This window comes from Neobacillus rhizosphaerae (assembly GCF_937468385.1).
GTDB classification, from domain to species: domain Bacteria; phylum Bacillota; class Bacilli; order Bacillales; family Cytobacillaceae; genus Neobacillus; species Neobacillus rhizosphaerae.
Genome location: NZ_CALBWS010000034.1, coordinates 1 through 57,671, shown reverse-complemented (window position 1 = coordinate 57,671; position 57,671 = coordinate 1). Strand labels below are relative to the sequence as shown.

General features: G+C 39.2%; 42 protein-coding genes (1 of these 42 running past the window's edge). 36 read left to right on the top strand and 6 right to left on the bottom strand.

Annotated features, from left to right (window positions below; genetic code table 11):
• The 14 genes from M5A78_RS20440 to M5A78_RS20375 all read left to right on the top strand — a co-directional run.
• A protein-coding gene (locus M5A78_RS20440; protein WP_248737128.1) for a glucosaminidase domain-containing protein crosses the window boundary here: on the top strand, positions 1–191 show its end. Its footprint begins 1,309 nt before the window's first position; 191 of the gene's 1,500 nt are visible here — the last part of the coding sequence; its start codon lies beyond the left edge, outside the window; it ends in the stop codon at positions 189–191.
• Positions 192–560: 369 nt separating this feature from the next.
• A complete protein-coding gene (locus M5A78_RS20435; RefSeq protein WP_248737127.1) occupies positions 561–1,313 on the top strand; it encodes a C40 family peptidase in 753 nt (250 codons plus the stop codon).
• 352 nt (positions 1,314–1,665) lie between these two features.
• Positions 1,666–2,943 carry a nucleotide sugar dehydrogenase gene (locus M5A78_RS20430; RefSeq protein ID WP_248737126.1) on the top strand — a complete coding sequence of 426 codons (1,278 nt, stop codon included), beginning with the start codon at positions 1,666–1,668 and terminating at the stop codon, positions 2,941–2,943.
• A gap of 81 nt (positions 2,944–3,024) precedes the next feature.
• Positions 3,025–3,732, top strand: a complete 708-nt coding sequence (locus M5A78_RS20425; protein WP_248737125.1) for a WecB/TagA/CpsF family glycosyltransferase — start codon at positions 3,025–3,027, stop codon at positions 3,730–3,732.
• 68 nt (positions 3,733–3,800) lie between these two features.
• Positions 3,801–4,541, top strand: a complete 741-nt coding sequence (locus M5A78_RS20420) for a LicD family protein (protein WP_248737124.1) — start codon at positions 3,801–3,803, stop codon at positions 4,539–4,541.
• Between the two features lie 102 nt (positions 4,542–4,643).
• Positions 4,644–6,098 (top strand): oligosaccharide flippase family protein, encoded by a 1,455-nt coding sequence (locus M5A78_RS20415; protein WP_248737123.1) that lies wholly within the window; start codon positions 4,644–4,646, stop codon positions 6,096–6,098.
• Positions 6,099–6,320: 222 nt separating this feature from the next.
• A complete protein-coding gene (locus tag M5A78_RS20410) occupies positions 6,321–7,850 on the top strand; it encodes a flippase (RefSeq protein ID WP_248737122.1) in 1,530 nt (509 codons plus the stop codon).
• A 104-nt stretch (positions 7,851–7,954) separates the two neighbouring features.
• Positions 7,955–9,376, top strand: a complete 1,422-nt coding sequence (locus M5A78_RS20405; protein ID WP_248737121.1) for an MBOAT family O-acyltransferase — start codon at positions 7,955–7,957, stop codon at positions 9,374–9,376.
• A 19-nt stretch (positions 9,377–9,395) separates the two neighbouring features.
• Positions 9,396–10,583 carry a DHHW family protein gene (locus tag M5A78_RS20400; protein WP_248737120.1) on the top strand — a complete coding sequence of 396 codons (1,188 nt, stop codon included), beginning with the start codon at positions 9,396–9,398 and terminating at the stop codon, positions 10,581–10,583.
• A gap of 199 nt (positions 10,584–10,782) precedes the next feature.
• Positions 10,783–11,841, top strand: a complete 1,059-nt coding sequence (locus M5A78_RS20395) for a glycosyltransferase family 4 protein (RefSeq protein WP_248737119.1) — start codon at positions 10,783–10,785, stop codon at positions 11,839–11,841.
• Positions 11,842–11,865: 24 nt separating this feature from the next.
• On the top strand, positions 11,866–13,359 hold the full coding sequence (locus tag M5A78_RS20390; RefSeq protein WP_248737118.1) for an O-antigen ligase family protein: 1,494 nt from the start codon (positions 11,866–11,868) through the stop codon (positions 13,357–13,359).
• A 194-nt stretch (positions 13,360–13,553) separates the two neighbouring features.
• Positions 13,554–14,675 (top strand): glycosyltransferase family 4 protein, encoded by a 1,122-nt coding sequence (locus M5A78_RS20385; RefSeq protein ID WP_248737117.1) that lies wholly within the window; start codon positions 13,554–13,556, stop codon positions 14,673–14,675.
• Complete coding sequence (galU, locus tag M5A78_RS20380) at positions 14,665–15,552, top strand: UTP--glucose-1-phosphate uridylyltransferase GalU (RefSeq protein WP_248737116.1); 888 nt, start codon at positions 14,665–14,667, stop codon at positions 15,550–15,552. The genes M5A78_RS20385 and galU overlap by 11 nt, the downstream gene beginning before the upstream one ends.
• A gap of 498 nt (positions 15,553–16,050) precedes the next feature.
• On the top strand, positions 16,051–17,112 hold the full coding sequence (locus M5A78_RS20375) for a glycosyltransferase family 4 protein (protein WP_248737115.1): 1,062 nt from the start codon (positions 16,051–16,053) through the stop codon (positions 17,110–17,112).
• Positions 17,113–17,277: 165 nt separating this feature from the next.
• Here the strand turns inward: M5A78_RS20375 and M5A78_RS20370 are convergent, their stop codons facing one another.
• Entirely contained in the window at positions 17,278–18,327 is a 1,050-nt protein-coding gene (locus tag M5A78_RS20370; RefSeq protein WP_248737114.1) for an LCP family protein, read from the bottom strand.
• A gap of 396 nt (positions 18,328–18,723) precedes the next feature.
• Between M5A78_RS20370 and M5A78_RS20365 the strand changes: the two genes are divergently transcribed.
• Entirely contained in the window at positions 18,724–22,920 is a 4,197-nt protein-coding gene (locus M5A78_RS20365; RefSeq protein ID WP_248737113.1) for a bifunctional 2',3'-cyclic-nucleotide 2'-phosphodiesterase/3'-nucleotidase, read from the top strand.
• Positions 22,921–23,067: 147 nt separating this feature from the next.
• Positions 23,068–24,132 (top strand): glycosyltransferase family 4 protein, encoded by a 1,065-nt coding sequence (locus tag M5A78_RS20360; RefSeq protein ID WP_248737112.1) that lies wholly within the window; start codon positions 23,068–23,070, stop codon positions 24,130–24,132.
• Between the two features lie 177 nt (positions 24,133–24,309).
• Here M5A78_RS20360 and M5A78_RS20355 read toward each other — a convergent pair whose 3' ends face one another.
• Positions 24,310–24,948 carry a YigZ family protein gene (locus M5A78_RS20355; protein ID WP_248737111.1) on the bottom strand — a complete coding sequence of 213 codons (639 nt, stop codon included), beginning with the start codon at positions 24,946–24,948 and terminating at the stop codon, positions 24,310–24,312.
• A gap of 340 nt (positions 24,949–25,288) precedes the next feature.
• Between M5A78_RS20355 and M5A78_RS20350 the strand changes: the two genes are divergently transcribed.
• From M5A78_RS20350 to M5A78_RS20330, 5 genes are all read left to right on the top strand, one after another.
• The gene (locus M5A78_RS20350) at positions 25,289–26,437 is read left to right on the top strand and encodes a sensor histidine kinase (RefSeq protein ID WP_248737110.1); all 1,149 of its coding nucleotides are present in this window, start codon (positions 25,289–25,291) and stop codon (positions 26,435–26,437) included.
• A gap of 104 nt (positions 26,438–26,541) precedes the next feature.
• Entirely contained in the window at positions 26,542–27,225 is a 684-nt protein-coding gene (locus tag M5A78_RS20345) for a response regulator transcription factor (protein ID WP_248737109.1), read from the top strand.
• Positions 27,226–27,383: 158 nt separating this feature from the next.
• Positions 27,384–28,235, top strand: a complete 852-nt coding sequence (locus M5A78_RS20340) for a DegV family protein (protein ID WP_248737132.1) — start codon at positions 27,384–27,386, stop codon at positions 28,233–28,235.
• A 705-nt stretch (positions 28,236–28,940) separates the two neighbouring features.
• Positions 28,941–30,425, top strand: coding sequence for a DEAD/DEAH box helicase (locus M5A78_RS20335; protein WP_248737108.1), 1,485 nt, complete (start codon positions 28,941–28,943; stop codon positions 30,423–30,425).
• Positions 30,426–30,457: 32 nt separating this feature from the next.
• Positions 30,458–31,174, top strand: a complete 717-nt coding sequence (locus M5A78_RS20330; protein ID WP_248737107.1) for a ComF family protein — start codon at positions 30,458–30,460, stop codon at positions 31,172–31,174.
• 62 nt (positions 31,175–31,236) lie between these two features.
• On the opposite strand, the gene M5A78_RS20325 is transcribed toward M5A78_RS20330, so the two are convergent.
• Entirely contained in the window at positions 31,237–31,734 is a 498-nt protein-coding gene (locus tag M5A78_RS20325; RefSeq protein WP_248737106.1) for a spore coat protein, read from the bottom strand.
• Positions 31,735–32,003: 269 nt separating this feature from the next.
• Between M5A78_RS20325 and hpf the strand changes: the two genes are divergently transcribed.
• Positions 32,004–32,552, top strand: a complete 549-nt coding sequence (gene hpf / locus M5A78_RS20320; protein WP_248737105.1) for a ribosome hibernation-promoting factor, HPF/YfiA family — start codon at positions 32,004–32,006, stop codon at positions 32,550–32,552.
• Between the two features lie 751 nt (positions 32,553–33,303).
• On the opposite strand, the gene secA is transcribed toward hpf, so the two are convergent.
• A complete protein-coding gene (gene secA, locus M5A78_RS20315) occupies positions 33,304–35,817 on the bottom strand; it encodes a preprotein translocase subunit SecA (protein WP_248737104.1) in 2,514 nt (837 codons plus the stop codon).
• Positions 35,818–36,362: 545 nt separating this feature from the next.
• Here secA and M5A78_RS20310 point away from each other — a divergent pair.
• The 6 genes from M5A78_RS20310 (at position 36,363) to M5A78_RS20285 (ending at position 44,899) form a co-directional block, all read left to right on the top strand.
• Positions 36,363–37,730, top strand: coding sequence for a cytochrome c3 family protein (locus M5A78_RS20310; protein WP_248737103.1), 1,368 nt, complete (start codon positions 36,363–36,365; stop codon positions 37,728–37,730).
• A 28-nt stretch (positions 37,731–37,758) separates the two neighbouring features.
• Positions 37,759–38,925 carry a cytochrome c3 family protein gene (locus tag M5A78_RS20305; RefSeq protein WP_248737102.1) on the top strand — a complete coding sequence of 389 codons (1,167 nt, stop codon included), beginning with the start codon at positions 37,759–37,761 and terminating at the stop codon, positions 38,923–38,925.
• A gap of 27 nt (positions 38,926–38,952) precedes the next feature.
• The gene (locus M5A78_RS20300; protein WP_248737101.1) at positions 38,953–39,651 is read left to right on the top strand and encodes a tetratricopeptide repeat protein; all 699 of its coding nucleotides are present in this window, start codon (positions 38,953–38,955) and stop codon (positions 39,649–39,651) included.
• 2 nt (positions 39,652–39,653) lie between these two features.
• The gene (locus M5A78_RS20295; RefSeq protein ID WP_248737100.1) at positions 39,654–40,625 is read left to right on the top strand and encodes a 6-bladed beta-propeller; all 972 of its coding nucleotides are present in this window, start codon (positions 39,654–39,656) and stop codon (positions 40,623–40,625) included.
• Positions 40,626–40,771: 146 nt separating this feature from the next.
• A complete protein-coding gene (locus M5A78_RS20290; protein WP_248737099.1) occupies positions 40,772–42,394 on the top strand; it encodes a cytochrome c3 family protein in 1,623 nt (540 codons plus the stop codon).
• Between the two features lie 390 nt (positions 42,395–42,784).
• Positions 42,785–44,899, top strand: coding sequence for an Ig-like domain-containing protein (locus tag M5A78_RS20285; RefSeq protein WP_248737098.1), 2,115 nt, complete (start codon positions 42,785–42,787; stop codon positions 44,897–44,899).
• A gap of 188 nt (positions 44,900–45,087) precedes the next feature.
• On the opposite strand, the gene M5A78_RS20280 is transcribed toward M5A78_RS20285, so the two are convergent.
• Both M5A78_RS20280 and M5A78_RS20275 read right to left on the bottom strand, forming a co-directional pair.
• Positions 45,088–45,606 carry a hypothetical protein gene (locus tag M5A78_RS20280; protein WP_248737097.1) on the bottom strand — a complete coding sequence of 173 codons (519 nt, stop codon included), beginning with the start codon at positions 45,604–45,606 and terminating at the stop codon, positions 45,088–45,090.
• A gap of 166 nt (positions 45,607–45,772) precedes the next feature.
• A complete protein-coding gene (locus tag M5A78_RS20275; RefSeq protein WP_248737096.1) occupies positions 45,773–47,704 on the bottom strand; it encodes an SEC-C metal-binding domain-containing protein in 1,932 nt (643 codons plus the stop codon).
• A 328-nt stretch (positions 47,705–48,032) separates the two neighbouring features.
• Here M5A78_RS20275 and prfB point away from each other — a divergent pair.
• From prfB to M5A78_RS20235, 8 genes are all read left to right on the top strand, one after another.
• Positions 48,033–49,134, top strand: a protein-coding gene (gene prfB / locus M5A78_RS20270) for a peptide chain release factor 2 (protein ID WP_248737095.1) whose coding sequence is annotated in 2 segments (ribosomal slippage) — positions 48,033–48,104 and positions 48,106–49,134 — 1,101 coding nt in all. Because the reading frame shifts where the segments join, the coding sequence is not laid out codon by codon here.
• A 310-nt stretch (positions 49,135–49,444) separates the two neighbouring features.
• Positions 49,445–50,311 carry a YitT family protein gene (locus M5A78_RS20265; RefSeq protein WP_248737094.1) on the top strand — a complete coding sequence of 289 codons (867 nt, stop codon included), beginning with the start codon at positions 49,445–49,447 and terminating at the stop codon, positions 50,309–50,311.
• 49 nt (positions 50,312–50,360) lie between these two features.
• Positions 50,361–50,684: a cytochrome c551 gene (gene cccB / locus M5A78_RS20260; protein WP_406603726.1), complete on the top strand. Its 324-nt coding sequence runs from the start codon at positions 50,361–50,363 to the stop codon at positions 50,682–50,684.
• A gap of 257 nt (positions 50,685–50,941) precedes the next feature.
• Positions 50,942–51,628 carry a cell division ATP-binding protein FtsE gene (gene ftsE, locus M5A78_RS20255; protein WP_248737093.1) on the top strand — a complete coding sequence of 229 codons (687 nt, stop codon included), beginning with the start codon at positions 50,942–50,944 and terminating at the stop codon, positions 51,626–51,628.
• Positions 51,618–52,511, top strand: a complete 894-nt coding sequence (ftsX, locus tag M5A78_RS20250; RefSeq protein ID WP_248737092.1) for a permease-like cell division protein FtsX — start codon at positions 51,618–51,620, stop codon at positions 52,509–52,511. Before ftsE ends, ftsX begins: the two co-directional genes overlap by 11 nt.
• 143 nt (positions 52,512–52,654) lie before the next feature.
• A complete protein-coding gene (locus tag M5A78_RS20245) occupies positions 52,655–53,944 on the top strand; it encodes a murein hydrolase activator EnvC family protein (RefSeq protein WP_248737091.1) in 1,290 nt (429 codons plus the stop codon).
• Positions 53,945–54,102: 158 nt separating this feature from the next.
• Positions 54,103–55,557 (top strand): S41 family peptidase, encoded by a 1,455-nt coding sequence (locus M5A78_RS20240; protein ID WP_248737090.1) that lies wholly within the window; start codon positions 54,103–54,105, stop codon positions 55,555–55,557.
• A 355-nt stretch (positions 55,558–55,912) separates the two neighbouring features.
• Positions 55,913–57,106, top strand: coding sequence for a PDZ domain-containing protein (locus M5A78_RS20235; RefSeq protein ID WP_248737089.1), 1,194 nt, complete (start codon positions 55,913–55,915; stop codon positions 57,104–57,106).
• Positions 57,107–57,671: the final 565 nt, after the last annotated feature.

Sequence of the window (57,671 nt, the reverse complement as noted above, 5' to 3'; positions counted from 1 at the left end):
GAAATGGTGCCATGAAGACGGGCTGGGTTTCCACTAGGGGCAAGTGGTACTACATGAACAAAAGCGGTACGATGCAAACAGGCTGGGTATTGGTCAGCCGCAAGTGGTATTACCTATACAATGATGGTCATATGGCAGCCAACACAACTATTGGCAAGTACCGATTAGGAAAAAATGGTGCAATGATCTAATTAATCAAAAAGGAATCACCCTTATGAACAGCTCAGGGTGGTTCTTTTTCTATTTTAAAATAGTAATAAAGCAAGATGAGGCGGCCCGGGAGTCGAAAAACCACCTAGTATTTCACAGAAAATTCGACATGATTCACCACATATTAGTAACCTACTGATAAATTCAATAGTTTTAAAGTCACAAAAAAAGCAGGCTATTTTGCCTGTTTTTTCAACATTTTATTAAAAAAATCCAAAAAAAGTCGAAAAAGATCAATTTTTGAAACATTCCTGTAATACTATTAAAAAATAACTGTAAATTAAATTTAGTATCTTTTATGAGATACTAGTATTAACAAAAGAGAGAGAAGAAGAAACAAGGAGGTTATCATGAAAAAGCTAGTCATAAGTGGTTTACTATCATGTTCTTTACTCTTGAGCGGATTAATCGGTGGACATAAAACAGAAGCAGCATCAATGGGAGATACGGTTACGAATATAGCTCTTGATTATTTGGGTGTTCCGTATGTATGGGGAGGAACATCTCCAAATGGATTTGATTGTTCTGGGTTTACTAGTTATACATATAAGCAAGCGGGTGTTTCTTTGCCTCGGTCAGCAGCAGATCAATTTTCACAAGGACAAGCTGTTTCAAAAGGCAATTTAGTAAAAGGTGATTTAGTATTCTTTAGTACATATAAGGCTGGAGCTTCACATGTAGGAATTTCTTTAGGCGGTGACAAGTTCGTTCATGCATCGACTTCTACAGGTGTAAAAATTAGTTCTTTATCAGAAGCTTACTACACGAACACGTACATTGGCTCGAAGCGAATCGGTAACTACAATAACGGCTGGGTCCTATCCGGCGGTAATTGGTACTATTATAAAAATTCTGTAAAGCAAACGGGCTGGCTTAAAGATAATAGCCATTGGTACTACTTAGCGGAAACAGACGGTGCGATGAAAAAAGGCTGGTTGCTAGATGGAGATAATTGGTATTACTTAAACTCGAATGGTGCAATGCTCACGGGCTGGGTTTATTCAGGAGAGAAATGGTACTTCTTTTATAATGATGGAACAATGGCAAAAGATACAACAATCGGCGATTATGCATTGGATAGTAATGGTGCCTGGATTCAATAAGGAAATATGTTGAAAGCGAAACATTCATAACGGTTTCGCTTTTTATTTTGTCCTGTGAATCGAGCCATTAAATAGATTTCCATGCTATTGGCACCATTTCCTTAGCCAAGACATAACTTGGATGGTTGGTAGATTGCAATAGTAGGTCTAAGAAACTTTAACATTTACGTGAACTACAGAGCAAAAAGGCTGGAAATTCGACACCATTTGCGGCTCAGAGTTTCTTTTCATTCTTTTTTTTGTTACAATTAGTTGTAAAAATTTAATCGTCATTCATTGATGGGTAGATAATATCGGTCAAAGAATAATATAAGATTATTGTCATTTAAAGTATAGTTGGAAAGGAAGTTTCTTGATGAATAAAATTTGTGTCATTGGTCTTGGTTATATTGGTCTCCCAACATCTGTTATGTTTGCTAATAATGGCCTGCATGTTCATGGTGTGGACGTTAATGCTGCGGCCGTTGAAAAAATTCAACATAAACAGCTTCATATTGAAGAAAACGGACTACAAGAGCGGCTTAATGCTGCGATTGATAGTGGAAATTTAACGGTTTCAACTACTCCGGAAAAAGCAGACATCTTTATTATCGCGGTTCCATCACCAATCAACTCGGATAAAACCGCTGATATGAAATATGTTGAAGCGGCCACAAAGTCGATTGTACCTTATCTTGAAAAAGGCAACTTAGTCATTTTGGAGTCGACCGTTCCACCGCGTACTGTTGAGGATATTATGATTCCAATATTAAAAGAAAGTGGACTTGAAATAGGGACAGAATTGCTCGTTTCCCACTCACCTGAACGCGTTATTCCTGGGCGCGTCTTTGAAGAACTTGTTAATAATAGTCGGATCGTCGGCGGCATTAACGAAGAATCCTCAGAAAAAACGAGAGACCTTTACCGTGCCTTTGTTAAAGGGGAAATTTTCATAACGGATGCGACAACCGCTGAAATGGTTAAGGTTATTGAAAACACGTTCCGTGATGTGAACATTGCCTTTGCCAACGAGCTGGCACGAGTCAGTGAGAATATGGGTGTCAACGTGTGGGAGGCAATTAAGCTTGCCAACCATCACCCACGCGTCAATATTCACCTTCCAGGTCCGGGTGTTGGCGGTCACTGTATCGCAGTCGACCCATGGTTCCTCGTTGAGCAGGATCCAGAAAATGCAAAAATTATTCATCTTGCCCGTCAAACAAATGATTCGATGCCGCTTTATGTGGCTAATAAAGTTAAAGCCATTGCGGAACAGCATCAAATTAAAAATCCAAAAGTGGCTGTTTTAGGCTTGTCCTTTAAAGCTAACATTGATGATATGCGTGAAAGTCCATCTGTTGAGGTCGTTCACCATTTAAATGAGCTCAATCTTGAGCTAACTGCTTATGATCCACATATTCATGAAAAGAAATTACCTCAGCAATCACTAGAGCTGGAAGAAACATTGAAAAATGCGGATATTGTCCTCATTTTAACTGAGCACGACGAATTTAAGATTCTCGATCCAAAGCAGACGGCCAATCTTGTTCGTTCAAAAATTGTTCTCGATACAAAAAATTGCCTCCCGCGTGAAGCTTGGGTCAAAGAAGGTTTTGATCTACGAGTGTTAGGGGATTCTAAAAATAGTTAAATAAACAACTAACTGCGGCAAAAATGCTTTGCCACAGTTAGTTTCACGTGAGAAGCCTAAATGAAAATCAGGTGGGACATTATGAAAGAAAACTTTCTCGGCGTTGATGTTTGTAATTATGATTACGACCAGCTCGCCTCGTTATTAATGCAGGATATCGAACACAAGAAGAAATCGTTTATCGTGGCCATCAATCCGGAAAAAATCATGAAGGCACAAGAGGATGAGGCACTCAGAACGCTCTTGAATCGTGCCGATTACCAGATTCCAGATGGAATTGGCGTTATTTTAGCCTCGAAGCTAAAAGGCGGCCAGGTGAAAAGCCGTGTGACCGGGATTGATATGATGCTAAAGCTCTGCAAAACAGCTGCAGAGCAAGGGAAACGAATCTTTTTGTATGGTGGAAAGCCGGGAGTAGCCGATGCGGCGAAGACGGAACTTGAAAAACAAATCCCGGGTATCCAAATTGTCGGTACCTTACATGGTTATGAAAAAGATGAACAGGTAATCGTTGATACGATTAATCAGCATCAACCGGAGATTATGTTTGTTGCATTAGGAAGTCCAGCCCAGGAATATTGGATTGTCAATCACATGAATCAAGTGACTCCCTTTGTTTTTCAGGGGGTTGGCGGTTCCTATGATGTGATATCCGGCAATCTCAAACGAGCACCAGAAGTTTTCCAATCACTTGGCCTTGAATGGTTTTACCGATTGATGAAAGAGCCGTGGCGCTGGAAACGGCAGTTAATTTTGCCGAAATTCCTATTAAAAACGATGAAAAAATAACTCTTTACCTGGCCTTTCTCAAACACTAAAGGGAGAGGCTTTTATTACAGAAGATTTGAGGGAAGAATATGGCTATGGTTATTGATAATCTAATTAAACAATTGCGAGCGAGTAAATTCTACGGTCTTGCCAAAAATAATTCGATGTTAATAAAAGTAAAAAGAAAATATGACAAAGTCCAATATCAAAAACAGAAGGATATGGTCCATGTTCACGGCCTGCAAACCTTGAAACATATGAAGGAAGCCTTTGCGGAAATCGGTGAGGAATTCTGGCTTGATTACGGGACACTGCTCGGGGCAGTGCGGGAAAAGGATTTTATCGGCCATGATAAAGACCTTGATATTGGCTGCTTCGATTTTGACGACAAAAAGAAGGCTGAGCTCGTTAAGGTCCTTGCAAGAAAAGGCGTAAAGCTTTACAAGCAGTACGAAATGGACGGAAAGATTTTCGAGCAGGCGTTTCATTTTAACGGCTTACATATCGATGTCTTTTATTATTGGAATAAAAGCGAGGAAACCGTCTGGTGTTATTTCAGTGAGATAGGTACAAAAATGGAATTCGAAAATCGTCCAGACCATCAAATTGCCAAAGGTTATTTCACTTCCACTGTCACTTCTCATTTTTCCGGGTTAATGGATTATGAATTTAAAGGGGAGTCCTTCAAAATTCCAACAAACTATCACGAGTATTTGATCGATAACTACGGTCCATCCTATATGCAAATAAATGAAAACTGGGTTTCCGGGGAATCACCTGACAATATTGAGCGGATTGATAAGCCAGTTATTGTAAAGGAATATATATAAATTTTGATAAAGCCTAGCTCCAGCGTACAGGCGCTGGAGCTTTTCTGATTGGTGCTGTCTCCAAGTGACAGGACCTTACTTTTTGATTAAAGGATTGTTATTATGCAAAAATCGCTTGTAAAGAATGCTATTTATAAAATTACCTTAAACTTCTTTAATCTCATCGTTCCTGTTATCATTGGGGCATATGTTTATCAAACATTAGGTACTACTGCTATCGGCAGAGTAAAGACCGGGGAAACGATTTTTAACTACTTCTTTATTTTTGCTGCCTTTGGTATTTATCAATATGGACTGCGCGAGGTTAGCCGAATAAAAACGGATAAACAAAAGGTCAATCAGCTATTTACAAGCTTATTTACACTTAGCCTTTTGACTAACTTTGTGACTCTGTTTGCTTATTTGGCCGTTTCCTATTTTGGTTATGGCACCAAGGCTTTATTTCCGGTATTAATGGTTTATGCAACTAACTTTCTACTAAATATTTTCTTTGTCGAATGGGTCAATGAAGCCTATGAGGATTATGGGTTTATCACGATTAAGACGGTCATTGTTAAAATCATCTATGTGATTTTATTGCTCACGTTTGTAAAAAGCGCTGATAACTATCTGATCTTTATTGGTCTACTAGCCCTTTCAACGGGTTTGAATAATATTATCAGTTTTATTTATGTAAAAAGAAGAGTAAAACTAGATTTCTCTAACATTCAATTTGCTCCGCATCTTAAGCCGCTGCTTCTCGTGGTTATTTTTTCTAACGGAAACGTTCTGTATACCCAGCTTGACCGTTTTATGCTCGGGGAATTCGTCAGTGAAAAATCGGTATCATATTATACGATGGCTCAGCAAATTGCGACGATGATTAATGCCCTGATGCTTAGTATTATTCAGGTTACCATTCCAAGGCTATCGTATTTAATCGGTGAGGAAAACGACCAACAGTATTTAGATTTGCTTAAGAAAATCGCAAAAGTGTATTCAGCGCTTCTGTTTCCCGCTGCCATTGGGCTTTATGTCATCGCTGATATTGCGGTCATTCTATATGGTAAAGCGGAATATATCCCTGCTGGGCCGGTTTTATCCATTTTCGCTCTCTATATGATTACGATTGGTTTTGAATCCATTCTATCTAATCAAGTTATTTATATTAAAAAGAAAGAGAATATCCTGGTCCGGATGATTTTTATTTGTGGGATTGCCAACCTGGCATTGAATTCTCTCTGTCTATATTTTGGCGTACTGGATGCAAAAACAGCTATTCTCACAACTGCGGCTGCAAACCTGTTGCTAATTGCCTGTGAGTACATCTACATTCGAAAATATCTTAAAATACCCTTCCGGTTATTTTCATGGACGAATTTAAAATATCTCGTATTTTCGTTACCCTTTATTCCTGTATCGTGGGCGATTCGCTCGGTTTTTAGTGGCACGCTGCTGCTGTTTATCTTAATCGTAGTTGCCTGTGGCCTACTATATTTACTGCTCCTAATAACGACAAAGGACGAAATTGTGACCCTGTTTACTTCGAAGGTGAAGGGCAAGTTTTTGAAAAAGTAATCAACGGTTTTCGGGCTGCTAATTTTAAGCAGTCTTTTTGTAGTGTAAGAATTTATTACAATGAACTTTGAGAATTGTCTAGCGTAAGCGCCCTAATGACTAGAGTGTTTGCGCTTTTCTTAGTTGTTAAAAGTAAAAAATGAATATACTAATACCTAGAGTTGAACGACCATTTTCATTTACAGAACCCGAAAATACATGTACTATTAGGATGTTCAAAAAATGAACAACGTTGAAATTAAGTTAAAGTTAAGGAAACTCTTCTATTTTAAATATTGTTATTTCAAAAGAGCTGAGGTTTCGATTATGTCGACTTTAAAAAAGAATTTCCTTTATGTCCTCCTGCAGCAATTTGTTCTGATGGGACTTCCATTTTTAACTATCCCGTATATTTCAAGGGTACTGGGGCCACACGGTGTTGGTCACTACAGCTATAGCTTTTCATACACAACACTGTTCATCAATGTGTTCCTTCTTGGATCTAATTTGTATGCAATCAGGGAAATCGCCAATGTAAAATCAGATTCCAAGCAGTTATCCCGTTCCTTTAGCGAGATTTTTCTGATTCGAACCGGCTTATTGGCCATCGCAACGGTGATTTACTTTATTTGTGTGCCGCTCGTTTGGAAAGGGGACGCCGTTTTTTATTGGCAGTCATTAAACCTTATTGGTGCCTTTTTTGATATTACCTGGCTTTTTCAGGGACTAGAAAAATTCAAGAAGGTGGTTACACGAAATATTACCCTGAAGCTTTTGGGCTTCGGGAGCGTGTTTGTTTTTGTAAAAGATGAGAATGACCTTGTGTTATACACGATAATCATGGGTGCCGCCGTCATTATCGGTAATGCTGCCCTCTTTTACCGCCTGAATCAGTATGTCCGCCTAGTATGGCATAACACAGAATTCAAGCGACATTTTAAGCAGATGTTAATCTTATTTATTCCCAGCTTTTCGGCGATGATTTATTCCGTCCTCGATAAAACGATGCTCGGAATCATGTCCACGACAGATCAGGTTGGTTTTTATGAGCAGGCTTACAAAATTGTTTATATGATTTCGTCCCTAATTAACATTTCAGGTGTCGTCATGCTGCCGCGGACCTCTTCCTTAATTGCGGAAAAAAGGTTTGAAAAACTGATGGAGGTACTTCGCAACGGTGTAACCTTAACGATTTTTCTTGTCCTGCCGATTACGTTTGGATTTTTCGTGATTTCTAAGGATTTTGTGCTGTGGTTTTTGGGGGATAAATTTCAACCCAGTGGTACTATTGCAATGATGATGGCGCCGATTATTATTTTTAAATCGTTAGGGGTTATTTTCGGTTCGTGGTATTTAGTACCGATGAGGAAAAATAAAGAATATACGCTGCCAATAGTCATTGGCGCTTGTTTGAACTTCATCCTCAACCTTGCGTTAATTCCTCGCTTTGGTGCAGCGGGAGCAGCGTTTGCGACGACCGTGACTGAAGGACTGATACTGGTCATTCAATTGTGGTTCTTGAATAATGTTCTTAAGCAAAAATCTTATCCCATGAAGGCCTTCGTGTTGTATCTGCTCGCTTCCATCGCTATGGCCATTGTCTCATATGAAGTCGCCTTGTTTTTCCATCTTTCGCTGCTGCTAACGATTTTGTTAAAAGTATGTGTGGGTATTGTGGTCTATTCAGTTATTTTGCTGTTGTGCCGGGAAAAGGTGGCACTGGGGCTTGTGAAAAAAATCTTTTTCTTAAAAGCGAAAGTAAATAGTAGATAATCGACGTCTGTTATCAGGCGTTTTTTAATTTGCTATTCTTTTTCTCCTCATTTTTTGCTACTATTATTTCGACATATCTTACGATTGGAAAGAGGGAAAGCAACTTGGTCTTTAGTAATCTTGTTTTTTTGTTTATTTTCCTGCCTTTAGTGTTGGTTACATATTATCTCGTCCGCAATGAATTACGAAACTACCTGCTGTTAGGATTTAGTTTGGTTTTCTATGCATGGGGTGAGCCCAAATATGTTGTGGTTATGATTTTTTCTATTATTCTCAACTATATTTTCGGTTTACTTGTCCATACCTTTCGCAATCATAAAAGCCTTAATAAAATTATTCTTGGAGCAGCCATCCTAACTAACCTGCTCGTCTTAGGCTACTATAAGTACATAAATTTCTTAATTAACAACATTAATGAACTGCTTTCGACTAATATCCACATGGATCCAGTGGTATTACCAATTGGAATTTCCTTTTTTACGTTTCAAGCCATGTCATATGTTATTGATGTTTATCGACAACCAGGAGAGGTACAAAAGAATCCCTTTGACTTGGCATTATATGTTGCTCTCTTTCCACAATTAATTGCCGGACCAATTGTGCGCTATAATGAGATCGCAGCTCAAATTAAGAAGCGATTTGTCGATATTGAAAAATTCTCAGAAGGAATTCGAATTTTTATTCTTGGGTTATCAAAGAAGGTATTAATAGCAAACCAAGTCGGTTTCGTTGCTGATGCCATTTTTAACAAACCAACCTCTGAAATGAGCGTATTGCTTTCATGGATTGGCATAATTGCCTATTCCTTGCAAATCTATTTTGATTTCTCGGGTTATTCGGATATGGCGATTGGTTTGGGGAAAATGTTCGGCTTTGATTTTTCAAAGAACTTTAACTATCCCTACATCTCAAAATCAATTGGTGAATTTTGGCGGAGATGGCATATCTCCTTAAGTACATGGTTTCGGGACTATGTCTATATCCCGCTAGGAGGCAGCCGCGTTTCAAAATTTAAAAGCTACCGAAACTTATTTATCGTTTGGGGGCTGACAGGGCTATGGCACGGCGCCAGTTGGACGTTCATCGCCTGGGGGCTGTACTACGGCATTATCATTGCGCTGGAAAGGGCTTGGCTGGGGAGATTTTTAGAAAAGCTGTGGACACCGCTAAGACATGCTTATGTCATCCTTGTTTTCCTTCTCGGGTGGGTCTTCTTTAGAGCGGATAATTTCGCCTATTCTTTTGACTATATCAAAACCATGTTCGGAGCGAATCAGCAGCCACTTTATGATAAGTTGTCCATTTATTATTTATACGATTATGGGGCGGTTATCCTTTTGGCGATGATTATTTGTACACCGGTAATTCCGTTTATTGTTAAAAAAGTAAACAAATTGGTTTCGAACTCTTTCTTGCAATTTTCTAACCAGCTGATTGTTTCGGGAATACTCCTATTCCTATTAATCGTCAATATTGTTCATATGGTAAACTCAACCTTTAATCCATTTATATATTTCCGATTCTAGGGAAAAGGGAAGGAATCTCATGAAAAAATTCAACAATATTCTGTTCACACTAGTCTTCTTAGGCATCATTTTTAGTGTTGGGACAATTTCTTTTCTAAAGCAGGACCGCAATATTTCTAGTATTGAAAATAGAACACTTGCCCAGCGGCCAGATCTCACCAAGCAGTCGTTTCTTTCGGGTGAATACTTTAAAAATTTCGAAACCTATTTCTCAGACCAATTAGCGGGCCGCGACGAAATTATCAAGGTCTACACGGAGGAACAACTCTTTCTGAACAAGACCATTATTAATAATATTGTGGTAGCAAAAGATAATTGGCTCTTATATAATCCGTCAACTGAACATGTAAAGAAAGAAATGGATAAGTCTTTATCCAATCTAAATAATTTAGCGGATACATTCAAAGGAACAGGGGTTGAATTTTATTTTGCCGCTGCACCTTACAAAATGAATATCCTTAAGGATATCTATCCTTCTTATATTAATGAGCAACTTGGTGTGAAAAATCAAAAATATTTCATGAGCCACTTGCCAAGTTCATACCATGGAATCAATCTCTATCAGTATTTCAAACAAAACTATTCAGAGACGCAATTAAAATCGATGTATTTTAAAACAGACCACCATTGGAATATAGAGGGTGCATTTGCTGGTTATCAAGAAATCATCAAGCAGATGAGTGCCGCCTCCAAACAATTTAAGGCAAAACCAGTAGATAAAGAAAACTTAAGCTTAGTTTGTAATCATAAATCTTCTTTTGTTGGCACCCTAAATCTAAGGCTCTACAGTTTAATTGATACGAGTGAGGAAAAAATATGTTATTATGACCCAGTTTTTAATCCTAAAACAGGAAAAGTAACAGTCCAAACAGGTACTGGGGATGCACAGACTAATATAAATCAAATTTATGGGGCAGGTTTTAATAAAAAGAAAGTATTATACGGAGATTTATTCACATGGGATTTGGCTGAAATTAACTATGAATATCAAAACACTGGAAATGACCTACATCTTTTAGTTCTTAAAGATTCCTATGCCAACCCGATTCAACCGTTTATTGCGGAGCATTTTAATAAAACATCGGTCTTAGATATTAGACATTACCATAAAACATCGGTTGCTCAATATATCAAAGATAATAAGATTGATATCGTACTTTTCGTTTACAATGACTCTAATTTAACAGGAGCAATGTACGAATTTTAACCATTATTTACTCTAAAAGCTAAAGCTGAATAAAACAATATCAAAAGGAGAGCTTATGCTGCTCCTTTTGGTGTTTTTCAGAGAGTGATTGATTTCCTCTGGAAAAAGGCAAAAATACTTGATAATACTTTGGATAAACGATAACATTATTTTGATTTGTTAAAATTGAATCGATATCTTTTTTACAGAGGGGTTTCTATTGACGAAAATTCTTTATTTACTAAATTTCGTTGGCAAAGGCGGTACTGAAAAGTACGTCTTAGATTTAATTCATGCGGTAGGACCGGAGAATTGTGTATTTATTTATTCAGAAGAAGGTCCTGGTCTTGAGGATTTTATCCGTGCAAAGGTTAAAATGTATCAAGTAAATATGAACGGTCCATTCGATTTTAACGCTGCAAAGCAAATAAAACGGATTATTCAAGCTGAAAAAGTTGAGGTTGTTCATGCGCAATTTTTACGGGAAAACTACTTGGCGATTCTCGCTAAAATCACGGGCGCACGCTGCAAAGTCATTTGGACTTATCATGTCGATGTGCCGATGGGGAAGGCGATAAGGAGTCTCAATAAAATGATGACGTCTTTCAATCATAAAGTCATTACCGTTTCGCATTTTATGCATCAGCAGCTAGCGAAAAAGGGAGTTTCAATGAATAAGCTAACCTTAATTTATAATGGTGTCGAAGGTCCGGCTGATTCACATCCATTAACAAGCTTAAGAGAAGTTCCTGTCATTACTGTAGTTGGTCGCCTCCGCGAAGAAAAGGGCCAAGACTTTCTTATTAACAGCTTAGCAGATCTAAGAAGCCAACATCCGAGTCTTAAGTGGGAATGTCATATTTACGGTGAAGGTCCGCAGCAGGAAGAACTGGTTTCTTTAGTGCAGCACCTTAACTTAAGAGATTTTGTTCAGTTTAAAGGTTTTTCCACAAATAAGGAAATGCTATACCTAAACAGTGACATCGTTGTTGTGCCATCAAGTAATGAGGCATTATCCTATGTGGCGATGGAGGCTTTGTCCTATAGCCGCGTAGTGGTTGCTACGAATGTCGGTGGACTGCCCGAGGTTATTAAGCCTGGGGAAACCGGAGAACTTGTCGAATATGGCAACCGTGAAGAGCTGGCAAATGTTCTTCATAGCGTGCTTACCAATCACGAACTGGTTCAAAAGCTGTCAAGGTACGGAAGAAAATACTTTGATGAGCATTTTACCCTTGTAAAAATGATTGAAGAAACAACTGCAATTTATAAGCATTAATTTAGGATATAGGAGTACAAATCAATGAAATTACTTCAAAGTGAATTTTCAATACTATTACTAGGAATATTAGCCGTTATCGCTGGACTTGTGATAGGTAATACCAAAATTGCCTTGCTGATTTCCTTACTGATTGCAATATGTTCTTTTTTAAAAAAAGAAACAGGTTTATTTTTTCTACTTTTATTTATTCCAGTTCGCCCGTTTTTAATTACGGTAAATCCAGGATTCAAAATTATCGGGGATGCCATTATTGGCTTACTGTTAATCAGAACGATTTTTGACTATCGCAAGGATATTAAAAAACTGTTCAGCTTCCAACCTTTTGAATGGGCCTTTTTCTCTTTTGCCATAATCGGTGTGGTTAGTGCATTAATAACAGATGTGTCAATAAAGGCAATTATTTTCCAACTACGGGCCTATTTTCTGTTTTATGTGATCTATTATGTGGTTAAACGAATGGAAATAACTAATCAAACGATATGGAAAGGCTCGATTATTACTTTCTTTGTCGCTATTGTCTTATCTTTTCAAGGAATAATTGAAAAAATCTCAAGTAAAACGCTTTTAATGCCACAAGAGTGGCAGGAATGGGTTTTATCTCCCACGAATAGAATTAGGGTATATGGGTTAATCAAGGGACCAAACGAACTATCCTTGTATTTATTAATCGCCTTCTTTATCACTTTATATATGCTTAAACATATTCAGGGGAAACTTCGTTATGCTGTTTATGCTGGTCTGACGTTAATCGGGACCACGATTTTACTGACCTATTCACGTGGAACACTGCTCACGCTCTTCGCCTTTTTGCTTGTATATATCGCCAGCAAAATTCAATGGAAGCAGTTACTACAGATCGTCAGCAACAGTCAATGGAAGCAGCTAAAACACATCGTCGGCAATCGTCAAATGAAGCAGCTAATACCTCTTGTTCTGATTTCGTTTATTTCCGGGGGACTATTTATCGGGGTTAACCAAGCTTCTAACGTATATTACGATTATTATTTATCTGAGGACGGCGGCCTGCAAGGGAAGGATAAAGATAATGGGATCGATCGGTATAAAGAGGCTTTTGGAGAAGAAACGATTGGACAAAGCAGCACAAGTGGACGTATCTATTATGTGAAAAAGGCCATTGAGATTTTTAAAGACCATCCAATTATCGGTACAGGGTTTGGAACCTTTGGAGGAGCAGCAACCATTACTTATTCCTCTCCCGTTTACGAAAAGTATCATATTGACAGAAACTTCTATTCAGATAACCAGTACATTTTAATTCTTGCAGAAACAGGTATCCTTGGAATTCTTTCAATATTTATGGTTGGATTTTTCTTATTATCTACGATCATGAAAAATAGAGATAAGGTCTATGGTCCTTTACTTATTTATTTCTTTGTGGCCCTTATTGTCGGTAGTTCCGTTTATAACATTTTGGAAAATGACTCATTTATGATGTACTTCTATCTTCTGTTTGCCATTGCCTATCAGAAGAGTAAAAGTGTAAGTAATCCGTAAGTTTGTCTAAAAAGATAGAAGGCCTGGGATCCTCTCCCGTGGCCTTTTCTGAATTTACTATTATGATCCCAACTATCGGCTAGTAAAGCCCCATATTTGTAACTTTTCATGATAACTTTCGTCAATTTTCATGGTTAGCATAAAAGGTCAATCTGGACATAAAGGTTTTACACAATAGAGAAATGAGGTTTTGCATGAAAATCCTTTTAATTTCAAATATGTATCCGGATAAGGAATATCCGAATTACGGAATATTCGTGAAAAATACAGAAGAAATCCTAAAAAGTGAAGGCTGGACAGTAGATAAAGCTGTTCTTTATAAAAGTCATAATAAAGCGAGCAAGTTATTTTCATATATATTTTATTACTTAAAAATAATAACAAAAGGAATCATGGGAGGTTATGATGCAATTTATGTGCATTACGCCTCACATAATGCCTTTCCGTTGATCATTTTAAAAAACTTGAAACGAAATAGTAAAATTTTTACCAATGTTCATGGCAGTGATGTTGTCCCAGAGGTTAAATCTCAGGAAAAGTATCAACCATATGTAAAAAAACTTTTGCATCTGTCTACCATCATTATTACACCATCAAATTACTACAAAAAACTAGTGGCAGAAAAATACCAGGTTGAAGATACTAAAATAAAGGTTTTTCCTTCAGGTGGGGTAAATAAGAATATTTTTCATAAAAAAGAAGATCGCCTGAATGTGTTTGCTGACATGAATTTGAGTACCGATTACAAATATCTTGGTTTTGTCGGTCGCTTAGATGTCGGAAAAGGGTGGGAAATTGTTCTATCAGCCGTTAAAAAGATGAAAGAATTGGGTCAATTCGAGGGATGGAAGTTAATTGTAGTTGGTAAAGGAAGTCAACAAAAGGATTATGAAGCAATGGTAGCTGAATATCATTTACAGAACGACATCGTTTATTTTCCTCTCCTGCCACAGGAAAAGTTGAGCCAAATCTATAATTGCCTTGAAGTATTTTGTTTTCCAACTACCCGTAAAGGTGAAAGCTTAGGATTGGTTGGTCTTGAAGCTATGGCCTGCGGTGTTCCTGTTATTGGCAGTAAAATAGGCGGATTATTAGACTATATTCAGGATGGGCAAAATGGTTTTCTGTTTGATGTCGGTAATGATGAAGACCTTAAACAAAAGATGATTCAATTTTTTGCACTGGATGAGAGTAAAAAGGTTCAGATGCAAAAAGCTGCCTTAGAAACAGCAGAAATGTATGAAGTTGAAAAAGTGAAGCCATTATTAATTGGAATTTTTAAAGGATATCAAAGGAGTGGTAGCCATGTCGATTAGAAAAGCGGTAATTCCTGCGGCTGGGTTGGGAACAAGATTTCTTCCAGCAACTAAGGCACAGCCTAAAGAAATGCTTCCCATCGTTGATAAGCCAACGATTCAATATATTGTGGAAGAGGCGGTTGCCTCCGGTATCGAAGACATTATTATTGTAACCGGGAGAAATAAGCGAGCGATAGAGGATCATTTTGATTTTTCGATTGAACTGGAACTTGAGTTAGCCGAAAAAGATAAACAAGACCTTTTGAGCATGGTTAAAGAGATTTCCACCATGGTAAATATCCATTATATCAGACAAAAAAAACCATTAGGACTTGGGCATGCTGTACAATGTGCCAGCAGGTTTATTGGAAACGAGCCATTTGCTGTACTATTAGGCGATGATATTGTAAAAAGTGATGTTCCATGTCTAAAACAATTAATGGATGTCCATGAACAATTTGGCTGCAGTGTCATAGGGACGAAAATAATGCCCGATGAGGACCTGCATAAATATGGGGTAATTGCTCCTAGTAATGAAGGTGTGTCAGGTAAAATTGTCGAAGTAAGGGATATGATTGAAAAGCCAAAGGAAAATGCCCCGTCAAATTTTGCCATCATGGGCAGATACATTTTAAATCCTGAAATATTCTCGTATTTGGAAAAAGTAGAAATTGGCTATGGCGGTGAAATTCAGTTAACAGATGCCCTTCGGAAAATGGCAGCCAACGAAAAGGTTTTAGCCTATGCGTTCGATGGAATTCGTTATGATGTGGGAGACAAATTTGGATTCCTTCAGGCTACTATTGAATTTGCATTAGAGAGAGAAGATATTCGTCACTCATTGGTCGATTATTTAAAGCAATTAGCGAAGAAAGATTACCATCCTTTTACATAAGGGGTTATATTAATGAATTAGCGAATGACAGCTACCCCCAAAAAGCGGAGTGTCATTCGCTAATTATTATATTGATGTTTTGTTTGGAAAAGGGGCAGATCAACGCAAAAACGAATCAGTTTATCCAATATGCGTGAAAAATAAACATTTTTCACGACGAAATAAGTGAAGCTCGACTACGCTCATACGACCTTTATTATGTTGGGAAAATTGTTCAAAATTAATCCTTCTTCATGTTTGGATTAGAAGCTGAACCTATGATTGTTTCTTGTTTGTAGCTAATTTAGTAACAGTTTGATAACATTATTGTTTCAATGATTATTAGCCAAGGATTTCTATTTGCTAAAAAAAACACATGTGTTATAATCCATATGGGCAAATACGTTTTTTGAATCTATAAAAATAGTATTTTTTAACAAATTAACCTAATAGTTCATATCCCTATCTTGCCTGATTAATAGAAAGAAAATGGCAAGAAAAATATGAGGGAGGATTACAATGATTTACATCACCCTGATTTTATGCTTTATTAGTTCAATTCTGCTTACTCCATTAGTAAAAAAACTCGCCTTTAAAATTGGGGCAACAGATAAACCCAATCATAGAAAAGTTCATCAGAAAATCATGCCCCGCCTTGGCGGACTTGCGATATATTTAAGCTTTATTATCGGTATGCTGGTTCTTCGCCCTGAAGACCCCAATGCGCTTCCAATCATCGTTGGAAGTATTATCATTATTATTACCGGAATACTAGATGATATGGTAGAGCTTTCAGCAAAAATAAAATTAATCGCTCAGATCGCGGCGGCTGCCGTTGTTGTCTTTTGGGGCGGTGTACATGTTCAATTTATCAACCTGCCCTTCGGTGGCCAAATTGAATTCGGCTATTTAAGTATCCCATTAACTATTATTTGGATTGTCGGGATTACAAATGCCATCAACCTAATAGACGGTCTTGACGGCCTTGCCGCTGGAGTATCTTCCATTGCTTTAATTACCATCTCTGGAATGGCAATTATCATGGGGGATGGTTTCGTTACAGCTGTGGCTTCCATCGTGTTAGCAAGTACGCTTGGATTTTTAATTTATAATTTCCACCCGGCAAAGATCTTTATGGGGGATACGGGTGCGTTATTCTTAGGCTATATGATTTCCGTACTTTCACTTCTAGGTTTTAAGAATGTTACCATGATTTCCTTTATCGTACCGGTTATTATTCTCGGTGTACCGATTTCTGATACATTCTTTGCGATTATTCGTCGAATTGTCAATAAAAAACCATTATCGGCACCAGATAAATCGCACCTGCATCACTGCCTGCTCAGACTTGGATTTACTCATCGCCAGACAGTCTTGATGATATATGCGATGGCAGCCTTCTTTGGACTTGCGGCTATCATCTTTTCACAAGCAAAGCTCCTTGGTGGCTTTTTCTTCATCGTGATCCTCTTGATCATGATTGAATTGTTTGCCGAAATGATTGGGCTTGTCGGGAAGAATTACCGTCCATTAATCAAAATGATGCGCACTTTGCTCGTCACAACAGAACGAAATAGATAATATAATGAAGAACTAGAGCTTGATCCCACAGCGGTCAGGCTCTTTTTTAACCCCGTTTTCATTGCAAAGGGTGTCAGGCACCATGTGAAATTTTCACATGGTGCCTGACACCCTAAAGCAAATATAAAAAAGCCGCATCACGTAATGTGCTGCGGCTCATGGCTTTTAGTTAGTGTTTGTGGATGAATTTTCATTACTACCGGTATTAGCATGTGCAGCGTTAGTAGTAGTTGAATCGGTACCAAGATGTGCTTTTAGAATTGATTGGGTTTCTTCAAGATTTTGTTTGTCAAGCTTATAATAGTAAATTTTATTAATATAGGTATCTTCACCTTTAAGGTTTAGCGTGTCAATGGTTAAGCCACTGCCGGCGAGTCCATAATCAATCAAAGATTTCATATCGTTGAACGACATATTCGTTTCCATATTGTCCCCAACCGCATCAATCATGTTTGCATGTTTTGAAAAGGATTGAACAGACATAGCCTTTTTAAATATCGCTTTAATAATTTCCTGCTGTCTCATGCCACGCATAACATCTGTATCCTGATGGCGCGTTCTGGCAAGAGCAAGTGCCTGCTCACCCTTTAATGTTTGGAAACCAGGTTTTAAGCGAATGGCATTATGGTGATCTTCAGAATCTTTTTCTGAAATCGCATAAGGGACATCAACATCAATTCCACCTAAGGCATTAACGACATCAATGAAGGCATAAAAGTTCACTTTTACATAATAATCAATCGGAATATCGAGTAGTTCCTGAACGGTTTCAATCGATAATTTTGCTCCCCCGTAGGCATGAGCATGATTAATTTTTGTATAAATATCCTTTTCAGGGATATGAACATAGGAATCACGAGGAATACTCAGCAGCTTTACTGATTTTTCCTTTTTGTTTAAAGTAGCAACAAGTAAGGCGTCAGATCTGACCGCATCTCCGTACTGTTTTTCTCGGCTTTTACTTGCATCGACGCCAATAAGAAGGATGGAAATATTGTCCATATCGGGGTCAACCTGGGCGGTTCGTTTTGAAGTGGCGTTTACTGGTTTATATGATTTATTAACAACTGATTCGGCTTTTTTTAATAAAAAGGTCGCATATCCTGCACCACATAAAGCAACGAATAATATTGGTAGGAATATCCACATGAAGATGCGTTTTTTACGGCTCTTTTTCTTTCGATTTACTAGCTGAGAGCGTTGTATTTCGGGCATATAATTTCTCCTTTTATATAAATATCATTAATTGACAATTTTATTAGATAAAGACCAGCTTTCATTTTACTCCTTTTTAAGCTCTTCGTAAATTGAAATTTTGTGTCGAATATTCAAAACTATCAATAATCCTATAAGAATAGCTCCAAAAACTACCTTTCCAAAAAACCTCAACCAAATAGACGATAATCTCCATAACCTGGTTACATCAATATTTCGGGCTATTTTTTTGTTTGAAATAGCGGCGGAATATTGAGAAAATTTGGCGAACATACCTAGTGAAGTAATTTAATAGAATTCTAACAATATTTTTACAAAAAGGACTATTAATCTCTTATGAAAATTAGTAGAATTAATCTTGCAATAAAAAATATTTTGTCGAAAGGCGGTAAAAACGTGAAGAGAAAGATAAAAAGAAGCATGAAAAAACGTATGCTCAATGGTTCTTTAGCTATTGCGTTAGCGCTTACAACAGTTCCTTTGAATATTTTTCCACATGTGGCTAAGGCTGCGGAAACTGGAAATACTGCTACTCTTCGTATCTTGGAAACTACGGATCTACATGATGCAGTTATGGCCTATGATTATTACCAAGACACAGAAAATGGAATTAACTACGGGCTAGCAAAAACTGCGAGCTTAATTAAGCAGGCAAGAACTGAAAAAATGAATAAAGATGTAGAAACTAGTCCAACGTATGAGCAAAACTCGATGTTATTTGATGCTGGAGATTTGCTTCAAGGAAATCCGATGGCAGATTATGTTGCAAAAGTTAAGCCTTTAACAAAAACAGATGTACACCCAATGTTTAAGGCCATGAAACTATTAAATTATGATGGTGGTATCGTAGGAAACCACGAATTCAACTATGGGTTAGGATTCCTAAACACCGCTATGGAAAATGCTCCATATCCGATTGTAAACGCTAACATTTATGTGGACGATCATGACAGTGATCCAACGAATGATAAAAACTATTTCACGCCATATCAAATTATCCCTAAAAAGATTAAGGATAAAAATGGTGTAGAACAAACAGTTAATGTAGGTATTGTCGGCTTTGCCCCACCACAAATCCTGCAATGGGATAAAGATAATCTTGAGGGAAAAGTAATTGTAAAAGATATTGTTAAAACAGCTGAAAAATATGTAAAAGAAATGAAAGAAGTAGGTAAAGACGGTCTAAAGGCAGATGTTGTTGTAGCAATTGCACACTCTGGCTGTGACGTTACCAATGATGGCCAAGAGGAAGCAGAAAATGCTGTATTCTCATTAAGTAAAGTTGCTGGCATCGATGCCCTTCTATTCGGACATGCACACTATGCTTTCCCTGCTGGTAAAGAATTCCATCAAGGTGCTAAACTTGAAAATCCAGACCTAACTGGTCTAGATACTACAAAAGGTACTATTAACGGAACACCAGCAGTAGAAGCAGGATTCTGGGGTAATAACCTTGGTGTTCTAGACTTAGCATTAGTACAACAAGAAGATGGAACTTGGACAGCTGATAAGGCGGCGTCAAAATCTGTTGACATGCCTGTAACATCTACGACTGCAGTTGACTCTACTATTGTTGATGCAGTAAAAACAGAACATGAAGCAACTCTAGCATATGTACGTGGAACAATTGGTGAAACTACTGCACAAATGCACAGTTATTTCTCACGTGTAATGGACGATCCAACTATTCAGATCGTAAACAATGCTCAAACGGATTACGTTAAAAACTGGATTAAAACAAATAAACCAGAATTAGCGGATATTCCTGTCATTTCTGCAGGCGCTCCATTCAAGGCTGGCCGCGGAGGAGCAGGAGATTACACCAATATTTTAAAAGGCCCCCTTTCGATAAAAAGTGCCAATGACCTTTATTTGTTTAACAATACATTAAAGGCAGTTGAATTAACTGGGGCAGAAGTTAAAGAATGGTTAGAAATGTCTGCATCACAATTTAATAAAATTGATCCTACTAATGCCAATGCTCAAGAATTGATTGATTATGGATTTCCAACATACAATTTTGATGTTATTGATGGCGTTAAATATCAAGTTGATGTAACTCAGCCGGCAAGATACAAATATAGTGATGGTACTATCCTGAATGCTGATGCGCATCGTATTATTAACTTTACTGATATGGATGGAAACCCAATCGATCCTGCGCAAAAATACATCGTTGCAACAAATAACTATCGTGCAACAGGCGGTGGCAACTTCCCTGGAACTAAGGGTGGAAAAGCTAATGTTGTCGTAGATTCTCCACTTGAAAACCGTCAAATATTGATGGACTATATTAGTGCTAAGGGAGTAGTTAACCCTTCAGCAGATAACAACTGGAAAATAGCTCCTGTTGGCGGAGTTGCAAAGAACTTAACATTTAAATCTTCACCAGCGGCAAAAGATGTTTTAGCATCTGCACCAGCTGTTAAAGATGTTGCACCATTAACAGATGGTTCTGGTTTTGAGCAATACTCATTAGACCAAAATGTACACGTTCAATTATTAGGCATCAACGATTTCCATGGTCAACTTGATACTTGGAAATCTATTAAGGATTCTACTGGAAAAGTTGTCGATTACTCGGGCGGTATTGAATACTTAGCTGCTTATTTAAAAGACAGAGAAGCTGCAAACCCTGCTAATACCCTAATGATACAAGCTGGTGACCTTGTTGGGGCAAGCCCGCCAGTATCAGCATTATTACAAGACGAGCCAACTATTCGTATGATGAATGAAATTGGTTTGGACGTGGGTACAATCGGTAACCATGAATTTGACGAAGGCGTAGTAGAAATGAAGCGACTCATCAATGGTGGAAGCCATCCGAAAACAGAAAAATATGAAGGGAAATATGGTAAGTTTACCGGTTCAACAATGGATTACGTTGTTGCAAACGTAGTGGATGAAAAGACAAACGAACCTATTTTACCTCCATATGCAATTGAAGAAGTAGAAGGCGTTAAAATCGGCTTTATCGGTGTGGTAACAACTGATACTCCAACAATCGTTACTCCTAGCGGTGTAGCAGGAGTTAAATTCACTGATGAAGTAACTGCAATTAACAAATATGCAAAAGAATTAACTGCTAAAGGTGTTAAAACAATCGTTGTTCTTGCCCACAATCCTGGATCTTCAAAAACAGACGGCACAGGAGCAACTGGACAAGTTGTTGACATGGCAAAAGCGATAGATTCATCCGTTGACGTTGTGTATGGTGCACATGACCATAAATATCTAAATACAAACGTTGAAGGAAAAGTATTAGTACAATCTTGGTCTTACGGCACAGCTTTCTCAGATATTGATTTAACTATTGACCCTGCTACAGGAGATGTGATTAAGGATCAAACAAAAGCTGAAGTAGTTGACACACTTCACAGCAAGATTACTCCAGACGCAAAAATCAAAGCAGAGCTTGACGGCTATCAAGAAGATATTAAACCAATCGTAAGCAGACCAGTTAGTGAAACTGCAATGGAATTGAGCAAAACTGCTAATGAACATGGTGAATCAGTACTTGGTAACGTGATTGCTGATGGTATGCGCACGATTATGCATACTCAATTTGGCTTTATGAATTCCGGTGGTGTACGTAACCCACTTCCAAAAGGAATCATCACTTGGGGTGATTTATTCAAGGTTCAACCATTCGGTAACGATTTAGTGACAATGACAATCACTGGTGAACAAGTAAGAACATTATTAAATCAGCAATTCCAAGCACCGCCAAGCTATAACAAGATTATGGCAATCTCGGGTCTTAAATTCACTTGGAATGATAAGCTTCCATATGGAAGCAAAGTTGTAGATATTTATCTTGAAAATGGCAAAAAAATTGATCCAAAAGCTGACTACACAATAACAGTTAACAACTTTATGGCAGACGGTGGCGACGGCTTTACCGTGCTTAAATCAGGTAAAAACCGCGTAACGGGCCCTGTTGATTTAGACGCTTTTGTTGATTATTTTAAAACACTACCAAAACCATTTAGTGCAGCAATTGAAGGACGTGTTCTAAAAACAGATCAAGTTCAACAACCAGAAGTTGGTAAGGGCTGGGTTAAAACAGATGGCAAATGGTACTTCTTTAATGAAGATGGTACTAAGAAAACTGGATGGTATAAAGAAAATAACAAGTGGTATTTCCTTGATAAAGTGAACGGGGATATGAAAGTTACCTGGGCACAAGTAAATGGCAAGTGGTACTTCTTTAATAAATCCGGTGTAATGCAAACAGGTTGGTTAAAAGATGGAAAGTCTTGGTACTACTTAGATGCTAAGAATGGTGACATGAAAGATACCTGGGCACAAGTAAATGGCAAGTGGTACATCTTTAATAAATCCGGTGTAATGTTAACCGGCTGGGTAAAAGAGCGTAAAACTTGGTACTTCCTTGGAGGTTCCGGTGCAATGCAAACAGGTTGGGTTAAAGTGAATAACAAATGGTATTTCCTTGCAAAATCTGGTGCAATGCAAACAGGCTGGGTACAAGTGAGCGGTAAATGGTACTTCCTAAACAATGATGGAAGCATGGCTGCAAACACTAAAGTCGGAAAATACAAACTAGGTAAAGACGGAGCTTGGATTAAGTAATTTGTCGACCAAAAAAGAGGAGTTCCTTCGGGGATTGCCTCTTTTTTCTATTGCATTATATTATTATGGATTTTCCGATTTTTACTATTGTTTTTTTGTTTTTGTTTTGGCTTTAATGGACAAACTGACTAACAAGGAGGATGTTGGATGCTTTATCTTACCTTGATAGTATGTTTTGTCGTCTCCATTCTTATTACACCACTGATAAAGAAATTTGCCTTTCTGATAGGTGCAACCGACCGTCCCAACCAGCGAAAAGTACATCAATTGATTATGCCAAGGCTTGGAGGCTTAGCGATATTTATTAGTTTTATGGTTGGTATCATCCTATTGAGACCTGAAAGCCAATCCTCGCTTGCGATTTTGCTTGGCTGTCTTCTCATCATCGCCACGGGCTTTCTTGATGATATATATGAATTGCCGGCAAAGTATAAGCTTCTCGGACAATTAGCAGCGGCCTGTGCTGTTGTTTTTCTAGGGGACCTGCAAATGGTGTTTATTAACCTGCCATTTGGCGGTCAGCTCCAATTTGGTTTTTTAAGTGTTCCTTTTACGATACTGTGGATTGTCGGTATCACTAATGCGATTAACTTAATTGACGGCCTTGACGGTTTGGCCGCAGGCGTATCTTCGATTGCTTTAATAACGATTTCAGGGATGGCGATTATTCAGGGGAATTTTTATGTTGTAGCCGTTGGATTAATAGTGCTCGCTAGTACACTCGGGTTTCTAATCTATAATTTCCACCCGGCAAAGATTTTCATGGGGGATACGGGAGCACTTTTTTTGGGATTTATTATTTCGGTCTTATCGCTCCTTGGCTTTAAAAATGTAACCTTTATTTCGTTTGTCATTCCAGTAATCATCCTCGGGGTACCGATTTCCGACACGATTTTCGCGATTATTAGAAGAATCGTTAACAAACAGCCCTTATCAGCACCGGATAAATCACATCTGCATCACTGTATGCTGCGCATGGGTTATTCTCACCAGCAAACCGTTTTAATTATTTACGCAATGGCTGCATTCTTCGGGCTAGTAGCTGTTATTTACTCTCAAGCTAGACTTGGGGGCGCAATAGTGTTAATTGGTATCGTTATCTTGTTAATTGAAATCATTGCTGAAAAAATTGGCTTGATGGGGCATAACTATCGCCCGCTGCTAAATATTGTCCGCACCCTAAAAATTACCACAGCTAAAAACCGTTCATAATAAAAAGGGACTCAATCGATGAGACCCTTTTTATTATGTTTAGCTTCAGCGCCTGCCCTTCGAGGTCTAATACCTTCATCTGTATATATTTGTTCGACGGGTCTTGATTAGGCGTTTATCTTTTATTATTTTCCCAATTGTTTTCTTTTGTAGGAGCGAATATAATCATCCTTAAGATTACCTTACATAATCTTCCTCAAGATAAACAGTTTCGCCTTTTTCCATGCTGCATTGGCCATTGGTTAGGTCGACCATCCAATCCATGAAGGCTTGGATGTGGCTTTCATTAACAAAAATTTCGACTTCAACGATATCTAGGTAATGTATTGCTTTAATCTTGTACTCAGATGTACGCAATTCTTTTTCAATTTTCCCAAGCCAAGTGTAATCAATTTTCACATGGACAACTTGTGAGAGTTTCCTTTCGATAATTCCAATTGAGTCAAGACCTTCCGAAGTAGCTTTCCCGTAAGCGCGGATGAGCCCGCCAGCACCCAATTTAATCCCGCCAAAGTAGCGGGTGACAACGACGACAGTGTCCTTCAGATTCCTTTTTTTCAAAACCTCAAGCATGGGAACACCGGCAGTGCCGCTTGGTTCACCGTCGTCATTGGCCTTTTGAATCTGATCATGTTCCCCAATGAGATAGGCAGAACAGTTATGAGTAGCATTCCAATGCTGCTTCTTGATGGCTTGAATGAATTCCTGTGCTTCTATTTCCGTTTCCGCCCTTTTAATATGGGCGATAAAGCGGGACTTTTGGATGTTAATTTCATGTTCTCCAGATTGTTTCACAGTAAAATAATGGGTCAGCATAGTAGATTCCTCCCTTAGTATGCCAATTATGACTTTTTTAGCATGCTTTATGAAACAAGTTTAATTATTAAAAAATATTTGTGTAATATACCTTTAATAAAGCAGTAAAGTTCGAATGGTATAATAGGTATAATTGGATTAAGTAAGCTTTTCTATTATTAAAAAGTGTAGTTTAATAGGAAGAAAGAGATAGAAATATTACTATCATTATACTACTATTTCTCGCATTTCCGAGATTTTAGTCCAAATTCAACTAGGATTACGTTGGTAAAATGTTACAATCCGAGGTAAAATAAGTTACAGGCCTAAAGGGAAGGGGGCCACCCCTAGAGGAAAGATTATGAAACTTAATCAGCTTAACATGAAGTCAATTGATGAAATCCGCGAAGAAATGATTGAAACTGTAACCTGTAGTAAAAGTGATATATTCCAGATTGGTGAACAATGCCGGACAAACTATAAAAGTATGACCAATGAATTAGAACAAATCAAGCAAATGATGGTCAAGCTTATTGAAGAAGGCGATCAGCTGGAAGAACAAGTGCTAGAGGCGCGGCTTATGCTGACAGAGGTCAGTATGAATTTTAAGACTTATACGGAGGGCGAAGTCCGTGATGCCTACGAAAAAGCCCATCAGCTGCAAATGGACCTTTCCATCAACTGGCAATATAAGAAGCAGCTTTTGGATAAAAGAGATGATCTCGAACAAAGATTACTTGGATTAAATGAAACAATTGATCGGGCAGATCAGCTTATTTCACAAATTTCAGTCGTGATGAATTATTTGACGAGTGATTTAAAGCACGTCGGTGAAGTTTTAGAAAATGCTAAAGCAAAACAAGACTTCGGTTTGAAGATCATTGAAGCACAGGAAGAAGAGCGCAAGCGACTTTCAAGGGAGATTCATGATGGTCCTGCACAAATGCTTGCGAACGTCATCATGCGCTCTGATATAATCGATCGGGTATATCGGGAGCAAGGGATGGAGGCAGCTTTTTCTGAAATCACAAGCTTTAAAAAAATGGTGCGTTCCGCCCTATACGAGGTCCGACGAATTATTTATGACCTTCGTCCAATGGCACTTGACGATTTAGGTCTTGTCCCTACCCTCAGAAAATATTTACAAACTATCGAAGAATATCATAATCACTCAAAGATTGAGTTTGTGAATATGGGCTTAGAACGACGGCTTCCGACAAAGTATGAGGTCGCACTGTTCCGAATGATTCAGGAATCCGTCCAAAATGCTCTCAAGCATGCCAATGCCTGTGAGATCAAAGTCAAATTAGAAATAACGAATGCTGCAATTACTGTTTTAATCAAGGACAACGGCGTCGGCTTTGATACAACAAAAAAGAAACCAGAGTCCTTCGGTATAATCGGGATGAGAGAGCGTGTCGAACTGCTTAACGGGGAACTCACTTTCGATTCAAAAATAGGCAAAGGAACCGCTGTATTAATCAGTGTTCCATTAATTAACAAAAGTTAGCTAATAGAATTGATATTGAATAATGACTTTGTACGATGAAAATATCGACATTTGAAGGATTTTTACGATTAAATCGAAATATGAAGGATTAGGAGGCGTAGCAATTGACTACCAAAATTGTCATTATTGACGATCATCAACTATTCAGGGAAGGCGTTAAGAGAATACTAGAATTTGAAAAATCGTTCCAAGTGGTGGCTGAAGGTGATGATGGCAGCGAAGCATTAGGCCTCGTGCAAGAGTATCTGCCAGATGTGGTTATTATGGACATCAATATGCCGCAAAAGAACGGTGTCGAGGCAACCCGCGAGCTTATTGAAAAATATCCAAACACAAAGATTATCATTCTATCGATTCATGATGATGAAAATTATGTTACCCATGCCTTACAAACAGGTGCAAGAGGTTACTTACTAAAAGAAATGGACGCCGACGCATTGATTGAAGCTGTTCGTGTCGTGGCAGATGGAGGTTCATATTTACATCCAAAGGTCACTCACAATTTAGTCAACGAGTATCGCAAGCTGGCTGCAGGAGTCGCCAATGGTGGCCGCGGATATTTGACGGTTGAACTTCGCCGACCGCTCCATTTATTAACGCGCCGCGAATGCGAGGTACTGCAAATGCTTGCCGATGGAAAAAGCAATCGCGGTATCGGTGAGGCTTTATTTATTAGCGAAAAAACAGTCAAAAACCACGTTAGTAACATTTTACAAAAAATGAATGTCAACGACCGTACTCAAGCCGTGGTTGTCGCAATCAAAAATGGCTGGGTAGAAGTCCGATAATTATTTTGAAAAAATAGTGAAGAGCATGCTCCTGAGCGTGCTCTTTGTTTTTATACAAGGAAATTAGTCATCCAGAATAATGCATTTTATTTCAATTTCATATAAAATAATATACAAATAGTTTGCTGGAGAAAAAAACAAGGATGGTAAAAACATATATGAAAACGGCAATTGTCACGGATAGTACCGCGTACATACCGAAAGAATTACGAGAACACTGGAATATACATATGATACCGTTAAATGTTATTTTTGGAAATGAGGTCTACCAGGAAGAAAATGATATAACGTGGAGCCAATTTTACGAAGAAGTCAGGACAAAGGAGTTGCCCACCACTTCCCAGCCGCCGATTGGCCAATTTGTCGAGTTATTTGAGCAGTTATCCAAAGAGTATGATGCCGTTATAAGTATTCACCTTTCAAGCGGCATCAGCGGAACTTACCAGGGCGCCGTAACGTCAAGCACGATGGTGGAAGGGATAAAAGTTTATCCATTTGATTCGGAAATCAGCTGTATGGTTCAAGGTTTCTATGCCTTGGAAGCAGCCAAGTGGGCATCAAAGGGTGTAGATGCTGAAGTGATTATGGCCCGCCTAGAGGAGCTGAAAAAAACAGCTCGTGCGTATTTTATGGTCGATGATCTATCACATTTACAACGGGGCGGCCGCTTATCGAGTGCCCAAGCCTTTATCGGCAGTTTACTTCAGGTCAAACCACTTTTGCATTTTGAAAACAAGGTCATTGTCCCGTTTGAAAAAATTCGCACCCGGAAAAAAGCGATGAAGCGAATAATGGATTTATTCGGTGAAGATGTTGCGAACGGGGCCGCCTACCAAGCCGTCATCATTCACGCCAACCGTGAGGAAGAAGCGGAAGAGTGGCGAAATGAGCTAGTAGCAATGTACCCCAACGTTGAATTCTCTATCGGTTACTTCGGCGCCGTCATCGGCACCCACCTCGGCGAAGGCTCGATGGGCATGGGTTGGATGAAAAAGTTGGATGTAATATAAGCTGAATTTGTATAAGTATGCAGCCATTCCGGCCTTTAGTCGGAATGGTTTTTATTATGGCTCGATAATCAGTTGTAGGTTTGGCGGAATCAACGGGAAAAGGAGCCAACCGTCAAAAGAGCGGAATCTATGCAAGGAATTAACATAAAAAAGGTAATAAAATGGGGTTTGGCGGAATCCGAGGGCAGTTTGGCGGAATACCCACTCAATTAAGTGGACCTGAAAAAATATTACGTCATAAAATCTTTTTTCGACAAATAAGCAGGAATTTCTCCTTTACCTGCAGAAACCTTTCAAAGTAAGAATTTTTTAAGAAAGAAAAGGAGTGATGGACTAATTGAATATGAAAGAATTAACCCCTCCACAAAGGCTATTTTTAACTGAAATCTTAAAAAGACGCCTAACAAAGGATATTCGAAGTGGTGTTTGCTGTCCAAATGAACATTGTCTTCACATCCCAATGAATTACAAAAGAGGCAAATGGACTTGTTCCGCCTGCAATACAACCTCAAAAGACGCCTATAAAGAAACCCTCAGTGACTACTTCCACTTGTGTGGACCAACGATTACCAATTTTCAGTTTCGAAGCTTCCTTCATCTCCCCAACAATGATACCACTCAAAAGATTCTTCTTAGATTAAACTTGCCAGCAACAGGAAAAACCAAAAATCGTTTATATCATCTATGTCCAGAGAAGGTGACAGCATGCGTTTTATCATAAAAGATGAAATATTAATCCCAAGTAACACATTAGATGATTCGCTCCCAATCTCGCAAATACCAGCCATCCCCCAGCCGCCGATCCAACCAAACTACTTGTACAATCGCGAACTCCAGCAGCTCCTCACTGGTAAACAGCTCCTCCTTGATGATATCCCATTCCCACTAAACGAAATCCAATCACATTATGAAAATGGATATATTACTTACCGTAAAGGAATTAACCAAAGTGGGAAAAAGCCAATCTGTGCCCGGTGCGGAAACAAGAATCTTCAGTGGTTTGAAACCTACCCATGCTCCTGTTGCGGGGAAACCTGCCTCTATTGCCGCAAGTGCCTCATGATGGGAAGGATTAGTGGATGTACACCGCTAATCGGCTGGAATGGTCCGGTGCCTGATACCATCCTTCCAGCAAAAATCAGCCAATGGAAGGGGACGCTATCAAAGGGGCAAATGGAAGCCTCGAACCGTGTGGTCGATGCTATTCGGGAAAATAGGGAATTGTTAGTATGGGCTGTGTGTGGGGCTGGAAAAACAGAAGTGTTATTCGCGGGAATCGAGGCAGCACTTGCTGCTAAAAAAAGAATTTGCATCGCCACGCCCCGAACGGATGTTGTCCTTGAACTTACACCCAGATTAAAGGCAGCGTTTCCCGAAATCACGGTTGCCTCGCTTTATGGAGGAAGCGAAGACCGCCATCTATTTGCCCCGCTGACAATTGCTACCACCCACCAGCTACTTCGTTTTTACCATGCCTTTGATACGGTGATTTTGGACGAGGTCGATGCATTTCCATTTACAGTCGAAGAATCACTTCAGCATGCAGCCCTCCAAGCTCGGAAACCTTCCTCTGCGATGATTTATCTAACAGCCACACCGAATGAAAAATGGCAGCGAGAGTGCCGTACTGGTAAACGACCTTTTACCACCATCCCGGCACGATTCCATCGTCATCCGCTTCCGGTGCCCGAATTTGTTTGGTGTGGGAACTGGCAAAAACAGCTTCAAAAAGATAAGCTTCCAGCCAATCTACTTAGTTGGATAAAAGAAAGAATCCTAGCGAACAAACAAGCCTTAGTTTTCTTTCCGCATATCCCTTTGATGGAAAAATCACTGCCCATCCTACGCCTGATTGCGCCAACTATAGAAGCGGTCCATGCTGAAGACCCTGAGCGCAAAGAGAAAGTCCAGAAAGTGCGAGCAGAAGAGATTCCACTACTGTTGACAACAACCATTCTTGAACGTGGGGTAACATTTCCAAATATCGATGTAGCTGTAATAGGTGCGGAAGACTCCATTTTTACAGAAAGCGCCCTTGTGCAAATCGCCGGAAGAGCTGGGAGGAGTAAGGATCATCCTGATGGAGTGGTGACCTTTTTTCACTATGGAAAAACCGACGAGATGTTAAAGGCAAGAAGGCAAATTATGGCAATGAATCGAGAGGGAATTAAACGAGGATTACTCGATTGATAACAGTTCAAATGATAGGAGAAAAGTAAACAATGAACCCATTCCCACAAGACCACTGTTTAATCTGTCATGAAATAATCCGCCCAACCATAGGCTGGAGAGCGATATTCTCCATAGAAACAGAACATCTCATCTGCCAACCCTGTGAAAGAAAGCTTGAAAGGATTGAAGGAGAAACGTGTCGGATTTGTTGCCGTCCCTTTCATTTAATAGATGAAAAATTTCGCAAGGGGGATTTGTGCCATGATTGCTTTCGCTGGGAGGAAGACGTCGAGTGGCAAGGGTTCCTCGAAAAAAACACCTCACTTTTCCTCTATAATGATTTTTTAAAAGAGGTGATTGCAAAGTTTAAATTTCGTGGTGATTATGTGCTAGCGAAGGTATTTGCCCAATTTTTCACAAAAAAGCTCGACCAATTAGCCCCGGCTATACTTGTGCCAATTCCGTTAAGTGAAGTGCGTCTGTATGAGCGGGGGTTTAATCAAGCGGTTGCATTGCTAGTAGAATCCGGCTTTGTCCCTTCAGAAATCCTTACCCGAATCCATTCGGAAAAACAATCGAAAAAATCAAGGTTGGAGCGCATCCATCTTCAACAAGTCTTCAAGGTAGACACCGAGATAACACTGGAAGGGCAAAGAATTGTCCTAATTGATGATATTTACACTACTGGATCGACGGTCCGGCATGCAGCAAAACTTTTAAAACGGGCAGGGGCAGCAAGCATTCAATCGCTAACGATTGCTAGATAGGTGACAGAAGACCCGTTTTGGTATTAAGGTGGCGACTTTATTCAGTCGCCACCATGTTAAAATTAAATTTTCATCTTTAGCGCCATTTGAGCGTTTTCGATATCGTGACCTAGCAAGAGTCCTAAATCGTAGGCGGGATAGTACCCATGCTTGTGCATATAAGTAAAAACTCTTTCATGGCAGTGGATGGCACCTAACAGCTGATTGGTAAAGGTTTTTCTTAACGCAGGGGTGGCTGTTTCGGTAATCGCAGCGGCCAGACAGCGGATTAATTCCTTAGATAGACCAAGTAAGTCAGCGGCGAAAAAGCCTATGTCCTCGCGTAAATCTTCTTCGTCCCTTGCTTGGTAGCCTTGGGCAGAGGGATAAAATTTCAGAAGTTCTTTAAGGTTGCTTTCAAGGTCGTGAATACATTTTTGGTAGAGCTCTTTAAGCTCATGGTCAGATACTTTTTTTATGGACATTTTTAGTTTCATTAGTCCAGTGGATTGGTAGGCAACCAATTCATGCAATTTCAATGTTTCATGCCAGGCTAGTAATTTTCTTTCTTCGTGGCTCATTCGAAATCCTCCATTCATTTTCACATCAATGTAACCTATTCTATGAGCATTTTAGTGGTAAATTGTCCTACCTAATATTACAATGAATGTAAACAACCATCTAGTTTGGATAATATTAACAATAAATTCCAAAGTGGTATCACATTGTCACTATTTGCCTGTTGTTTTTGTCAAAAATTCGACAAAATTTTTGTTCTGATTTAGCAGGATAATCATAGGGTAAAATAGAATTGTAATTACATAGCCATATTAAAAGGAGGAGTTTACAAATGAAATATAACGTTCGTGGTGAAAACATTGAGGTAACTCCAGCAATTAGAGAGTATGTAGAAAAGAAAATTACTAAATTGGAGCGCTATTTTACTGAAGCACCAGATGCAAAGGTAAATGTAAATCTAAAATTCAATCAAGATAAAACTTCAAAAGTTGAAGTAACCATCCCAATGCCGCAATTAGTTTTACGTGCTGAGGAAACAAACATAGATATGTATGCGGCGATTGACTTAGTTTCTGACAAGCTTGAGCGCCAAATTCGCAAACACAAAACAAAGGTTAACCGCAAGTTCCGTGAAAAAGGCGATTTCCCAATTACGTTTGCTACATCTGAAAACACAGAAGTACATGATTTGGATGAAGATGAATTAGAGTTAGTTCGTACAAAGCGATTTGATTTGAAGCCAATGGACAGTGAAGAAGCGATTCTGCAGATGAATATGCTTGGTCATAGCTTTTATGTATTCACTAACTCAGATACTAACCGTACAAACGTTGTTTATAAGCGTAAAGATGGCCGTTACGGATTAATTGAAGCCCATTAATAGGAATGAGAACGCTGCTCCGGATTTGACCGGGGCAGCGTTTTTTGTGTTAGGGAAAGGGCCATAGTCTTTGGAGGAATTGTTAATTTGGTATGTAAAATTAAATAATCGGCAAATAAATGTAGAGGTGATAAAAAGCAAATTTGAATGCTACTAGGAAGAAGGAAATACTCACAAAAACAGGGTATATCTCATATTAGGAAGCATCCGAAAGTTATCCCCATGTGGATAACTGTAAATTTAGATGAGATATCTACAAATCCCCCTCACTTATCTACAATTTCGGGGAAGATATCTACAAATCCCCATACCATAACTACAAATCTAAGCGGCTTATCTATAAATCGCTATACCTTATCTACAATTTCTAGGAAGATATCTACAAATCCCCATACTATAACTACAAATCTAAGCGGCTTATCCACAAATCGCTACACCTTATCTACAATTCCACAAAAAAATCCACACTACCACAAAAAAACTATCATGAGCCTCAACTCCCAACCAAACCATGGAAATAAATTTAGAGAACAAGCCGTAGTCACCTAATAAAGGCGGTGAGAGCAGAGCTAGACTTCACATCTTTCGTCTAGTGAAATGGGTATTTCACTTTAACTGGTTAAAGTGATTCATTTTTGCGGCGCTCCGCCCCTTTTCCACAGAAAAGAGAGCCGGACTATCCGCCAGCTCTCCAAAACTGTTCCATACCTTATCGCTCACTAGCAGGCTTACGGTGAAATTTGTGCAATCGTTATTTCGCCGCTCCGCAGCAGTTCTTATACTTCTTGCCGCTACCACAGATACATGGATCGTTGCGGCCAACGTTAATTTGGTTCACTTTCGGTTTTTTCTTAACCGGTTCGCCATCTTCCTTCGGATTCACCGCTTGACCTTTTGCGACCTCTTCGCGCTCAAGATTGTTGCGTATCTCCGCCTTCATTATATACATAGCAGCTTCATCTTCGATGGATTGAACCATTGCTTCAAACATTGCGAAGCCTTCATGCTGGTATTCACGAAGTGGGTCGATTTGTCCGTAAGCACGCAAATGAATTCCTTGGCGGAGTTGATCCATGGCATCAATATGGTCAGTCCATTTGGAATCAACCGCACGCAACGTAACAACCTTTTCAAATTCGCGCATTTGTTCAGGGTAAAGGATTTGCTCTTTTTCCTCGTAGCGTTCCTTCACTTTGGCAAAAATGGCATCGACAATTGCCTCTGGGTCTTTGCCCTTAAGGTCTTCTGTAGTCATGTCACCTTCATGGAGAAGGGTTGCATGCACATAATCAACAATGGCTTGTAGATTCCATTCTTCTTCATCCTCATTGCGTGATGCATGGGCATCAACGTTACGTTGAATCGAGTTTAAAATCATTTTTTGAACAATGTCACGAAGATTTTCAGATTCTAACACTTCATCACGCTGGGTGTAAATGATTTCCCGCTGCTGACGAAGAACATCATCATATTGCAATAGCTGTTTACGAGCATCAAAGTTGTTGCCCTCGACGCGTTTCTGTGCCGATTCAACAGCCCGAGACACCATTTTACTTTGAATCGGCTGGGAATCATCCATGCCGAGCTTTTGCATCATTGACTTCATATTATCAGAACCGAAGCGGCGCATCAGTTCATCTTCCATCGATAAATAGAACTGGGTAATACCCGGATCTCCTTGACGTCCTGAACGTCCACGAAGCTGGTTATCGATACGTCTGCTTTCGTGACGCTCCGTACCAATAACCGCCAGTCCGCCAAGCTCAACCACACCTTCTCCAAGCTTAATGTCAGTACCACGGCCGGCCATGTTCGTCGCAATTGTAACCGAACCTTGGTGACCTGCTTCGGCAATGATTTCCGCTTCGCGCTCGTGGTTCTTCGCGTTCAAGACATTATGGTGAATACGCTTTTTGGATAAATAGCTGGAAATAAGCTCAGACGTTTCAATCGCAACCGTACCAACGAGAACTGGCTGCCCCTTTTGATTGCGCTCGGCAATATCCTCAACAACTGCACGGAACTTGCCGTCCATCGTTGAGTAAATTAAATCGGCTCTGTCGTCACGAGCAATTGGTCTGTTGGTAGGAATCACGATTACATTCATATTGTATATGTTGCGGAACTCTTCTTCTTCCGTTTTCGCTGTACCGGTCATACCAGCCAATTTTTCATACATACGGAAGTAGTTTTGGAACGTAATCGTTGCCATCGTCATGCTTTCATTTTGGACTTCCAGACCTTCTTTTGCCTCAATGGCTTGGTGCAAACCTTCGCTATAGCGTCGGCCCTTCATCAAACGGCCGGTGAACTGGTCAACGATAATAATTTCGCCTTCTTGTACGACATAATCAACATCAAGGTGCATGCTGACATTCGCTCTTAATGCCTGATTAATATGATGGTTTAACGTAACATGTGACATGTCAAACAGGTTATCAATTCCAAATGCTTTTTCGGCTTTACTGATTCCTTCTTCTGTTAACATAACGCCTTTTGTTTTTTCATCATAGGTATAATCTGTTTCTTTCGTAAGCATTCGAACAAAGCCATTGGCTTGGACATATAGGACAGCAGACTTTTGCGCTGATCCTGAAATAATCAATGGAGTACGTGCTTCGTCGATTAAAATCGAGTCAACTTCGTCAATGACCCCAAAAAAAAGTGGACGTTGTACCTTTTGTTCCTTATAAAGGACCATGTTATCACGTAGATAGTCGAAGCCAAATTCGTTATTGGTACCATAAGTAATATCGTGGGCATAAGCAGCCTGCTTTTCGTCTTTGTCCATGCTGTTTAAATTCAAGCCGACCGTTAGACCTAAAAATTGATACAGCTCGCCCATTTCGGTGGCGTCACGGCTTGCCAAGTATTCGTTGACAGTTACAACGTGAACTCCTTTTCCAGAAAGAGCATTCAAGTAAACGGGCATTGTCGCCGTTAACGTTTTACCTTCACCAGTTTTCATCTCGGAAATATTTCCTTCGTGAAGAGAAATACCTCCCATTAATTGAACATGATATGGATACAGACCGAGCACACGGCGGGCACCTTCGCGGACCACCGCAAATGCTTCCACAAGCAAATCGTCAAGTGTTTCGCCTTTTTGATAACGGAGCTTGAACTCTTCCGTTTTTTCACGAAGCTGGTCGTCTGTTAATTTTTCCGTTTCGGCCGCAAGTGCGCCAATTTTCACTGCGAGCTTATCTAACCGCTTCAGCTCGCGTTTGTTCAGATCAAATACTTTATTTAAAATCCCCATCATCAGATGAACGCTCCTTTTTATCGAGACTCAAAATCCACTTTTTTTAAAAAAATCCATGTCTAAAATATTCGATAATTTCCCTTTACATCTTACCACTTCCGCTATAGAGTGACAACAATGTAGGTAGGGAAGCAATATTTGACCTGCTACTATTATATAAAAGAGGCTATTAAATTCCTAATCCACCACATTTATCGGAAATTCGAATTTTTGTCAAATATGACAGAGTTATGGCAATTTATTGAGAATACATTTCAACTCGGGAAACGTCCTTTTAATTTCTGTTGATTAATGAATAAACACCTCAAAAATTGTATAAATATTAATTTTTTAGTTTGTTTACACTACAGGAGTAGTGCTAACGCAATCTTGTGATAACAACGTTTGTATGTTGTTTTTAGGGTAAATAACTACATTCAATTGTATGAAGAAATATTCACAAATTGTACATTGGAATATACTCTTACAATGTTAGATACTACCTTTAGAGAGGTTATTATGGAAAATAAATAGATAAATAATCCTACATGGGAAGGGTGAGAAAAATGGCCATTTGGGGGAAAAAGATAAATAAAGAGACAGATCCCGAAACAAGAGAAAATAAAAAGAAAGTTGGCCTAATTCGTAGACTTTGGCAAAAGTTTCGAAGTATAGATTGGAAGAATCCAGTTAACAGATGGAAATTACTATTTGTGTCACTGGTAGGATGTATCGTTGTGTTTGGTGGAGGGTATGGAGTGCTTACCTTTACCAACTCTCCGTCATTTTGCTCAAGCTGTCACGAAATGGCACCAGAGTATTCAACATATACAGCGAGTGCTCACAATAATATCTCCTGTGTTCAGTGTCATATTAAGCCTGGGTTTACGAACATGATTACGCACAAAGTGAAATCGATGAAAGAAGTTTATTACCATGTAACAGGCGTACCTAAACAGATCGTTCAAACGGAAGAAGAAGCGATTTCAAACGAGAACTGTTTACAATGTCATTCCAAGAACCGTCTGGTCACCGCATCGGGTGACTTAAAGGTCAACCATAAAGGACATATTGAAAAGGATGTTCCTTGTATTAGCTGTCATGCCGGAGTTGTTCATGCGAAAATCGTTGCACGTGGTATTAATACCGAGGAAGTTCGTGGACATTGGACAAAAGAAAATGCTGAAAAGTTAATGGAAGAGAAATATCTGAGACCAAACATGGGAACCTGTATTGATTGCCATGATAAAGTCAACAACGGTGAAAAGCCATGGAAAGATGTTGCCTATAATGTTCCACCAAATCCCGAAGAGGTAGAGAAAAAACTCGAAGAAAAAACAAAAGCATCTGGTGAAGCAACGAAGGAAGGCGAAAGCAAAGAAACTGAAGCAGCGCATGATGGAAAAACACAAGAAATCATCTTACAAGCCATCGGAAAGCAACAAAAAGACGTAAAGATTTCGATGGAATGTGAAACCTGCCATAAAAAGGTAAAAGTTCCTAAGAACCACAAAGTAGCAGGCTGGAATGGAAAGCATGGCGGAACAGCTATCCAAGAGTTAGATAAATGCGTGAACTGTCATCAGGATTCAAAATGGGCCAGAGAAATACCAAAAGAAGACATTATCTCACTACTTAAGATGAAAGAGACAAAAACAAAATATGTACCAAATATTACTGTTGTAAAAGATCAATCACGAATCAATAAATTCTGTAGCGCCTGTCACGGGAACCGTCCAGTTGGACACGTTGAAAGTGATCAATGGTTAACTACCCATGCGGCTAAAGCAAAAACACCTGATCAAAAAGCAGAATGTTTCGTTTGCCATGATCGTGAAAAACCAAAAGAGGGCTCCACAGATATAAAAGCACCAACAGATGTTTATTGCCAATACTGTCACAGAACCGGCTTTAAATCAGATGTGAAAAACTAAGTTAATCTTAAACAGGAGGGACGCTTTTATGGAAGAGGAACACAAACAAGAGCTGCCAGCCCCTCCCCGTTTTCGCTATAAGTTAATCAAAATTGCGACTTTAACTTTGTTGTTTCTAGTCATCCTATTCTTTGGGGGATTCTTCGGGATAGAAACAACCTCAAGCTCGAAGTTTTGCTCATCCTGTCATGAGATGAAGCCTCAGTACTATACATGGAAGGCATCATCTCATAGTGAGGTAGATTGTGTAAACTGCCATATTGAACCAGGAGCAAAGAATTACGCAAAAGCGAAAGGAAACGGCCTCGTAGAACTTTATAAAAAACAAACGGACACTTATATTGCACCTATAAAGATGCCGAACCTTATACCGGATGAAGCTTGTGAAAGTTGTCACAATATGAAAAATCGCGCCGTCACTGCTTCCGGGGATATCATCATCCCACACAATAAACATAAGACAGAAGGTATTAAGTGTGTGCAGTGTCATAGTGGTACTGCTCACGGGAAAGTTTCGGATCGAAAAGTGACCTATAAGAGTGATTATGGAAAATGGGATGAAAAATTAGGGACATCTCTTATGAGTAATAAGAAGTTTACCAGTCCGCAAATGGACACTTGTATGGAATGTCATGAGGTAAGAAAGGCTCCATTGGAGTGTAAAACTTGTCACGAAACAACGATGGTTCCTAAAAATCATAAAACAGAAGAGTTTAAAGCTGGCGGACATGGTAAGATTCAGCCCTCTGACCTGAAAAAATGTGAGAAGTGTCATTCTTATATGTCTAAAGAAAAGTATGATTTATTTAAAGAAGATCCTAGCTTCACAAAGTTTTTGAAAAAAGAAAATACAGATTCAAATAATGTTACCGTTAGTCAATATGCAAAAACAAATACATTCTGTAAAGACTGTCACGGACAGAAACCAACGAGTCATAAACGGGCATCTTTTATAACGGATCATGGACATTTATCAAAGAATACGCAAACGTGCTTCATTTGCCACGACAATCGGATTGTAAGTAATTCCCCTGTAACAAGGGTTCAATGTGCTACATGTCATCCTAGTTCACACAATCGTCCATGGAAAGATCACCATCCAGTTACATTAGCAGCAAATCAAAAGTTTAATAATACATGTTTAAGATGTCATGTTAAAGCAACTTGTACTAAGTGTCACAGAACAAATAGTTAAATGATAGATTCCGAGAGGGGAATTAAGATGGAAGCAGAAAGAGCACCTCAAGAGGTAGAGGAAAAACCAGTTAAGAAGCAGCCAAAAACTTTTAAGAAGAAAACTAGTATTCTGTTACTATCCCTTACTTTACTAATTTCAGTAGGGATAGGATATGCTCTCGGACACTTTTATTTTTGGAATGATATTAATATGAAAAGAGTGAATGAGCAGCTGGATTTTTACAAGGAAGCTGTTAGAAAAGATCCAGCAAATCTGCAAAATCGAATCGTGCTGGGTTATACCTATTTCTTAAAAGGTGATAATGAAGAAGCAATTAAACAGTTTGATTTTGTTTTGGACCAAGATAAAAACTATTATGATGCCCATTACAACATTGGTTTAGTATTCCTGAAAGAAGAACGTTATAATGAAGCGCTTATCTCGTTTGAAAAGGCGGTAAAAATTGCACCTAAAGACTTTAAGGGCTATGTACAAATGGGAATCTCATATCGCGGGTTAAAAGAGTACGATAAGGCCATGAAGGTACTTGAAAATGCCAACAAGCTTGCTCCAACCAATTCCGATATTATTTATCAAATTGGGATGGTGGCTGAAGCACAAGGTAAGTATGAAGATGCGATTGCCATTTACAAGGATGCCCTCTCATATGATCCATTGTTTAAGGATGCAGTGGATGCGCTAGATAGACTTAAAGATAAAGACACAAAGGCAAAAGGTGAATAACAATGAAAAGACGGAATGTGTATATCGGAATGGCACTAATTGCTATAACTACGGCCGTAGTTTTTACCTTCATCTTTCTTAATCAATCAAAAGCAGTAGATACAGGATTACTTAATGTGCTTAATCCAAATGGTGCGCCAAAATATAGCCATCAGCTCAATGGTGATTTTGACAAACCACTTGCTAAACCTATGGATGTCGCTGCGACTAATTCTTTTACTTATGTAACGGATACGAATAATAAACGAGTAGTAGCGTTCGACGTAGGAGGAAACATACTTTTCTCATTTGGTGAGGAAGGGACAAAAGCGGGGCAATTCACTTTTCCGTATGGTATATCGGTTGATGAAAAGGGACGTGTATTTGTCGCTGATTTATATAATGGTACTATTTCCATTCATGATGAAAAAGGTAAGTTTATCGAGTATTTTGCGACGAAAGCAAGTAAGGAAAAGAAAATTTCCGCTCCTGCAGGATTGAGAATTATTAATAAAAAAGTATATGTCACAGATATAAAATCCAATAAAGCGTTCGTCTTCGATATGGACGGTAAGTTGTTACTTGAAATTGGAAAACATGGAACCAAAGAGGGTGAATTTAACGCGCCAAATGGGATCACAGCCGATAATGAGGGTAATATTTACGTAGTTGACACGGGAAATCAACGTGTTCAAATATTCAATAAAGCAGGAAAGTTTTTGAAAATCATTAATGGTTCCAATAAAGGTAAAGGGGAATCCATTTTCGTTAATCCAAGGGGAATTGGCATCGATAGTCGTGGAATTATGTATGTGGTCAGCAACCTAACTCATATGGTCTATGGCTTTGATAAGGATGGCAAAAAGTTATTCCAGTTTGGCGGCATGGGTGAAGCAAACGGTGAATTCTATCTGCCAAATGGATTGTTTATTGATCAACAAGACAATGTTTTCATTACCGATACTACTAATATAAGGGTTCAAGTTTTTAAATAATAGAGACTTAAGTGAGATAACAAGTTAGTTTATTAGTTCTACTCTTTTCTTTAAGGGGGTGGTATAGAAAAGGAAGCAGCAGAAGGTTTTTTAAGAAAAAAGAAATAAGAGAGAAAAAAAGAGAGGTAATTTGGGAGGTTTTAAAAATGAGAAAGATTAGTTTTAGTTTGATCTTTGCACTCATGTTGTTCGGCATGTTTGCAGCTGCTGCATCTGCAGAAACAATGGCTCCTGGAAATGGAATGCCTATTGAACCCACAAAACAGAACGCAAACAACACTGGTGTTGGTGTTGACACAAACGACGGTTCTACAAAGTCTACTGTAATCAAAAACTTAACTGGTCACAACACGCACACTTCTTACCAAAATAACACAAACTCTTGTGCAAGCTGTCACCAAACACACACTGCAAAAGGCGACCAATTGCTATTTGCAGATACTGTTTATAACACTTGTACTGCTTGTCACGATGGTACTTTAGGATTTGCTAACGTATTTGCTAGTGGCGAAACTGCTAAAATGAATGGCGCAGGTACTTTCGCTGGTACACATGGTGCATCTCAACACATGGCTAATGATACCCTAAAAATCAAAGCAGCTCCTGGTGGAAATCCAGACCTAGAAGGCGATGATAAAACTGGCGGAACTGGATGGGGCGAAAACTTCAACTGTGCAAGCTGTCACGCACCACACGGATCATACAGCGACCGTTTACTTTCATACAATCCAAACGGTATGGCTTCAATGCCAGCTTCTAAAGGTGGTAACCAATTAGAAAACATTACTGTAGTGGATACGTTACCGCTTCTTGATACTCCAGAAAATATAGCTGCTGCTCCTGCTATAGTATTATTACGTACAGAAGATGCTGTAGCTGATGCTAATGGTCATAAAAAAGTAACTGTTGCTCAATACAACAAAGGAACATCTAGTTATACAAAATCTGAAGCTCCTTGGTTATATGGCTATGACCTTCGTACAAATGGTCTAACTTACTGGTCACGTTTAGTTAAACCAGATGCGACTGCCGATACTTCAGATGATGTTATCGCTGCTTACGGTTCAACATCTGGTGTTTATTTCGATTACGAACATGCTCAAGCATATTCTACTTCTCAAGCAGGTGCTGATGCACTAAAAACTGCAGGTAAAGGTTTCCTTGCTCGTCCTGTAGTTGTTAAAATGGAAAAAAATGAAGCAACACACAGCATTGTGCAAGCTGCTTATTATAGCGGTTCTACAGTAGCCAAATTAGGCTACTCTGATCAAAAGTTAAAAGATCTTGGTTACACAGTAAAAGCTGATGGCTCCGTATCAGGCTTAGGTGTAGCAATGTCCAAGTTCTGTGCCGCTTGTCACACTGACTATCTCCAAGGTAACTCTGAAGGCAAGAAATCTCACTTTGGTGATTTAACTGATATGGATAACAATCCAAATGCTGCATACCGTCACAGCACAAACAGCGACTCTTACACTTGCGTACGATGCCACTACGGTCACGGTACTGACGCATATATCATGAAAGATTCTCTTGGACGCACAATTGCTAACTTACAAGACCCAACAATCATGGCGAAAACTGGTGAAGCAGTTAAAACTCCTGAGGATGCTCTTACTTATATGCAAGACAACAACGCTTCTTCTGCTCTTAAGAAGTTCACTAACATGTCAGTATGTTGGGCTTGCCACAACAGCTCTCACGCTGAAACAATCAAGAACACTGAGCGTCGTGACGATCATCCAGTAGGAATGCCTGCAGGCTATTAATAAAATAAGCTAACAACTAGCTACAACTAGTTGTTAGCCAAAGCAAAAAAAGTATGAAACTAGGGTGTTATGCTTAGGCATAGCACCCTAGTTTATTTAAAATTATACTAACTATTTCTGCAATTGATTGTCAAATGAATTTCTACTATATATAGAAGATATAATAAATGCTTCCATTAAACTGTGAACTTCGTCACAAAAGGATTGTATGAATTACGTATCTTCTTTTTGTCATTTCCTCAGCATCTCTTTAGATACATATTAAACATATATATATGAATATTTGTTGAATAATATCAGTAACCACTAGTACCTACACCATAATAGATTTAAAATAAATTTGTAGCTAAATTACGTAAATACTTTAAAAGCAGAGATGAGGGGGACTAAATGAAACAAAGAGGATCCCTGCAAAAAACCAAGTTGTTAGCATTAATCCTTTTAGTTTTATGTTTTCAATTTTTAGGGTCGAATAAATTATTGACTGTAACAACTGTTCAAGGAGAAGAATTAAATGGGACTGAACCAAAAGTTATTATTACTTCACCTAAAACTGGTGATATTCTAAACGAGACATCCCTAACGATTTCTGGTACAAATGAGAATTTTACTGCAGGTGCATCAGTGGATCTTTATAATGGAACTGAGAAAATTGGTACAACAAATGAGATAATTGAAAATAACTGGACAATTACGATTGATTTGCCAGAAGGCACTCACGATATTTATGCTAAAGCAACAGACTCTGAAGGAAAAACAGCTGCTACTAGTACCATCAATCTTTCAATTGATACCACTCCCCCAACTATTACGTTTGGAAAACCAGTTGATGGAGCTTTTACTAATTCTTCTTCCATTGAAGGTACAGCAGAACCTAATTCTACCGTACAAATTTGCATGGATTGCACTAAAGATTCTGGAAGTCAAGTGGTTGGAACATGGGTGTCTGTTTCAGCAGACAGTTCTGGAAAATGGGTGTATACAGATGCACTCCTGACCCAAGGAAATCATACTGTTTATGCAAAAGCAATCGACCAAGCAGGCAATACCGGAAGTGTTAACCAAATTACTTTTATTCTGGATACTTTACGTCCGATTGTTTTATCAGAGGTTTATCCATTACAAGACATGACGCAGGTTTCATTAAATACTACTATAAAAGTAAAAGTATCAGATGAAAATGTACTCAAAGAACTGGTAATAAATAGTAGTATCAATCTTTCTACTAATGGTACAAATGTTCCTGGAACAACTGTGTATAATTCTGAAACAAAAGAAATTACCTTTACTCCGGAAAAATCATTAACACCTAATACAAAATATAATGTATTTATAAGTCCCTTGGGCTTGATGGACATAGCCGGCAATATTGCCTTTCCAAAAATATGGTCGTTTACTACTGTCAGTATTCCGTCAGAAACACATCAAAATCCTCATGGCGGTTATGATAATAATGTAAATATTTGTGGGAATTGCCATAGCACACATGAATCACAAAGTCCTAAATTGCTATCCGCAAAAAATGCAACTGAATCTAATCAAAAAGAGAATTTAGCAGTTGATACCTATTGTATGGCTTGCCATGATGGGACTGTTGCACCCATGCCTGAGAATATGCAAAACACACATACCCACAATGCTGCTGTAAACATTGATGGTAAACCAAGCGGAAGTTCATGCGCAAGCTGTCATAATCCGCATTTAGATTGGTCAGAAAAAAATCCTAACTTAACACAAGATCATATCACATATAAGCATTTACCATCTGACCCGGAGGATCCTAATCAGGATAAACCAACAGGGGAGATTAGTAGTAAGGAACAACTTTGTGAGTCCTGTCATGAAACGGATAGTGCTGAAAAAATAGCCAATCCTGCCGTGGAATATCGGGTATTCCAGTATAATAAATCGAATACTGCAATAGGGATATATGAAGATTATGAGCTATGCCTTCGTTGTCATAATCAAGATTTCCAAAAGAAGTATGAGAAAACTCCTGACATTGCAAGTTACTATAATAATTTGACGGAAGAACTTAAGAAACAGTATGAAAAAATCAATGGTCAATCATCCTTCTCAAAGCGGGAGATTTCTGCCGAAGAGAAAAACTTTTCAGGACATATCATTAAGGCTCAAGATGGAAGTCCACTTGCAGGACACATTCCATGTGCAGAGTGTCATGATACTCATGGGTCAAATAACATAAAACATTTAAAAACGAAATTAGGTCATGAAAACCCAACAACTTTTGAGGCAAAAACAGGTGACTGGGATGCTGCTAAAGAACGTGCCTTCTGTGTAACCTGCCACAACGGTAAAACTGCGATATACGGTGTAATAGGTAGTCCGATATACGATGAAACAACTGGATTAGCGGTTGATCCAACAATAACGGATCATAATAAAAATAGTGATAAGGCATGTTCTAAATGTCATAGTGATAGTCAAGATGAAAATAAAGCATTTATCGAGGCAGCACACGGACCTAAAAAAGGTAAAAATTGATAAAAAAGTCGAGAGGAAACCTCTCGATTTTTTTGTTGTGTGAACGCTTTGCTATAGAGGGAACGACAGCTCCTTGTATATTTGCATTTCATTAAACGGAAATATGAGGGCCAATTTTTATCATCTTATTAATTAAGCAATTGCTTGATTCCCTTATTTCTTTCCAGAGAATTTTGCTGAAGGAACCTTTAATTTACTGCTAATATTTTTCTAAATTCCTCAATTTGTTTAATTTTCTCATCCTCATTATCCAAAAGCATACTGCCATATTTCGGCATCATTTCAAAATATCCTTTTTTTGTTGCAGTTACAGCGAATAGATACATTTCCCCCTTTTTAAGTAAAGGAGATTTCTCGTATGTAAGAAGATATAATTTTCCCTTTTCTTTAAAATACCCTCCTTCTTGATTGACCGTAATGTCACCAAGTAGAGCCCCTTTAATATTTTGTGTAATTCTCACTAAAAATTGGGTATTAGGATTTCCAGAGTACTGCTCATTCTCAACTTCCCTAATGACCTCGGCAATAAAAATATTATCAACTGCTTTGGCTAATTTTCGTTTATCTTGATAATCATCCGTAAAAGGATAATGTTTATTAACAATAATGGCTGAATCCTTTGAATCCAATAGTGTCGTAAAATATTTTATGGGGATAATCCCAATTCCTAAAAGAAACAAACCAAGAACGATAGCGATTTTTCTCATGAATACAAAAACTCCCTTCCATTAACGTAGCTGACTTTAATTATATCTCTAAGCTAATGGTATTTTCTGAGTCCATGTGAATCTTTAAGGAACAATAAGTTCATTTCAATTGTAAGTAAAAAAATCGAGAGGAAGGTTTCCTCTCGATTTAATATGCTTCTTTTCCTTATTTGATGCTTTTCAACCACTCACCAAGCCCCTCGATCTTCCTCCACAAATGCAAATGCCTATCTGCGTAAACAATCGCTTCATTTTCATCACCCATGCTGTAATAATCAGGTGGATTGACTGGTAGCCGTTTTTTGCCGGTTAGATATGGGAGTACATACTTGTTTTCTTTTTTTGCTGCCTTCAACATCATTGCAGCTTTCGCCGTAAATCCGTTTTCATGCAGCTCAAGCAAAAGCTTATTGTAGGATACTTGGGTTGATTCCTCATCATACTGCTGCATCAGGTTACGTGCTTTTTTATATTCTCCTCGATCGATGTAAGCCACAACCAAGGTGTCTCGGACACCTTGGTTATCCATTGGATTCAACTCGAGAAGCTCTTCGTATTGCTGGGTTGCCTCGTTGATTTTTCCTAAAAGGTAAAGGGACTCGGCATATTGGAATTTTGCCCGCATGAATGGTCTTGTTTCGAACAAGCCCCAGAAATAGCCCTTATTTTCCTCGAAAAAGGCTTTACCAAGTGCTTGCTCCCCGATATGCATTCCTTTTTCATATAGTAGAACGGCGTCCTCTAGGCTGCTTTCATTTTCAGCAAGAATGACATAGGCATCGACGCAATTGGGATTAAGGCTTAGTGCTTCTTGAGCAAGTTTATAGCGTTTCGGACCTTGTGTCTGCAGGGTTTCAAAGATTATGTTTTGGGCCTGATCTTCATCATGTCTCGATATCTTTTGACTCACTTTTTTATCATTGTTTTTCACAGCTTTAGGTCCCGAAAGAGTTTGCTTCTTTACTGCTTTAACTTCCACTGGTCCGCGTTTATTAGGAAACTCAATCACTGCTGCCTTTTCAAATGGCGGTATGGAAGAAGCGTCATCCACAACATAAAACAACCCAATCAGCTCAGCAATTTCCTGAGATAATACCGATTCCATTTCTGATACGATTGAGGAAACTCCCCCCGAGGAAACACCGTAAGCCAGAGCCAAATCCTTTTGTGTGACCATTTCTCCCAGTGGCACAATGGTAGACAGTAAATAATGGAGGGCGGCGGCATAAAGATTCGGATTTTGAATCCGCTTTTTCTTTTTTTCGCAAAAATTAAACCAAAGGATAATGCCGGTATCTACAATCGGAGGGGGTAACTCAGATTGCAGCTTCGCCTTGACAATATCTGCGACTTCTTTATAAATTGGTTCCGGCCAGTCCATTTCTTCTATTTCCAGCAAACCACCGACCATTGGCAGTTCACTCAACACCTCCATGAAAAAATCAGTTAAATATTCTTGCGGTGTTTCGTAGTCGGCATCGAGACTGCTATCTTTGATATAAGAAAAGGCATGTTCAGGTTTTAAGTCAGGCAAATCAAATGGTGATGGAAAGAAGAGATAATTTTGCTCGTAAGGCACCATTATTCCGATGAAGAAAGAACCCTCTTCAATCGTGACAGTAACATTCGCAACAATGGTATCTATTTGTTCAGAGGTTAAGCCATCCTCAACGGTAAGCTTGTTGTTTTCAGCGCGGATGACTTTTCCGGCAATCACCCTAGCGTCCGTCCATAATTGTAAAATTTGCCTTAGCTTAGGGCGTTTTATTTTTCCAGCTTCCGCCACAATATATTTCTCAATAATCCTTTCTCCGTCATCTAATTCTTCAAAAAGGGTAAACCATATTGCATGGATCAGTTCATAGAATTCGCGTTCCTGTTCATGTTCGATGTCAATGAATTCTTCCAAATCCTCAAAATCCTCTTGGATTTCATTCCCAAAGTGAAAGTAAGCAAATTGAAGAATTTGTTTTTGTAACTCATCAATTTCGTTTTCAATAATTTGGGTGATGGAAATGGCTTCGCTCACTCCGCAGCACTTTTTATATTTTTTCCCACTCCCGCATGGGCAAAGATCATTTCGGTTAATCTTTTCCATCTCACTCCGCTCCTTCTATTTCTCTATTTTGTTAGCTATTCTTCCTAAAGCCTTGTTAAAAGGGGCTCCTTATTAATTATGTAACGAACTGTTGATTGAATATGCTCATTTCAGTATTCTACCTTATTTAATAGTACCATTTTTGACATGTTGGTATATAAAAATACTATTTAAATAAGTGGCATTTTGGAGTAGTTTGAGCCTATTTCCCTTCAGACTTTGTATTTTGAGCGGTTATCACGCTATAATGGTTAAGGAACTGAATAGACCTTTTCAGAATAACCTACCAAATAGGACGTAATTTTTATTTTTTATAGAGGTGACGAAAATGGAATTAGCAGAAATTCGGAATGAACTTGAAAAAACAGCTAAGAAATTAGTGGACTTTAGGGGGTCTCTTTGACCTTGAGAACAAGGAAGCAAGAATCGCTGAGCTAGACGATGTTATGCTCCAGCCTGATTTTTGGAACGATCAGCAAACAGCACAAACGGTCATTAGCGAGGCCAATGGCTTAAAGGATCAGGTGAATGAGTTCAATGAATTAAATGACTCATTTGAAAATCTGGAATTGACCTATGAGTTGGTGAAAGAAGAAAATGATGAAGAATTACGGGTGGAGCTTGAAGCAGAGCTTCAGCAGTTAACCAGCCGTTTGAGTCAATTTGAACTGCAGCTTCTCTTGAGTGAGGAGTACGATAAAAATAATGCGATTTTGGAGCTTCATCCGGGTGCAGGCGGAACGGAATCACAGGACTGGGGCTCGATGCTGCTCCGGATGTATACCCGCTGGGCTGAAAAAAAGGGTTTTAAGGTAGAGACGCTGGATTACCTGCCTGGTGATGAAGCGGGAATTAAGAGTGTAACGCTTGCCATCAAAGGCCATAATGCCTACGGTTACCTAAAGGCAGAAAAAGGGGTTCACCGGCTTGTAAGGATTTCGCCGTTTGACTCCTCAGGCCGGCGCCACACTTCGTTCGTATCCTGTGAAGTGATGCCTGAATTGAATGACGATATCCAAATTGAAGTTCGGACAGAGGATTTAAAAATTGATACGTACCGCGCGACTGGTGCCGGAGGTCAGCATATCAACACCACGGATTCGGCGATTCGGATTACCCACCTGCCAACTGGTGTGGTTGTTACATGTCAAGCAGAACGTTCGCAAATTAAAAACCGCGAGGCTGCGCTGAAAATGCTAAAAGCCAAGCTTTATCAATTGGAAATTGAGCGGCAGGAACAAGAGCTTTTGGAAATTCGCGGCGAGCAGAAGGAAATTGGTTGGGGAAGCCAAATCCGCTCCTACGTTTTTCATCCGTATTCAATGGTTAAAGACCATCGGACGAATACCGAAAGCGGAAATGTTCAGGCTGTTATGGACGGGGATTTAGATCAGTTTATTAATGCTTATCTGCGTTCGAGAATATCATAAATAGTTATTGACCAAAGCATTCGAGTTCAATAATTTACCTAAAAGGCCTTTGTCGACCATTTCGGCAAAGGCTTTTCTTATGATGTTTAGGACTATTCTTGGAATTTTCGGAAAATCACTTCCTTCTAAGTGAAAATTATCCTTTTTCGAATCTCTTATGAAAACCACTTTATTAGCAAATGCTAATGAAAATTTTAATCCTTTATCACGTCAATTTAATGCCGTTTACACGATATTTAAGCCATGCTATACTCACTTTCGGTTACTAGAAAAAATGATTGTGGAATGCATTATAGAGAGGAATATCGGTATGAATATTTTAAGCAATCTTACACAAACATATCCAAAAATGAGAATCGTTATAGATTACCTTTTTGTGCTAATTGGATCAGTCATCATTGCCATGGCATTTAACGTTTTTTTATTGCCAAACCAAGTGGCTTCGGGTGGTGTAAGCGGAATTAGTACGATTTTAAAAACAGTACTTGGCTGGGAGCCTGCCTATGTTCAATGGGCGTTTAATATTCCATTATTTATCGCTGGCGTCATTTTATTAGGAAAACAATTTGGTGCGAAAACACTTGCCGGGACCATTTTTCTGCCATTGGTTGTTATTTTAACAAAAAATTTTGAGCCATGGACGCATGACGCTTTACTCGGGGCTTTGTTCGGTGGAATTGGTGTTGGGCTTGGACTTGGGATTGTGTTTAGGGGAAAAGCATCAACTGGGGGGACTGACCTAGCCGCTCAAATCATCAATAAATATACAGGCTTTACACTTGGCAGATGTGTCGTCATGATCGATGGATTAATCGTCCTTACCGCCGCCATTGTCTTTGACATTGAAAAAGGTTTGTATGCCCTGATTGCTTTATATGTGACAAGCAAAACGATTGATTTGGTTCAGGTGGGGTTTGGGCGGTCAAAAATGGCGATGATTATTACCAGTAAACAAGAAGAAGTTCGCGAAGGAATATTGAATAAAATTGACCGTGGTGTGACAAAACTATCAGCATATGGTGGTTTTACAGACCATGAGCGGCCAGTTCTGATGTGCGTGGTTGATCAAACGGAGTTCACAAAATTGAAACAATTGGTCGAAACCCTTGATCCATCTGCATTTGTAGTCGTTATGGACGCGGCTGAGGTTTTAGGTGAGGGTTTCAAACGCGCGTAGTCTTGGTATAATAGTACATTGATGGTATTATTTTCTGAAGGGGGTAGTAATGATGAAGAAAAAGTTACTAACATTGTTGTTGGGGACGTCCCTTGTAATGGGTCTTGCTGCCTGTGGTGGCGGTACTAGTGACAAAGGTACTGATACGGCAAGCGGTGGAGATGCAGCAAAGATTTACGATCAAAAATGCTCTGGCTGTCATGGCGGAGATTTAAAGGGTGGCATGGGTCCGAACTTGACAAAGATTGGATCAACGCTGTCGAAGGATGAAATTTTGAATACGATTAAAAATGGTAAAGGTGCAATGCCGAAAAATGTTATTCAAGGCGATGACGCTAACAAAGTTGCTGACTGGCTTGCAGCTAAAAAGTAGAAATAATTAAAAACAAAAACGTTCTGCACATCGCAGAACGTTTTTTATTATTCAAAAGATAGAGAATCCTGTCAGCTTTTGTATTGTTTGAAAAGAAACTGTAATATATTTTCCGCTTTTATTAGCGATTTATGATGTTATAATAAAACTATGCGAAATTATGCACATATTTTTTGTTATTTTGGTCCATTTTGCAAATAAATAAAGATTTGTGTCGAATCCACGATTCGAACTATCTTTTAATAAAGGTGATATGAATGATAGAGATGCAAGAAGTATATAAAAAGTACCCGAATGGTGTGACTGCCATTAATGGGATAGATGTCAAAATTAACCAGGGAGAATTTGTTTATGTCGTTGGTCCGAGTGGTGCTGGGAAATCGACATTCATCAAAATGATGTATCGTGAGGAAGTACCGACTACTGGAACGATCACAATGAATGGCGTGAATCTTGCCAAATTAAAGATGAAAAAGGTTCCGCTTTTCAGAAGAAATCTTGGCGTCGTCTTTCAGGACTTTAAGCTGCTTCCGACCTTGACTGTCTATGAAAACGTGGCCTTTGCGCTAGAAGTAATTGAAGCACAGCCTAAGTACATTCGAAAACGGGTTATGGAGGTTCTCGACTTAGTTAACTTAAAGCATAAAATAAAAATGCTTCCAACGGAGCTTTCCGGCGGTGAGCAACAGCGTGTGTCCATTGCCCGCTCAATAGTCAACTCACCGAAGGTTGTGATTGCGGACGAGCCTACCGGTAACCTTGACCCTGAGACTTCCTGGGAAATCATGAACATTTTTGAAGAAATTAATACAAGAGGAACAACGATTGTTATGGCTACTCATAACAGAGAGATTGTCAATACATTGAAGCATCGCGTTATCGCTATTGAAGGCGGCAGGATTGCGCGCGATGAACAAAGAGGTGATTACGGTTATGAAAATTAGAACAATTGGCCGTCACACTCGAGAAAGTTTAAAGAGTATTAGGCGTAATGGCTGGATGACGTTTGCATCTGTTAGTGCTGTTACTGTTACACTTATTTTAGTCGGTGTCTTTTTCGTAATTATGATGAATCTTAACAGAGTGGCACAAACCATTGAAGATGATGTGCAAATTCGCGTACACATCGATGTTGCTGCGAGCAAACAAGATCAGCAATCATTAAGAAGTCAGATTGAAAGATTTCCGGAAGTGAAAAGTGTTACATTTTCACCAAAAAAGAAAGAACTAGATAATTTAGTGAATAGTCTTGGTGAGGATGGTAAGGCATTTAAACTTTTTGAACAGGATAATCCGCTAAACGACGTATTTGTCGTAAAAACGAAAAAGCCAACCGATACGATGGTAGTTGCTAAAAAAGTTGAAAAGCTAAATTACGTATCAAAGGTTAGATATGGACAAGGCAAGGTTGAAAAATTATTTAAGTTTATTAAGGCGAGCCGCGACGTCGGAGTCGTCCTCATTATCGGCTTGTTCTTTACAGCGATTTTCTTAATTTCTAATACGATTAAAATTACGATAATTGCAAGACGAAGAGAAATTAAGATTATGAGATTAGTAGGAGCGACAAATAACTTTATTCGCTGGCCGTTCTTTTTGGAAGGTTTATGGCTTGGGATTCTTGGTGCGATTTTACCAATTATCCTGATTTCGATTGCCTACTACCGTGCCTATGATTATATTGGTCCAAAGCTTGATGGTACGTTTATCAAAGTGCTGCCATTTGACCCATTTGTTTATCAGGTTTCCGGCATTCTAATTTTAATGGGAGCCTTGATTGGAGTATGGGGCAGCGTGATGTCTGTAAGGAAATTCTTAAAGGTGTAATTTTTTGTCAGGAGGGGCTGACTGTCATGTCCTTCCTGGTTTAATAAAATCATAATGCTACCTAAATATAATAAAGTTCGATTTACATAGATTAAACGACGTTTTACCTAAACATAGAGATAGATGGAGGGGAGTAATTGGAAATGAAGAAAACAGTTATTACGCTTGCCATGGCAGTGACGGTTGGTCTGGGGACTATTTTTGGAGCGATTCCTACAAAAATAGAGGCCGCATCAATCTCAAAACTAAAAGATGAACAAAATAAAGTACACGAGCAGCGCTCTGATATAAAATCAGATATTAATCAAGCAAACGATAAAATTAGTAATCTTCAAGGTCAGCAGGCAGATGTGAAAAGTGAAATGAAGCGGCTTGATTTTGCGATTGGTGATGCGACGGCAAAAATTGATGATAAAACAGCTAAAATTGGAGAGACAAAAACTCAGATTGCAAAGCTTGAGGAAGAAACAAAAATCCTCAAGGAGCGAATTGCGAAGCGTAATTTGCTGTTAAAGGACCGTGCCCGAAGCTATCAGGAAACGGGTGGTATGGTCAATTACTTGGATGTGTTAATGGGGTCAACCAGCTTTAGCGATTTTATTGACCGCGCGAATGCTGTAGCAACGATTATGGAGGCTGACCAGGATATTATAAAGCTGCATGAAGCAGATAAAACCGAGCTTGAGAAGAAACAAACTCAAGTTGAAAAGGACTTGGCCAGCTTGAAAAAAATGCTGGCAGACTTGGAAAGTATGAATCAGCGTTTGTCTGCCCAAAAAGCTGAAAAGGATAAACTATTAGGAAGTCTAAAAAGTCAAGAAAATGAAATCCATGAAGGTATGATGGATTTAAAAGAGCAGGAACAAATTCTCGGATCTCAAGAGGCAGCGATTCAAAAGGCCATCAAGCTGGAGCAAGAGGCACAAGCTAGAGCTGCGGCAGAGGCTGCAGAGGCGGCCAAAAATAACTCAACCAACGGTGGAAGTAGTGGCGGAAGTGGCGGCAGTTCCGGAGCAACACCAGGAGTTTCAAGTGGTTTCTGGACCCAGCCAGCTCAAGGTCACCGCAGTTCCGGTTTCGGCGGCCGCAGTGACGGTATGCACTATGGAGTAGACATTGCCAATAGGACGAAGGTACCGATTTTGGCTGCTGCTGACGGTGTCGTCATTAAATCCTATTATTCTAGCAGTTATGGAAACTGTATCTTTATTTCCCACTCCTACAATGGACAGGTTTTTACAACTGTTTATGCCCATATGAGTTCTCGCATGGTTGGCGATGGGGCAGTGGTGAAAAAAGGTCAGCAGATTGGTGTCATGGGTAATACCGGCGCTTCAGAAGGCCAACATTTACATTTTGAACTTCATAATGGTCCGTGGACACAGGATAAGCATAATGCCATCAATCCTGCCGGTATTGTACCGCTACCTTAATTAGAATGAGGAGAAGCCTGAGAGCTTCTTCTTTTTTTTGCTGTCATTCACTCATAACTCGTCCATTCCTCACATATAAGTTAATAATTGGGCAGGAATTCGGTGCCTAACTATTAAAATAGTTATGACAGGCATTTTTAACTTGAGGAGGATTCTGGATGAATCGAAAATGGATTGCCCTGTTGATGACGGGCTCGCTTTTATTCGGAGTAGGGGGCACCTATGCTGGAATGCAGTTTTTAGAGAAAAAAGAAGGAAGTATGCAGCAGGAGCAAACGCTGACCCCAAAAGATCCTACAGTAAATTCTGAAACCAATACAAAAGATCTTGAAAAAGTCGAGCAGGCCTATGATTACATTTTAAGCCGCTATGTGGAAAAAGTGGACGAGGATAAACTAGTGGAAGGTGCGATTCAAGGAATGCTATCCGTGTTAAAGGATCCTTACTCAGTTTATATGGACAAGGAAACGGCCAAGCAATTCACCCAAACCTTGGAATCATCCTTTGAAGGCATTGGTGCCGAGGTCGGGATGGTCGATGGAAAAATTGTCATCGTGTCGCCATTTAAAAATTCTCCTGCTGAGAAAGCAGGCATTAAGCCTAATGACCAGATTTTGAAGGTTGACGGTAAAAGTGTTGAAGGGCTTGACCTCAATAAAGCTACATTAAAAATTCGCGGAAAAAAAGGCACGTTGGTAACTTTAGAGATTGCCCGAAAAGGTCTGAAGGAACCACTCTCTATTGATGTAAAGCGCGATGAAATTCCGCTTGAGACAGTCCATTCTTCCATTAAGAAGCATGATGGCAAAAAAATAGGCTATATTGAATTAACTTCCTTCTCTCAAGATACTGCTGCTGATTTTAAAAAGGATTTAAAGGCGCTAGAAAACGACCGTATAAAAGGGCTAATCATTGATGTGCGCGGGAACCCAGGCGGACTGCTGGACAGTGTCGGAGAGATTTTAAAGGAATTTATCCCGAAGGATAAGCCATATTTTCAAATCGAGCAGCGGAACGGGAAAAAAAGTCGTTATTTTTCCACTATTTCCGAGAAAAAGGATTATCCCGTGCTTGTCCTGGTGAACAAAGGCAGTGCCTCCGCTTCGGAAATTTTAGCTGGCTCACTGCAAGAGGCAGCAGGATACCAACTCGTCGGGGAAACGACATTTGGTAAAGGAACCGTTCAGCAGGCGGTCCCAATGGGGGATGGAAGCAATATTAAATTAACCCTATTTAAATGGCTGACCCCAGATGGAAATTGGATTCATAAAAAAGGGATTAAACCGGATGTTGCCGTCAAACAGCCAGCAATATTCGCAACCCACCCTATTCAAGTAGAGAAGCCGTTAGTCGAAGACATGAACAATGAGCAGATCAAGAATGCCCAAGAAATTTTAGCCGGTCTGGGCTTTGAACCTGGCCGGTCTGACGGATATTTTAGCGACAAAACCACGATTGCCGTTAAAGGCTTCCAGCAGGAATATAATTTGCAGCCGACTGGAAAAATTGATGCCAAAACTGCTTCCAAGCTCGAATCGGCCGCGATTAAGGAAATGAAAAAAGAAAAGAATGATCTTCAGCTGCAAACGGCGTTGAAGTTGATTACGAAATAAAAGTGCAGGGGCTTCGGCCTCTGTTTTTTTGCCTTTAAATGTGTTCGATTTCTCTTTTGATATGCTGTTTGGCGGAATTATCGGGAATTTCCGCGGAAATAGTAGTTGGTTTGGCAAATTAAGCGATAATTTCGCGGAATTCCAACAAAAGTTGGCGGAATCCGCGCTTTTACTTCACAGAACAACAAATTACCAAAGTCCCATCTCATTCACCTCAAAATTAAATTGTTACGATATTTTTGTGTTTTTCTAAAAACTAGCAATATGTTTTATGACTGCAATTTGGTAAAATAATCTTTAGGGGAATTTTACATAATAAATTAATAGAAATTTTAATAGAGGCAGGTGGCAGGAAATGGTACAAATATGGCTTGTGGAGCTTCTTAAAGGGACAGGCAAGTTATTTCTTCATCCTGTTTTATACTATCTTGTTTTCCTTTCAGGGATTTTAGGAGTTATGAGGGTAAAACGTGAGCGGAAAAATTTTCATATTCGAGCGCATGATGCTTATTTCGAACTCCGGCAGTTATTTCCGTCTGGACTTCTTATTGGGCTTATACTTTCCATTATTGTTGTTGCAACAGGTATCGCCGTTCCTTTCGCTGCCATTCTTCTTATTGCAGGATTTACCTTATTGTGGTCACTGACGACAAATGTCCGATGGATGTCGCCGGCCTATACGATTGGGGCAGCCTTTTTTACCATCATTTTAATCGCTGAAAATAATTGGTCAATCCCACTCTTTTCGAAATCATTTCATTCGATTGGTGACAAGGTTTACCCTTCTGTTGTCGTGTTTATCGGGCTTTTGTTAATTGCTGAAGGACTCCTAATTGTTAAAAATGGAAGCAAAGGAACCTCTCCTAAACTCGCAAAAAGCAAGCGTGGTCAAAGTGTTGGTGTCCACGAAGTGAAGCGCCTCTGGATGCTGCCTCTTTTCATGCTTATTCCTGGAGACGCGCTCCAGCTTCCATTTGATTGGTGGCCGGTTTTCCATTTGGGAGCAAAAGAGTACTCACTCATACTTGTACCTTTTGCAATTGGTTTTCATCAGCAAATCAAAGGGATGCTTCCTAAAGATGCGATCCAGCTTCACGGCCGGCAGGTGATGGTGCTAGGGGGATTCATCACACTTCTCTCAGTAGTGGGGTATTGGTATCCGCTCATCTCGATCGTAACAACTGCGCTTGCTGTAATTGGCCGCGAATCTTTAACATTAATTGCGTCTCTAAGGGACGAAAATAAACCATTTTATTTTTCAAGAAAAAATCAAGGCTTGATGATTATCGGTATTATCCCGGAATCACCTGCAAGTAAAATGGGGCTGCAAGTGGGTGAAATTATCGCAAAAACCAATGGAGTATTGGTCCGTGATGAAAAAACCCTTTACGAGGCATTACAAAAAAATCGCGCCCATTGCAAGCTTGATGTCCTCGATACAAATGGTGAGATCCGCTTCGTTCAACGTGCCCTTTATGAAGGCGATCACCACGAGCTAGGGATATTATTTGTTCCGGATGAACGGAAGTATGATGAGAAAATCGGGTAGTTGTAAAACACCAAAATAAGGTCATAAAAATCAGTTGTTGTAGTGATAAATGTGGTCATAAATCACATTTACACAATTACCTTAATCTAATAAATTATATTTTGTTAAACAAATTAAAAAAGACATTGGTATTTCTATATCCAATGCCTTTTTCATTTAGTTTATATTACAGATTAGAGTGCTTTTTTATATATAAGAACTTGTTTTGGTTTACTATCTATATGAAAACATATTCTCTTAATGCATCCTTTCTTGAAAAAGAAATATTTCGCCTAATAGGAGAGAATACCATAAAAAACTATCATGAGCCTCAACTCCCAACCCTACCATGGAAATTAATTTAGAGAACAAGCCGTAGTCACCTAATAAAGGCGGTGAGAGCAGAGCTAGACTTCACATCTTTCGTCTAGTGAAATGGGTATTTCACTTTAACTGGTTAAAGTAATTCATTTTTGCGGCGCTCCGCCCCTTTTCCACAGAAAACTCATATGGTGACTCGTTCCTCGTCACCACCATCTAAAATGAAAATGATTCCGACCCACGTTTAGTTTAGCTCCTCATTAGA

What these genes read in the sequence shown, in the direction of transcription:
- M5A78_RS20435 (WP_248737127.1), top strand. Translation starts at nt 561, where the DNA reads ATGAAAAAGCTAGTCATAAGTGGTTTACTATCATGTTCTTTACTCTTG.
- M5A78_RS20425 (WP_248737125.1), top strand. Translation starts at nt 3,025, where the DNA reads ATGAAAGAAAACTTTCTCGGCGTTGATGTTTGTAATTATGATTACGAC.
- M5A78_RS20420 (WP_248737124.1), top strand. Translation starts at nt 3,801, where the DNA reads ATGGCTATGGTTATTGATAATCTAATTAAACAATTGCGAGCGAGTAAA.
- M5A78_RS20415 (WP_248737123.1), top strand. Translation starts at nt 4,644, where the DNA reads ATGCAAAAATCGCTTGTAAAGAATGCTATTTATAAAATTACCTTAAAC.
- M5A78_RS20410 (WP_248737122.1), top strand. Translation starts at nt 6,321, where the DNA reads ATGAACAACGTTGAAATTAAGTTAAAGTTAAGGAAACTCTTCTATTTT.
- M5A78_RS20400 (WP_248737120.1), top strand. Translation starts at nt 9,396, where the DNA reads ATGAAAAAATTCAACAATATTCTGTTCACACTAGTCTTCTTAGGCATC.
- M5A78_RS20390 (WP_248737118.1), top strand. Translation starts at nt 11,866, where the DNA reads ATGAAATTACTTCAAAGTGAATTTTCAATACTATTACTAGGAATATTA.
- M5A78_RS20385 (WP_248737117.1), top strand. Translation starts at nt 13,554, where the DNA reads ATGAAAATCCTTTTAATTTCAAATATGTATCCGGATAAGGAATATCCG.
- galU (WP_248737116.1), top strand. Translation starts at nt 14,665, where the DNA reads ATGTCGATTAGAAAAGCGGTAATTCCTGCGGCTGGGTTGGGAACAAGA.
- M5A78_RS20375 (WP_248737115.1), top strand. Translation starts at nt 16,051, where the DNA reads ATGATTTACATCACCCTGATTTTATGCTTTATTAGTTCAATTCTGCTT.
- M5A78_RS20370 (WP_248737114.1), bottom strand. Translation starts at nt 18,327, where the DNA reads ATGCCCGAAATACAACGCTCTCAGCTAGTAAATCGAAAGAAAAAGAGC.
- M5A78_RS20360 (WP_248737112.1), top strand. Translation starts at nt 23,068, where the DNA reads ATGCTTTATCTTACCTTGATAGTATGTTTTGTCGTCTCCATTCTTATT.
- M5A78_RS20355 (WP_248737111.1), bottom strand. Translation starts at nt 24,948, where the DNA reads ATGCTGACCCATTATTTTACTGTGAAACAATCTGGAGAACATGAAATT.
- M5A78_RS20350 (WP_248737110.1), top strand. Translation starts at nt 25,289, where the DNA reads ATGAAACTTAATCAGCTTAACATGAAGTCAATTGATGAAATCCGCGAA.
- M5A78_RS20340 (WP_248737132.1), top strand. Translation starts at nt 27,384, where the DNA reads ATGAAAACGGCAATTGTCACGGATAGTACCGCGTACATACCGAAAGAA.
- M5A78_RS20335 (WP_248737108.1), top strand. Translation starts at nt 28,941, where the DNA reads ATGCGTTTTATCATAAAAGATGAAATATTAATCCCAAGTAACACATTA.
- M5A78_RS20330 (WP_248737107.1), top strand. Translation starts at nt 30,458, where the DNA reads ATGAACCCATTCCCACAAGACCACTGTTTAATCTGTCATGAAATAATC.
- M5A78_RS20325 (WP_248737106.1), bottom strand. Translation starts at nt 31,734, where the DNA reads ATGAGCCACGAAGAAAGAAAATTACTAGCCTGGCATGAAACATTGAAA.
- hpf (WP_248737105.1), top strand. Translation starts at nt 32,004, where the DNA reads ATGAAATATAACGTTCGTGGTGAAAACATTGAGGTAACTCCAGCAATT.
- secA (WP_248737104.1), bottom strand. Translation starts at nt 35,817, where the DNA reads ATGATGGGGATTTTAAATAAAGTATTTGATCTGAACAAACGCGAGCTG.
- M5A78_RS20310 (WP_248737103.1), top strand. Translation starts at nt 36,363, where the DNA reads ATGGCCATTTGGGGGAAAAAGATAAATAAAGAGACAGATCCCGAAACA.
- M5A78_RS20305 (WP_248737102.1), top strand. Translation starts at nt 37,759, where the DNA reads ATGGAAGAGGAACACAAACAAGAGCTGCCAGCCCCTCCCCGTTTTCGC.
- M5A78_RS20300 (WP_248737101.1), top strand. Translation starts at nt 38,953, where the DNA reads ATGGAAGCAGAAAGAGCACCTCAAGAGGTAGAGGAAAAACCAGTTAAG.
- M5A78_RS20295 (WP_248737100.1), top strand. Translation starts at nt 39,654, where the DNA reads ATGAAAAGACGGAATGTGTATATCGGAATGGCACTAATTGCTATAACT.
- M5A78_RS20290 (WP_248737099.1), top strand. Translation starts at nt 40,772, where the DNA reads ATGAGAAAGATTAGTTTTAGTTTGATCTTTGCACTCATGTTGTTCGGC.
- M5A78_RS20285 (WP_248737098.1), top strand. Translation starts at nt 42,785, where the DNA reads ATGAAACAAAGAGGATCCCTGCAAAAAACCAAGTTGTTAGCATTAATC.
- M5A78_RS20280 (WP_248737097.1), bottom strand. Translation starts at nt 45,606, where the DNA reads ATGAGAAAAATCGCTATCGTTCTTGGTTTGTTTCTTTTAGGAATTGGG.
- M5A78_RS20275 (WP_248737096.1), bottom strand. Translation starts at nt 47,704, where the DNA reads ATGGAAAAGATTAACCGAAATGATCTTTGCCCATGCGGGAGTGGGAAA.
- M5A78_RS20265 (WP_248737094.1), top strand. Translation starts at nt 49,445, where the DNA reads ATGAATATTTTAAGCAATCTTACACAAACATATCCAAAAATGAGAATC.
- cccB (WP_406603726.1), top strand. Translation starts at nt 50,361, where the DNA reads ATGATGAAGAAAAAGTTACTAACATTGTTGTTGGGGACGTCCCTTGTA.
- ftsE (WP_248737093.1), top strand. Translation starts at nt 50,942, where the DNA reads ATGATAGAGATGCAAGAAGTATATAAAAAGTACCCGAATGGTGTGACT.
- ftsX (WP_248737092.1), top strand. Translation starts at nt 51,618, where the DNA reads ATGAAAATTAGAACAATTGGCCGTCACACTCGAGAAAGTTTAAAGAGT.
- M5A78_RS20245 (WP_248737091.1), top strand. Translation starts at nt 52,655, where the DNA reads ATGAAGAAAACAGTTATTACGCTTGCCATGGCAGTGACGGTTGGTCTG.
- M5A78_RS20240 (WP_248737090.1), top strand. Translation starts at nt 54,103, where the DNA reads ATGAATCGAAAATGGATTGCCCTGTTGATGACGGGCTCGCTTTTATTC.
- M5A78_RS20235 (WP_248737089.1), top strand. Translation starts at nt 55,913, where the DNA reads ATGGTACAAATATGGCTTGTGGAGCTTCTTAAAGGGACAGGCAAGTTA.